The 57,671-nt window shown below is 61.8% G+C and carries 42 protein-coding genes and 1 pseudogene (1 of these 43 running past the window's edge); 18 read left to right on the plus strand and 25 right to left on the minus strand.

The features are described from left to right. Nucleotides 1-1,626, plus strand: partial view of a hypothetical protein gene (locus BMZ57_RS08070; RefSeq protein WP_069672367.1) — the 3' end only. 2,466 nt of this gene lie to the left of the window's left edge; the window shows 1,626 of its 4,092 coding nt (coding positions 2,467-4,092); the start codon falls outside the window, past its left edge; its stop codon occupies nucleotides 1,624-1,626. Nucleotides 1,627-1,668: 42 nt separating this feature from the next. Here BMZ57_RS08070 and BMZ57_RS08075 read toward each other — a convergent pair whose 3' ends face one another. The 3 genes from BMZ57_RS08075 to BMZ57_RS08085 form a co-directional block, all read right to left on the minus strand. After that, nucleotides 1,669-6,765, minus strand: a complete 5,097-nt coding sequence (locus BMZ57_RS08075; protein ID WP_069672366.1) for a dermonecrotic toxin domain-containing protein — start codon at nucleotides 6,763-6,765, stop codon at nucleotides 1,669-1,671. A gap of 83 nt (nucleotides 6,766-6,848) precedes the next feature. Further along, complete coding sequence (locus BMZ57_RS08080; RefSeq protein ID WP_069672365.1) at nucleotides 6,849-9,950, minus strand: transglycosylase domain-containing protein; 3,102 nt, start codon at nucleotides 9,948-9,950, stop codon at nucleotides 6,849-6,851. Nucleotides 9,951-10,023: 73 nt separating this feature from the next. Next, nucleotides 10,024-10,692: a hypothetical protein gene (locus BMZ57_RS08085; protein ID WP_254668472.1), complete on the minus strand. Its 669-nt coding sequence runs from the start codon at nucleotides 10,690-10,692 to the stop codon at nucleotides 10,024-10,026. Nucleotides 10,693-11,172: 480 nt separating this feature from the next. Here BMZ57_RS08085 and BMZ57_RS08090 point away from each other — a divergent pair, with 480 nt between their 5' ends. Then, on the plus strand, nucleotides 11,173-12,591 hold the full coding sequence (locus tag BMZ57_RS08090) for an amino acid permease (RefSeq protein ID WP_069672363.1): 1,419 nt from the start codon (nucleotides 11,173-11,175) through the stop codon (nucleotides 12,589-12,591). 96 nt (nucleotides 12,592-12,687) lie between these two features. On the opposite strand, the gene BMZ57_RS08095 is transcribed toward BMZ57_RS08090, so the two are convergent. The 7 genes and pseudogenes from BMZ57_RS08095 to BMZ57_RS08120 form a co-directional block, all read right to left on the minus strand. Then, the gene (locus BMZ57_RS08095; RefSeq protein ID WP_010212810.1) at nucleotides 12,688-13,836 is read right to left on the minus strand and encodes an OpgC family protein; all 1,149 of its coding nucleotides are present in this window, start codon (nucleotides 13,834-13,836) and stop codon (nucleotides 12,688-12,690) included. A gap of 132 nt (nucleotides 13,837-13,968) precedes the next feature. Then, nucleotides 13,969-14,067 (minus strand): annotated as a pseudogene (locus BMZ57_RS29740) (cupin domain-containing protein); the annotation flags it as partial. A gap of 93 nt (nucleotides 14,068-14,160) precedes the next feature. Then, nucleotides 14,161-15,780, minus strand: coding sequence for an FMN-binding glutamate synthase family protein (locus BMZ57_RS08100; protein WP_010212809.1), 1,620 nt, complete (start codon nucleotides 15,778-15,780; stop codon nucleotides 14,161-14,163). A gap of 104 nt (nucleotides 15,781-15,884) precedes the next feature. Next, complete coding sequence (locus BMZ57_RS08105; RefSeq protein WP_010212808.1) at nucleotides 15,885-17,285, minus strand: ATP-binding protein; 1,401 nt, start codon at nucleotides 17,283-17,285, stop codon at nucleotides 15,885-15,887. Further along, a complete protein-coding gene (locus BMZ57_RS08110; RefSeq protein WP_069672362.1) occupies nucleotides 17,282-19,099 on the minus strand; it encodes a DAHL domain-containing sensor histidine kinase in 1,818 nt (605 codons plus the stop codon). Before BMZ57_RS08110 ends, BMZ57_RS08105 begins: the two co-directional genes overlap by 4 nt. Next, nucleotides 19,096-20,031, minus strand: a complete 936-nt coding sequence (locus tag BMZ57_RS08115; RefSeq protein ID WP_231501110.1) for a cytochrome-c peroxidase — start codon at nucleotides 20,029-20,031, stop codon at nucleotides 19,096-19,098. Before BMZ57_RS08115 ends, BMZ57_RS08110 begins: the two co-directional genes overlap by 4 nt. A 58-nt stretch (nucleotides 20,032-20,089) precedes the next feature. Beyond that, nucleotides 20,090-21,964: a putative bifunctional diguanylate cyclase/phosphodiesterase gene (locus BMZ57_RS08120; protein WP_042571717.1), complete on the minus strand. Its 1,875-nt coding sequence runs from the start codon at nucleotides 21,962-21,964 to the stop codon at nucleotides 20,090-20,092. Between the two features lie 216 nt (nucleotides 21,965-22,180). Between BMZ57_RS08120 and nosR the strand changes: the two genes are divergently transcribed. The 3 genes from nosR to BMZ57_RS08135 are packed head-to-tail and all read left to right on the plus strand — an operon-like array spanning nucleotide 22,181 to nucleotide 24,444. After that, nucleotides 22,181-23,482, plus strand: coding sequence for a response regulator c-di-GMP phosphodiesterase, NosR family (nosR, locus tag BMZ57_RS08125; protein ID WP_010212802.1), 1,302 nt, complete (start codon nucleotides 22,181-22,183; stop codon nucleotides 23,480-23,482). 45 nt (nucleotides 23,483-23,527) lie between these two features. Beyond that, entirely contained in the window at nucleotides 23,528-23,935 is a 408-nt protein-coding gene (locus tag BMZ57_RS08130; RefSeq protein WP_010212801.1) for an NUDIX hydrolase, read from the plus strand. Further along, nucleotides 23,932-24,444: a GNAT family N-acetyltransferase gene (locus BMZ57_RS08135; protein WP_010212799.1), complete on the plus strand. Its 513-nt coding sequence runs from the start codon at nucleotides 23,932-23,934 to the stop codon at nucleotides 24,442-24,444. Before BMZ57_RS08130 ends, BMZ57_RS08135 begins: the two co-directional genes overlap by 4 nt. Here BMZ57_RS08135 and metR read toward each other — a convergent pair. After that, nucleotides 24,441-25,358: a transcriptional regulator MetR gene (gene metR, locus BMZ57_RS08140; protein WP_021492540.1), complete on the minus strand. Its 918-nt coding sequence runs from the start codon at nucleotides 25,356-25,358 to the stop codon at nucleotides 24,441-24,443. The two genes, BMZ57_RS08135 and metR, sit on opposite strands and share 4 nt — an antisense overlap. Nucleotides 25,359-25,449: 91 nt before the next feature. On the opposite strand from metR, the gene BMZ57_RS29975 reads away from it, so the two are divergent. After that, complete coding sequence (locus tag BMZ57_RS29975) at nucleotides 25,450-25,572, plus strand: hypothetical protein (protein ID WP_021492539.1); 123 nt, start codon at nucleotides 25,450-25,452, stop codon at nucleotides 25,570-25,572. Here BMZ57_RS29975 and BMZ57_RS08145 read toward each other — a convergent pair. Further along, entirely contained in the window at nucleotides 25,569-31,220 is a 5,652-nt protein-coding gene (locus BMZ57_RS08145) for a dermonecrotic toxin domain-containing protein (protein WP_069672361.1), read from the minus strand. The two genes, BMZ57_RS29975 and BMZ57_RS08145, sit on opposite strands and share 4 nt — an antisense overlap. 206 nt (nucleotides 31,221-31,426) lie before the next feature. On the opposite strand from BMZ57_RS08145, the gene BMZ57_RS08150 reads away from it, so the two are divergent. The 5 genes from BMZ57_RS08150 to BMZ57_RS08170 all read left to right on the plus strand — a co-directional run bounded on the left by BMZ57_RS08150 (nucleotide 31,427) and on the right by BMZ57_RS08170 (nucleotide 34,936). Next, nucleotides 31,427-32,446 carry an alpha/beta fold hydrolase gene (locus tag BMZ57_RS08150; RefSeq protein WP_010212792.1) on the plus strand — a complete coding sequence of 340 codons (1,020 nt, stop codon included), beginning with the start codon at nucleotides 31,427-31,429 and terminating at the stop codon, nucleotides 32,444-32,446. 55 nt (nucleotides 32,447-32,501) lie between these two features. Next, entirely contained in the window at nucleotides 32,502-33,155 is a 654-nt protein-coding gene (locus tag BMZ57_RS08155; protein WP_010212791.1) for a DsbA family oxidoreductase, read from the plus strand. An 82-nt stretch (nucleotides 33,156-33,237) separates the two neighbouring features. Further along, nucleotides 33,238-34,158, plus strand: coding sequence for an arginase family protein (locus tag BMZ57_RS08160; protein WP_010212790.1), 921 nt, complete (start codon nucleotides 33,238-33,240; stop codon nucleotides 34,156-34,158). After that, nucleotides 34,155-34,535, plus strand: coding sequence for a DMT family transporter (locus BMZ57_RS08165; RefSeq protein WP_010212789.1), 381 nt, complete (start codon nucleotides 34,155-34,157; stop codon nucleotides 34,533-34,535). The genes BMZ57_RS08160 and BMZ57_RS08165 overlap by 4 nt, the downstream gene beginning before the upstream one ends. After that, entirely contained in the window at nucleotides 34,532-34,936 is a 405-nt protein-coding gene (locus tag BMZ57_RS08170) for a DMT family transporter (protein WP_010212788.1), read from the plus strand. Before BMZ57_RS08165 ends, BMZ57_RS08170 begins: the two co-directional genes overlap by 4 nt. 80 nt (nucleotides 34,937-35,016) lie before the next feature. On the opposite strand, the gene BMZ57_RS08175 is transcribed toward BMZ57_RS08170, so the two are convergent. Both BMZ57_RS08175 and BMZ57_RS08180 read right to left on the minus strand, forming a co-directional pair. After that, entirely contained in the window at nucleotides 35,017-35,889 is an 873-nt protein-coding gene (locus BMZ57_RS08175; RefSeq protein ID WP_069672360.1) for a fatty acid desaturase, read from the minus strand. A gap of 55 nt (nucleotides 35,890-35,944) precedes the next feature. Next, nucleotides 35,945-36,715, minus strand: a complete 771-nt coding sequence (locus BMZ57_RS08180) for a MipA/OmpV family protein (RefSeq protein ID WP_010212785.1) — start codon at nucleotides 36,713-36,715, stop codon at nucleotides 35,945-35,947. Between the two features lie 228 nt (nucleotides 36,716-36,943). Here BMZ57_RS08180 and BMZ57_RS08185 point away from each other — a divergent pair, with 228 nt between their 5' ends. From BMZ57_RS08185 to BMZ57_RS08210, 6 genes are read left to right on the plus strand one after another with little or no spacing between them, the layout of a single operon-like run. Next, nucleotides 36,944-37,645 (plus strand): MtnX-like HAD-IB family phosphatase, encoded by a 702-nt coding sequence (locus tag BMZ57_RS08185; RefSeq protein ID WP_021492535.1) that lies wholly within the window; start codon nucleotides 36,944-36,946, stop codon nucleotides 37,643-37,645. Then, a complete protein-coding gene (locus BMZ57_RS08190) occupies nucleotides 37,638-39,032 on the plus strand; it encodes an aspartate aminotransferase family protein (protein ID WP_010212781.1) in 1,395 nt (464 codons plus the stop codon). Before BMZ57_RS08185 ends, BMZ57_RS08190 begins: the two co-directional genes overlap by 8 nt. Further along, nucleotides 39,029-39,979, plus strand: coding sequence for an alpha/beta hydrolase (locus tag BMZ57_RS08195; protein WP_010212779.1), 951 nt, complete (start codon nucleotides 39,029-39,031; stop codon nucleotides 39,977-39,979). Before BMZ57_RS08190 ends, BMZ57_RS08195 begins: the two co-directional genes overlap by 4 nt. A gap of 31 nt (nucleotides 39,980-40,010) precedes the next feature. Continuing rightward, complete coding sequence (locus BMZ57_RS08200; protein WP_010212776.1) at nucleotides 40,011-41,135, plus strand: GNAT family N-acetyltransferase; 1,125 nt, start codon at nucleotides 40,011-40,013, stop codon at nucleotides 41,133-41,135. Next, on the plus strand, nucleotides 41,135-42,904 hold the full coding sequence (locus BMZ57_RS08205; RefSeq protein WP_010212774.1) for a sensor histidine kinase: 1,770 nt from the start codon (nucleotides 41,135-41,137) through the stop codon (nucleotides 42,902-42,904). The genes BMZ57_RS08200 and BMZ57_RS08205 overlap by 1 nt, the downstream gene beginning before the upstream one ends. Beyond that, on the plus strand, nucleotides 42,894-44,291 hold the full coding sequence (locus BMZ57_RS08210) for a sigma-54-dependent transcriptional regulator (RefSeq protein ID WP_010212772.1): 1,398 nt from the start codon (nucleotides 42,894-42,896) through the stop codon (nucleotides 44,289-44,291). Before BMZ57_RS08205 ends, BMZ57_RS08210 begins: the two co-directional genes overlap by 11 nt. Nucleotides 44,292-44,325: 34 nt before the next feature. On the opposite strand, the gene BMZ57_RS08215 is transcribed toward BMZ57_RS08210, so the two are convergent. The 11 genes from BMZ57_RS08215 to BMZ57_RS08265 all read right to left on the minus strand — a co-directional run bounded on the left by BMZ57_RS08215 (nucleotide 44,326) and on the right by BMZ57_RS08265 (nucleotide 56,766). Next, a complete protein-coding gene (locus BMZ57_RS08215; RefSeq protein ID WP_175439631.1) occupies nucleotides 44,326-44,655 on the minus strand; it encodes a GlpM family protein in 330 nt (109 codons plus the stop codon). 8 nt (nucleotides 44,656-44,663) lie between these two features. Next, nucleotides 44,664-46,013, minus strand: coding sequence for a two-component response regulator AauR (aauR, locus tag BMZ57_RS08220; RefSeq protein WP_069672358.1), 1,350 nt, complete (start codon nucleotides 46,011-46,013; stop codon nucleotides 44,664-44,666). Further along, nucleotides 46,010-47,911 carry a two-component sensor histidine kinase AauS gene (gene aauS, locus BMZ57_RS08225; protein ID WP_010212767.1) on the minus strand — a complete coding sequence of 634 codons (1,902 nt, stop codon included), beginning with the start codon at nucleotides 47,909-47,911 and terminating at the stop codon, nucleotides 46,010-46,012. Before aauS ends, aauR begins: the two co-directional genes overlap by 4 nt. Before the next feature lie 158 nt (nucleotides 47,912-48,069). Beyond that, nucleotides 48,070-48,804, minus strand: coding sequence for an amino acid ABC transporter ATP-binding protein (locus BMZ57_RS08230; RefSeq protein ID WP_010212765.1), 735 nt, complete (start codon nucleotides 48,802-48,804; stop codon nucleotides 48,070-48,072). After that, nucleotides 48,801-49,472: an amino acid ABC transporter permease gene (locus tag BMZ57_RS08235; protein WP_010212763.1), complete on the minus strand. Its 672-nt coding sequence runs from the start codon at nucleotides 49,470-49,472 to the stop codon at nucleotides 48,801-48,803. Before BMZ57_RS08235 ends, BMZ57_RS08230 begins: the two co-directional genes overlap by 4 nt. Continuing rightward, nucleotides 49,472-50,218 (minus strand): amino acid ABC transporter permease, encoded by a 747-nt coding sequence (locus tag BMZ57_RS08240; protein WP_010212762.1) that lies wholly within the window; start codon nucleotides 50,216-50,218, stop codon nucleotides 49,472-49,474. Before BMZ57_RS08240 ends, BMZ57_RS08235 begins: the two co-directional genes overlap by 1 nt. A gap of 193 nt (nucleotides 50,219-50,411) precedes the next feature. Next, complete coding sequence (locus BMZ57_RS08245) at nucleotides 50,412-51,338, minus strand: glutamate/aspartate ABC transporter substrate-binding protein (RefSeq protein ID WP_010212760.1); 927 nt, start codon at nucleotides 51,336-51,338, stop codon at nucleotides 50,412-50,414. Between the two features lie 305 nt (nucleotides 51,339-51,643). Then, the gene (gene glpD / locus BMZ57_RS08250; protein ID WP_010212758.1) at nucleotides 51,644-53,182 is read right to left on the minus strand and encodes a glycerol-3-phosphate dehydrogenase; all 1,539 of its coding nucleotides are present in this window, start codon (nucleotides 53,180-53,182) and stop codon (nucleotides 51,644-51,646) included. A 303-nt stretch (nucleotides 53,183-53,485) separates the two neighbouring features. Continuing rightward, nucleotides 53,486-54,241, minus strand: coding sequence for a DeoR/GlpR family transcriptional regulator (locus tag BMZ57_RS08255; protein WP_010212755.1), 756 nt, complete (start codon nucleotides 54,239-54,241; stop codon nucleotides 53,486-53,488). Nucleotides 54,242-54,324: 83 nt separating this feature from the next. Continuing rightward, nucleotides 54,325-55,830, minus strand: coding sequence for a glycerol kinase GlpK (gene glpK, locus BMZ57_RS08260; protein WP_010212752.1), 1,506 nt, complete (start codon nucleotides 55,828-55,830; stop codon nucleotides 54,325-54,327). A 78-nt stretch (nucleotides 55,831-55,908) separates the two neighbouring features. Further along, a complete protein-coding gene (locus tag BMZ57_RS08265; protein WP_010212751.1) occupies nucleotides 55,909-56,766 on the minus strand; it encodes an MIP/aquaporin family protein in 858 nt (285 codons plus the stop codon). 327 nt (nucleotides 56,767-57,093) lie between these two features. On the opposite strand from BMZ57_RS08265, the gene ybaK reads away from it, so the two are divergent. Beyond that, nucleotides 57,094-57,564 carry a Cys-tRNA(Pro) deacylase gene (gene ybaK, locus BMZ57_RS08270; RefSeq protein ID WP_010212749.1) on the plus strand — a complete coding sequence of 157 codons (471 nt, stop codon included), beginning with the start codon at nucleotides 57,094-57,096 and terminating at the stop codon, nucleotides 57,562-57,564. The last annotated feature ends 107 nt before the right edge of the window (nucleotides 57,565-57,671 follow it).

Below are 57,671 nucleotides of genomic sequence, written 5' to 3' on the forward strand. Positions count from 1 at the left end.
GAGCAATACCACCAGATCTTGCAGGTCAAGTTGAAGGCGCTGTCCCAGCAATTACACGCGCTCCGGCAGCTGCGCGCCCTGGCACCGCGCCTGGGCTATGAGGTGCAAGTCTGTGCGCTGCTTGAGTCTCTGGTGGGCACGGCACGCACCCTCGGTAGTCTGGAAGCACGCTACATCGCGTCACTCGATACCTCGCTGGCGTCGATGTCGCAAGAGCAAGTGAGCGAGAACCGGCGCAACCGCTTGGCCGCCTACAATGGGGCGATTCACTGGCGTGAACTGGAAACCCGTCACCTCGATGAGTTGACGGCAGTCATCGGCTGTGGCGCCGATAAGGGCCAGGCCCTCACGCTGGCCGTTGCGCCAGCCTCGGTGCTGGCACTGCAGGCGCAGCAGGTCCGGCGTTTGTGGCAGGCGGCCTGGCGCGCCGAGGATTCGGGAAACGACGCGATGTTTGCCGGGATGCTGGCACAGACCCTTCAGCGCGTCGCGTGCGCGAGTCAGTCCCATGCAGGATTCATGGCGCTGACGCAAGCCGAGCGGATCGAGTTGTTCGACAGCGTGCTGCAGTTGTATGGCGATACCGCCGACCGGTTGGCGTTTTGCAGGGCCATTACGCCGCAAGCGTTTGATCTGGACTCCCTGCATGAGCTTCAAACCTTGATCGACGAGTTGCACGCCACCGCCGAAAAAAATCTGCTGGAGGCGCTGACGGACAACGCCCCGGCTGCAGCTGTCGGCGCGCCGCGCAACAGCCTGATTCGTACCCGCGGCGGCGACGTTTATCGGGGGCGTATCCTTGAGCCGACTCACGCACAGCCCGCGCGCATCGCTCAAGTGCATGACCGCGCGGATGAGTTGATTGCCTCCTTCAAACAGGCGGCCGATGGTTTGTGGGACCCGCTGGAGCGAGCACCCGCCACGCTCGGCTGTGCAAGGGCCGGCACCTTGGTTGAGATGATCGAGCACGGCAAGCAAACGGTGGCCGGTGTCGAGCGCATGATCGCCCAGGTGTTGAGGATGGTCCCCACGGCCAAAAGGGCTCATTCGCTGCAAGACGTGCTCGCGGTGCCGGCGTTTTTCTTGCTTGAGTGCGCCGAAGCGATGCGTCGCAAGTTGGCGCAAGCGAGCGCTGCCCGCTGGCCGGTGAAGCACCGCAGCACGGCGCAACGCATTGAAGCGGATTGGCGCGCGGCGGCGGCCCGTTTGTATGAACAGGGGGTGCATGCCAGGATCGCGGTGATCAAGGCACGCGCACCGGTCCAGGCCGGGGTCCACGCGCTCCTGGCGGGCCATGAGGTGCAGTTGGTCAACCGGCCGGGGCGGTATCGGGTGGACGACGCTGCGGATGATTATGTGCAGTTCTGCCAGGTCGTGGACGTTCATACCCGACAGCCAGAGGGGTATATCCACCTGTACTATCAGCAGGCTGTCGGTCGGGACGACTTGTTTACCGCTGCGTATCTGAAGACCCCCGAGCAGCACCACGCGACCCGGCAAACCGAGCTGCCGCTGTCATTTTCGCGCTGGATGACCCCGACGGCGGCGACAATACTGGCCGACCATCGGCGTCAGGTCAGCCGGTCCCAGACCTGTCGCTGGATGGCCGATGCCGATACCCGCTGAGCAACGAGGGCAGGCGCGAACATGCTCGCGCCTGCACTGGCCTCACTGTGTGGGCAGAGGCTCGCGGTTACGGCGCAGGTGCGCCTTTTTCAGCGCCTCGCGTGTCAGGCCGCGCATCCATTCCTTCTCGTTGTAGCCCAGGTCATTGAGCAGGCGGTTGTACAGCGCGTCGCTGATCGGCGTGTCGGCGAACACCACGCTTTCCTGCGTGTGCAGTTCGTCGGCCAGGGCCTTGAGCTGTTCCCTGAGCCGGGCTTTCTGCTGCGGCTCCTGTTCGGCATGCCATTGCGACTGCAGGGTTTGAAGGTCGTCCAGGCGGTAGAACTTCTCGGTGTATTCGGTGAGATTCTGTTGATAAAGGCTGTCGTAGGTTTCCTGCAGGAAGGTCTCCCAGTACGGCTCCAGTAACATCTGGTTGACCAGGCCATCGCCCCGGCCCAACTCCATGACGCTGATGCGCGCCTGTTGGATACGGCTCGCGCTGACGTCGGCGGTGTCGCGGTAGAGCATATGGTCCGACAGCCAGGGCAGGTCCAGCTCGTTGGCCAACGAGGTCTGGTAGGCCAAATGGATGTCCACTTCGTCCACCTCGCCCGCTTCGCCGTTCAGCACTTCTGAGCGCAGGCGCTGGCCTTCGCCGCCGGCCGCTTTGGGTCGCAGACGCCGGGCGACTTCTTCCTGGGCCACCTGATTGAGCTGCTTGAGCCGCGCCGCGCCCTTGGCCAGGGTCACCAGGCGGCCTTCGAGTTCAGGCAAGGTCGTTGAAAAACGCCGCGCTTCGCTGGCCATGACCTCGATCCCCATTTCATTGAAAATTTGCGCGCCGCCATCGCCACACAAGCCGGGGAAGCTCGACAGCTTGAACAGGCGCTCGCGCAGGGCGCTGTCGGCGTGGGCGGCGTTGATCAAGCGCCAGACCCGCTGGGTCAACCCGGCCTGGTTGGCGGCGTGGCGCTGCCGGTCTTGGGGGTTTTCAAAGAACTCGGGGGGCTCCAGGTACTTGATAACCTCAAAAAAGCCTTGGGAGCCGTGCTCGTCTTCGACGGCGTCCCACAGGTGCTCGCGCACCACGCGGGTGCCCGCATCGGCGTCTACCAGCCACGGGTCGCTGTTGCCCTGCGGTTCATAGGTGCGATACGGGTCCAGCCCGGCCTCGGTGCGGTAGCGTTCGTACAGGGCGCGCTGATCGTCGTTCAGCGTGTGGCGGTCCAGCCGCGTGCGCGCCACGGTGCGCGCGGCCGTCGGCTCGGCGGTCAGTGCGGGCAGGGTGGTGATCGGGTTGCCGCTCAGGTTCAGGTCGAACAGCTCGTTCCTGGCGTGCGCGAACAGGCCGATGGGCCATTGGTGGATTTGCGTGTGGTTCAAGTCGAGGCGGCGCAGGTTGGGCATGCGCGTGATATCCGGTGCGGCGGTGAGGGGGTTGTGGTCCAGAGTCGCAATGTGCAGGCGCCGCAGATTGCGCAGGCGCGTCACGTCTTCTGGGAACAGCACCATGCGGTTGTTCGACAGGTTCAGGTTGCGCAACTGCCGCAGCGCCGTCAGTTCGACCGGCAAGCTCGTCAGGTGGTTGTGGCTCAGGTCCAGGGAGCGCAGCGCCGGGAAGTGTTTGAGCAAACCGCAATGGGATTGCCCGACGCTGCTCTGGCTCAGATTCAGGAACGTCACATGTTCAAAATTGACGGTCAGCGCGGGCAGCGACTCGGGTAACGGCATGCCGTCCAGATCGACCCGCGCGCCGGATTGGGTCCTGCCCCAATCGTCGGTGTATTCGGCGTAGCGTTCGCCCCAGCACTGTTCCAGCTGGAGGGCCAGGCGTCTGCGGGCGGCCAGTTGTTGCCGTTCCTGGGCGCTGCCTTTGGGGTGATGGGTGGGCGATTGCTTCCAGGTGTGCAGCTGGGTGTTCAGGGTGTGTTTCTGCAAGGTCAGTTCGTTCAGGGTGCTGCTCAATTGGTCGGCGGGGATGTCCTCGATAAAGCGGTTCAGGCGTTGCTCGCTGAGGCTCGGAAACAGGCGTTGCAGGACGTCCCTGGCAAACGCCGTGTGGTTCTCGGCCGGGGCGGGGCGGCAGCGGCTGAGCAGCGGGCCGCCGAGCAATTGCGCGGTTTCCCGCTCCATGACGCGGTGGGTGTCGGGCCCGGCGAGGACCTTGCGTCGCTCGGCCAGGGGTTCAAGGTGGGTCATCAGCCAGTGCTTGAAGTCTTCGCCCTCGCCGGGTTGGTAGCCCAGGGCGGTGCGTGGCTCGCTGGGCAGTGCGAGCAACACGGCTTCATACAGGCTGGCCGGGCGGTGTAACGGTTGGCCGGCATTGTCGTAGACCGAATAGCCCAGGCGGGTGTGAACCAGCACCCGGCGTGTGGCAGCCGTGTCCGAACCGGCCTGGCTGCGCAGGGAGCCCGTGACCGTGGCTTCGCGGATTTCAAGGTGCAGATCGGTGAGCGCATCGGTATTGAACAGCAGGCTCTTGAGCAGCAGGTGTTCAGTCGCCGGGTTGGGCATGGCCGGTGGATAAAAGCCTTCGTAGGCATGCACCGAGTCAGCCGCCAGCTGCAATTCGCTGGCTTGATTGCGCAGGCGCAGGGGCGCATGCCGGTCGTTCGCCAAGGCCTCGCGTTCGTGGGGACGGGCGCGCTCCAGCAGGCGGCGGGCCAGGCTCAGGTCGAGGTCGGGATGGTCCCGGCGCAGGCCGATGATGCCGGGGGCGTCGCTCTGTTCGCGGGCGCGGTAGACCGCCGGGGCGATATCGCGGTTCTGGCTCAGTACGTAGTTGGCCAGCAGATCGCGCAATGCTTGTACCCGCTGCGATTCCGGCACTTCGGCGCCGAGCAGGAGGGTGATCGCCGCTTCATCGAGAAAGCCCAGCACCCGCTCCGGCAAGTGCCCGGACAGCACGTCGCCGAGGCTGATGCGCAAGGTGTCGGCGGGGCCGGCTTGCGCGGCGCCGTAGCGGTGCGAGCTGCCGCTCAGGTCGGGCTTGAGGAACACTTGCAGCGCTTTGTCCTGGGGCCAGCCATCGAGTTCGGTGACCATTTGCTCGAACCAATCCGAGCTGGGGTCGGCGCTCAAGGCTTGCCCCGCACGGATTCTGTCACTGGCGACCTGGATCGATTCGGCCGCTTCGAGGCGTTTGAGGCCGGCATCGAGGAGCGGCGGCAGCGCTTCGTTGTGCTCGTACACACGACGCAACGCGCCGTCTTCGGTGGCGCTGGCGACCCTGAGCTGTTCCAGTTGGGTGTCACTGAACGGTTGCACCCGATGCCCGAGACGCCGCAGCAGCCGCGGGCGCTCCCAGGTGCGCGGGCGTTCGCCCTCGTGGGTCACGGCGCCGTCGCCATTCAATTGCAGGCGCGGCCGGTAGGCGTCCGCGCGTTCGGGGTGGACCACGCGGTGCACGTCGCTGAGCGGGTCGTAATGCACCTCCAGGTGATGGCCGTCCAGCGCCAGCAGGGTTTTGCCTTGGTGTGTGTGCAAGCCCGAGGGCGCGGGAGTCGAGCCTTCGGGGATCAGGTCTTGCTGGGCGAACGCGCTGATATCCGGGTTCCACAAGCGCCGTGAGCCGTCGGCCCGTTGCACCGGCACCAGGCCCTCGACAAACGGCGAGAGCTTGAGCCGCGCCAACTGACCGATGCTGGCGCCCGCCGCGAACAGGGCGAACTGGATCACGCTGTCGGCCACCCCCTCCACATGTTCCCAGGCTTCGGTGCGCAGGCCTTCGCTCCAATCGACGATGCCTTCGAACACCTCGTCCATGACCTGGTACGCGCTGTAGACCAGCATCAATTCGCCGAGTACCGGCACGAAGGGCGTGACCACCAGCAACGCCGCGTTGAGGATGTCGGCGAGCATCTGCTCCAGGTTGTCCCACCAGGCCCAGCGGGCACGGCGGTCGACGTCGACGGTGGACAGCGCGATGTTGCGTGCGTCGTTGACGATTTTGTTCAGTTGGGTGCGAAACAGGTAGTCCCACAGCGTATCGGCGGCCGGCGAAGGCGGGCGCTGGCGATAGTCGTCCTGCCAGGCGTGCAGGCTGAAGTGCAGGTTGGGATCGCTGATCGGCGTGTCTTGCCAGCTCGGCCCGCTGTCGGTGGGCTGTTTCTGATGCCATTGGATGTGGCTCAGGCGTGCATTGATCCCGGCGAAAAAGGCCGCGCGTTTGGCATGGGGCACGAACTGGCTGAAGAACACTTGGTAGCGCGCCTTGTCGCGCAATTGGCGGGTCAGTTCCTGCATGAACGCCTGGGGCGACGGGTATTCCTTGAGCGGGTGCGCGGGGTCTTCGGCGACGTAGGCGATCACCCGCGGGCTGGGCGCGGCGATAAACAGCACGATGCCCACCAGGGCGATGTTCATCACGCTGAGGGTGTAGGCCTGGAGCGCGGCGCCGTCGAGCCGCGGGGTCGGCTGGTCGTCCACCAGATTGAGCATCGCGGCATGGGCATCGGGCTTCAGGTCGGCCTTGGCCAGGGCCAGGTGCGCGGCGCTTTTCAGCGCGGCCTTGTGGCGTGCCGTGACTTCGCCGTGCAGGGTGCGGGCGAGTGCCGGGTTCTTGAAACCGAGGGCCTGGCTGAGCTTGAGTTGATACTGCGCGCCGATATCCAGCTGGCGGCAAATGTCTTTGAACTGTTGCGCGGTGAGCCGCGTGCCGCTGCGGCGGTGGGTGATCGAGAGCACGTCGCGTTGCCCGCGCGCATCGGTCGGACCGAGGAAGGCGAAGTCGAGAAAGGTCTGGTCGGCGGCGAAGTTGTACAGCGCCGCATCGAGCAACGAAAAGGTCTTGCTCACCTGGGCGCCGGTCACATTGAGCTTCCACCCACTTGTCTTGGCGTCGACGTAGAGGCGCAGGTAGGTGTTGCGTACATCCAGGTTGCCGTAGTCGCGCAGGGCGTGTTTGAGCAAGGGTTCGGCGAAGGCGTACACGTCGTTCAAGCCGGCGAGGCGTTGGTCCAGGCGGTTTTGTTGTTGCCAATGCTCGGCAATGGCGGCTTTGAGCGGGGCTGGCGCGGTCAGGTGTTTGACGCCTGCGGCTTTCAGTGCGCCGAGGCGTCCCGGCGTGGCCTGGGTGAGCCAGTCTGGCAGGGCGTCGCGGATGTGTGTGTAGTGGGCGCCGTGGAAGGCGCTGTTGGGTTGCGGTAATTCGGGCACGGATCAGGTCCTGTCAAAGGGTGATCCAGGAGTGTGTTCAACGCTGCCGCGCTGGGGTGGCAGATAGGTAGTGCAGCCGCGCGTCAGTGTTTGCTCGCCAGGCACAACGCCGGGTCGCCCGGTTGCAGCAGCGGGTTGAGCAGCGGCGCCATGCCCTTGAGCACCTGCACCGGCAAGGCCGAGGTGAAGGTGAAGTGCTGCGCCGACACCCCCGGCACAAACGCGGTGAGGGTGCCGAAGTGATGGGCGCCGATGTAGAACACGAAAGTCGCGGTGCGGTTGATCGATTTGGAACTGAGCATGCGCCCGCCGGCCCCCATGGCTTCGATGCGGTTATCGCCGGTACCGGTTTTGCCGCCCATCGCCAGCGCAGTGCCGTCGGCCAGTTTGAAGCTGCCGGCCACGCGCTTGGCGGTGCCGGCGTCGACCACTTGCGACAGCGCGCCGCGCAACGCCGTGGCAACTTCACTGGGCAGCACCCGTTTGCCACGGTTCGGGTCATTGGCGACGTGGGTTTCGTAGGGCGTGCCGCGGGCGAATTGCAGGCTGTCGATACGCAACACGGGCAGGCGCACGCCGTCGTTGAGGATGATCCCCATCAGTTCCGCGAGAGCGGCGGGGCGGTCGCCGGAGCTACCGATGGCGGTGGCCAGCGACGGCACCAGGTGGTCGAACGGGTAGCCCACGGCCTGCCAGCGCTGGTGGATATCGAGGAACGCTTCGATCTCCAGCATGGTGCGGATCCGGCTGTCGCGCGCACTCTGGTGACGGCTCTTGAACAACCAGCTGTAGACCTCTTGGCGCTCGAATTCACTGGCTTTGACGATCTCGTCGAAGGTCGCTTCGGGGTGGTTGAGCAGGTAGCCCAGCAACCACAGGTCCAGCGGATGCACCTTGGCGATATAGCCCTGGTCCGGCAGGTCGTAGGCGCCGGGGCCGTAGCTCTGGTAGAGCCGTTCGAGGCGCTCGTCGGTGAGCTTATCGGTGGTTTTCAGGTTTTTCAGGTGCGAGCGCACGAAGCCGTTGAAACTTTCCTGGCTGGCCTGGGGCAGCAGGTAGCGGTGGACGGCGGCCAGGCGGATCGCGGTGGGGTGCAGGCTGTCCATGAAAGTGTCGAGCCGGGCCTGGGTGTCTTTGTGGCGGTATTTTTTCCAGAACTTGAGCAGGAACGCGGTGCCTTCATGGTCGGCGAATTTGGCCAGGTATTCCTGGCGGCGCGGGTCGTTGTCGTCCTTGAGCAGGCGCGCACTGTTGTTTTCGCCAGAGTAAGTGGTGTAGCGCACCAGGTCGCGCATCAGGCGAATGAACGGCAGGTTGATCGACTCGCGCAGGGCATCGCGCAAGGTCGGGTTGCGGCCGTTGTCTTCGTTTCGAAAGTTATGGAAGCGATGCAGGCCGCCGCCGGTGAAAAACGCCTCGCCGGGGTTGGCCGAGTAGGTGCGGTCGAGGGCGGCGTCGAGCATCTTCGCCAGGTCGCGGTCGCTGTGCTGGGTCAGGTAATTCAGCGCCCAGCGCGAGAGCACATCCTGCTCGGGCAGTTCGACGTTTTTCAGCTCGGCGGGCGTGCGTGCCTGATAGCGTTCATGCAGCTCGGTGATGATTTGCAGGTAGGTGGTCAGCACCCGCAGTTTGGCGGTGGAGCCCAGTTCCAGCTTGCTGCCTTCGTTGATGTCGAACGGCTGGTCGGTGTTGTCGGTCTGCACCCGCACGCGTGCGCCATCGGGTGTCAGTTCGTAGAGGGTGAAGCTGTAGCGCACCTGCGGCGTGCTTTGTGGCGTCAGCAGGCGCGGGCCGAGCAGGCCCATTTGCGCGGCGAACGTCGGGTCGGCCAGGTGCTTGAGGTAGTCGGTGGCCTGGGTTTGCAGCGCGTAGTGCAAGGTGCTGGTGGCCGACAGGTCGAGGCGGTCGAGGTCATACAGCGAGCGGTCGAGCAGGCTGGCGAGACGGCTGCGGGCGACGTTGATGGCCTTGTTGGTTTCCACTGGCTGGACGGTCGGCTGCTGCTGCCAGTCGCGGTAGGTCACCGAGCTGGCGAGGGCGGCGGCGGACAACGTGGCGGGGATCACCTGGTTCTGCGCGAGCAGGCGCAGATGGCTGTCGGTCAATTGCGCCAGTTCTTCGCGGCCTTTGGTCAGGTAGTGGGAGGGCCGGCGTTGGGCAATCATCAGCGACAGCACCTGGCGCAGGGCCAGGCCACGTCTGGCCAGGCTCGCCGGGTCTTGCGCGCTGTCGCTCAAGGCCTGATTGACCTGGTTGAAGTCGGCGCCGTACCAGACCCGCAGGCCTTCGGCCAAGCCATGCACTTCGCCGTGGCCCGGCACGGCGGACAACGGCACGCTGTTGAGATAGTCGCGCACGATATTCTGCCGACTGCCCAGGGTGTCCGGCCCGGCCTGGTAGGCCCGGACGCTGGCGGACAGCATCTGGCGAATTTTCTCGCCGCCGGACACGGTCAAGCCGTCGGGCGAATGGCGATATTTTTCCAGCTGCGTGGCCAGGGTGCTGCCGCCGGCGGTCTGCCCCGGCAATTGCACGAGCTTGGCCACTTGCGACCAGGCGGCCTTGGCAAAGCGCGGCCAGTCCACCGACGGGTTGGCCAGCGGTTGCGTGGGGTCGAGCAGGTCGCGGTCTTCAATGAACAACAGGCTTTGCACCACCAGCGGCGGGATTGCGGCAAAGCGGGTGTAGAGCTGTTGCGGGTAGGTGAAGGTGTACAGCGGCGCGGCGCGGCAATCGGTGATGCTCAGGCCCGCCTGGACTTTTTCTGCGTAGGGCACGAACAGCCCGCGCTCGGCATAGTCCATCAAGGCCGGTGAGAAGCGCGTTTGTGCCTGGATCAAGTAATTGCGCTTGAGCAGGCGCGGCAGGAATTCATTCAGCGCGCTGTAGCCCAGGCGCCGGTCGAACGGGCCGTCGCCGGGATACACGATGGCATCGCTGGCGCCGGGTTCCAGGCGATAACTGAGCGATGCGGCCAACGGGCTCAGGTAGCGGGCCTGCAGGCGCGAGGTGCGCATTTCCACGCTGGCGGCCCAGCCCAGCGCGCATAGGGCGAGCAACAGCACCAGCCACACCAGGCGCCACCACGCTGTTCGCGTGCGGGCGCTGTGTGGCAATGGCGGTTGATCCGGGCTGTCAGGTGGCAGCGCAGCCTGCTTCGAATCGGTTTGCCATAAAGCGCCCATAGTCGATTGATCCATTGACGTAGATTGATCGGACTTGGGTGAAGCTTAGTCGTTAGTTGCGAAATGTGTCGGTTCACGGCGGTGGGCGTTTCACTGCGCTGCGTAGCAGGGTCAGCCAGTTGCGGTCGTTGGCCCGGCCCCAACGGAAGGTGCCTTGGTCGTTGAATAACACCGAAATGTCCGCCAGGTGCCAGGCGAGCATTTTGATGTTGAGCTCGCGAAGGTATTCGCTTGCCGGGCAGACGATGGCCGCCCAGGGGTCACATATCCACAGGCCCCTCCAGCCCGCTTCGCTGAAGTCCAACGTCGAACCCAATGTCGGGGGCGTTATACCCACCACCACAAACGCGTGAGCCGGTGGGCTGGTGCCCCAAACACGCGAGGCACCGCCGTTGAAACGGATCAATTCGTTCGCCACATGGGCCATCTGGTCGCAATTGCCCGCGCCGGTCTTGAGGATCACTTCGGTGTAGCTGGGCTGCCCGGCCCGGCTGCACTGCCACATCACCTGCGATTCGGCGATGGACAGCCGTTCCAACTCGTCGACCCCCACCCCCGCGACGTTGGACGGGCCGATGCCGGTGGCCTTGACCATTGATCGAGCGCCCGAGTGGCACGCCCAAGCCCGCCAGCTCCACCAGCTGGCGCATGGTCCAGGCCTGCAAGTGTCGCTGATCAATTGGCCATCGGCGGCCAGGCGTTGCGTTCGACCTTGCTGGAGTACGTCGAAGGGGGTTGGCATGGGGAGATCCTTTCGCTGGGATTGCCGTCCTGGCAGTCGGAGCGTCCCATGGTGAATGGACGTCCCGGCCGCTGATAGGGCGATGCTTCTCGTCCGACCGTGGCCGGCTTCCGCATTGTCTGCCTGTTGGTCTGAAAGCATTGAAGCAGAGCCTTCCGCTGGGTATATACGGCCTAGGTAGGGGCATGACGCTGCACCAAAGCTGTGCAATACTCGGCGCGCGTCAAACGGAGAAAAACCCTCCGCTATCCAGGTAATGCCCCTCCATAAAAGCGGCTTTTACCGCGACTTCTCGCTGAATCTTGGCGTTTATTAAGTGAAAAACCCTGGGTTGGGCTTTTTATACTGCACCCCCGCTGATCTGGCCCTGCCAGACGTGTTGGCCCATGAGGCCGGCACGGTGTAAGGGCGTCGTGGCAGACCCGCCGTGGCGCCGAGCACTCGGTGATCAATCCAATAACAAGACGAGGTTGTACCCCTATGCCAGTTGGCAACCACCTGCCCCATGGCGAGACCGCTCAGGGCGGCCCGCTGAAACGTGAACTGGGTGAGCGGCATATTCGCCTGATGGCCCTCGGCGCCTGCATCGGTGTCGGCCTGTTCCTGGGCTCGGCCAAGGCCATTGAAATGGCCGGCCCGGCGATCATGCTGTCCTACATCATTGGCGGCCTGGCGATCCTGGTGATCATGCGCGCCCTCGGCGAGATGGCGGTGCACAACCCCGTCGCCGGCTCCTTCAGCCGTTACGCCCAAGACTATCTCGGCCCGTTGGCGGGCTTTCTCACCGGCTGGAACTACTGGTTCCTGTGGCTGGTGACCTGCGTGGCAGAAATCACCGCCGTGGCCGTGTACATGGGCGTCTGGTTTCCCGACACGCCGCGCTGGATCTGGGCCCTGGCGGCCTTGATCAGCATGGGCAGCATCAACCTGATCGCGGTCAATGCCTTTGGTGAGTTCGAGTTCTGGTTTGCCTTGATCAAGATCGTCACCATCATTGCGATGGTGATCGGCGGCGTCGGCATCATCGCGTTCGGCTTCGGCAATGACGGCGTGGCGCTGGGTATCTCCAACCTGTGGGCCCACGGCGGCTTTATGCCCAACGGCGTGCAAGGCGTGTTGATGTCCCTGCAAATGGTGATGTTCGCCTACCTGGGTGTGGAGATGATCGGCCTTACCGCCGGTGAAGCGAAGAACCCGCAGAAGACTATTCCGAGTGCCATCGGCTCGGTGTTCTGGCGCATCCTGCTGTTCTACGTGGGGGCGTTGTTCGTGATCCTGTCGATCTACCCGTGGAATGAAATCGGCACCCAGGGCAGCCCGTTTGTGATGACGTTCGAACGGCTCGGCATCAAGACCGCCGCCGGCATCATCAACTTTGTCGTGATCACCGCCGCGCTGTCGTCTTGCAACGGCGGCATTTTCAGCACCGGACGCATGCTTTACAGCCTGGCGCAGAACGGCCAGGCACCGGCGACGTTCGCCAAGACCTCCAGTAATGGCGTGCCGCGCAAAGCGCTGCTGTTGTCGATCTTCGCGTTGTTGCTGGGGGTGTTGCTCAACTACCTGGTGCCGGAGAAAGTCTTCGTCTGGGTGACGTCCATCGCCACCTTCGGCGCGATCTGGACCTGGCTGATGATCCTGCTGGCGCAGCTCAAGTTCCGTAAGAGCCTGAGCCCGGCGGAACAGGCGGGACTCAAGTACCGCATGTGGCTGTACCCGGTCAGTTCCTACCTGGCGCTGGCGTTCCTGTTGCTGGTCGTGGGCCTGATGGCGTACTTCCCGGACACCCGCATCGCGCTGTATGTCGGCCCGGTATTCCTGGTGCTGCTGACGGTGCTGTTCTACGTGTTCAAGTTGCAACCGACCCAGGTTGCTCAGGGCGAAGCCCGCCCGGTCTAATGGCAAACACTGTGTGGCGAGGGGGCAAGCTCCCTCGCCTCCTTTTGCAAGTGCCCGATTCGGGAAAGCGCCGCACCACCAACGCGGCTGCCTGGGTTAACCAGTGGATGACGGCATGGCTAAGACGCGGCGGTCTTGCAGTGACTTATCCAGCCGCTTGTTGAACTCCAGCCAGGCTGCCAGCAGCCCCATCAGCACCACGCCCACTGTTGCACTGAACAACTGCATGGCCAGCGCATCGCCCGCGAGGGCATTGAGCATGTCCGCCAACGGCGCCAGCAGCACACCGAGGCAGAACACCTCCAGGGAATAGCGGCCCATGCGGCAACTTTGTTGCGCCAGCCAGTGGCGGGTCCAGCCCATGCCGGGCAAAAGCTTGGCGGTGACATAGGCCAGGGCCAGGAAGTGCAACAGGCGCACGGGTGACAGGTCAGTCTTGCTGATGGGATACAACAGGTCGCTGAGCGGCGATGGCATCCATGCGTCATGCGCCTCGGGCCAGCGCCAGGAAATCGTGATGATCCCGGCCATGACCGAGTAGGCCGCCGCTGCGACGAACAACGGCTGGCGCAGCAGCCCACGCGTCTCGACAGGACGTGGTTGGCGCGCATGAATCGCCGCCGCGCCGCCGAGCACGAACAGCAATTGCCAGGTGACGGGATTGAAATACCACACGCCATCGGCAATCGCCCGCAGGTTCCAGCCCATCCACGGTGCCAGCAGGTACACAGTCAACGAAACGCCCACCACCGCCCAGGTCTTGCGCAGCAGCAGCGGCAGCACCAACGGCAAACCGCTCAACAGCACGATGTACAGCGGTAGCGGGTCCATTAGGTTGGGCTTGAAGCGCAGCAGCAACTCATCGGTGAGCGCCTGTTGCGGGTGGGTGACGAAGTGCGTCAGTCCCATCTCCTCGACAAGGTCGCGGGTTTCCACATGACTGTTGGCGAAGAACACGATGCCCATCAGCATCGCCAGCAGGAAGATATGCACCACGTACAGCACCCAGGCGCGCCGCAGGATCTTCAACGAGGCAATCCAGTAGCCGTCGCGCTGCAGGATCTTGCCGTAGGCCAGTACGGCGGCGTAGCCGGCGAGAAAAACAAACACCTCCGCGGCATCGCTGAAACCGATGTTGCGCAAGGTGATCTGGCCGAGGGGGTTGTGGGGGACGTGATCCCAGAAAATGAAGATCAACGCCAGGCCCCGAAAAAAATCGATGCGTGGGTCGCGTCCGTTCAGCATGGCAGCGGGCTCTTGTACGAAAGGTTTAGTAATGACAGGCGAACGCGGGTGAAGTCGTACGCCGCACGTCGGGCGGGGGCAGGTTGGCGTTATTCGTAAGTAATTGCAAAGGTTGGGTATTACTGGATGTCTCTAGACATCCAGGGTAACCAGAGTGCCTTGGCTGCCTGCATGCACGGCATGGGCGGTGCCGGCTTCCACCAGATACATCTGACCCGCGCCGACCCTGATCCACGCCGGACCAATCTGGCCCTGGCGCGTGAATCACCTCGTTTCAACGATGCCGTCGGTGGTCCGGTTCAGCAAACAGGGAGGGTTTATTGATCAGGCGGCAGCCGCTTCATGGGGTTCAAAGCTGTCGGCCCGTGCCATCTGCCACATGCGCGAATAGAACTCGCCATTCACCTCACCGGTGAGCAACTCGCCAGGTTTGAGGAACACATGCAATTGCGAAAACAGCTTGATCTCGGTCGCCGACATGCGCCGCACCAGATGCTTGGCCGACAGTTGCGATGGATGATCCAGGCCGGCGGCGGCGAGCATTTCGGCCAAGGCCTTGAGGGTATTGCGGTGGAAGTTGAACACGCGCTGGGCTTTGTCCGGCACCACCAGGGCGCGTTGGCGCAGCGGATCTTGGGTCGCGACGCCGGTCGGGCATTTGTTGGTGTGGCAGCTCTGGGACTGAATGCAGCCAATGGCAAACATGAAGCCACGCGCCGAGTTGGCCCAGTCCGCGCCGATGGCCAGGACGCTGGCGATATCGAATGCGCTGACGATCTTGCCGCTGGCACCGAGCTTGATCTTGTCGCGCAGGTTCAAGCCCACCAGGGTGTTGTGCACAAACAGCAGGCCTTCACGCAGCGGCACACCGATATGGTCGGTGAACTCCACTGGCGCGGCGCCGGTGCCGCCTTCCTTGCCGTCCACCACGATAAAGTCGGGGAGGATGCCGGTCTCCAGCATGGCCTTGGCGATGCCCATGAATTCCCAGGGGTGGCCGAGGCAGAACTTGAAACCCACCGGTTTGCCACCAGACAGCTCACGCAGTTGGGCGATGAAGTGCATCAGTTCGATCGGGGTGGAAAACGCGCTGTGGCGCGACGGCGAGATACAGTCTTCACCCATCAGGATGCCGCGGGTGTCGGCGATTTCCTGGGTGACCTTGTGCTTGGGCAGGATCCCACCATGGCCGGGTTTGGCGCCCTGGCTCATCTTGATTTCGATCATGCGCACTTGCGGGTTCTGCGCCTGCACGGCGAAGCGTTCCGGATCGAAGCGGCCGTCGCTGGTGCGACAGCCGAAGTAGCCGCTGCCCAACTCCCAGGTCAGGTCGCCGCCGTTCTCCCGGTGGTAGGGGCTGATGCTGCCTTCGCCGGTGTCATGGGCAAAATTGCCCAGTTTGGCGCCTTGGTTCAACGCACGAATGGCGTTGGCGCTCAACGAGCCAAAGCTCATCGCCGAGATATTGAATACCGATGCCGAATACGGCTGCGTGCATTGCGGGCCGCCGACCATCACACGAAACGCGCTGGGGTCGCTGAGCGGCGCCGGGCGCATGGAGTGGCCGATAAATTCGAAGCCCGACTGGTACACGTCGATCAGGGTACCGAAGGGTTTGTCGGCAGTTTCATTTTTGGCGCGGGAATAGACCAGTGAACGCTGGGCCCGGGAGAAGGGCAGGGCGTCGCTGTCGGACTCCAGCAGGTACTGGCGGATTTCCGGGCGGATGGCTTCGACCAGGTAACGGATATTGCCCAGGATTGGATAGTTGCGGCGTACGGCGTGGGGGCTTTGCAGCAGGTCGAACATACCGATCAGGCTCAACACGCCCGTGACCAGGGTGATCGGCCACAGCCATTCGTGTTCGATAAAGGGGAGGCTGGCGAGGGTGAAGATGACGCACACGGCAAAGAAGGCGTAACGGCTTAGCAAAGACAGGCTCATACGGTTTCCTTGAAATCGGACTCTTACAGGTCGGTGCCGCATTCTGCGCCTGTCGGCAAACCCCAGACAACCTTTGCCGGGCGGATACGGTCCGCTCCTGCGCCCTAGGCGGCCGTCTGCCGAATCGGCAACACCACGCGAAAGGTCGTGCCTTTTCCCGGTTCGCTGCTCACGCAAATATCGCCGTGGTGCTTCTTGATAATGCCGTAGGACAACGACAACCCGAGCCCCGTGCCTTCGCCCACCGGCTTGGTGGTGAAGAACGGGTCGAAGATTTTCTGCACGGTCTCCGGGGGAATGCCACAGCCGTTGTCCGCGACTTCCAGCCAGATGTTATCGCCTTGCACGCCATTGCTGATGGTGATGGTGCCGCGCTCCGGGCCCATGGCCTGGGCGGCGTTGATAACCAGGTTCATCACCACCTGGTTGAGCTGTGAGGCCAGGCATTCGATTTCAGGCAGCGGTGTGTAATTTTTCACGACGTCGGCCTTGTACTTGAGTTCGCTGGCGACGATGTTCAGCGTTGAGTCGATGCCCTGTTGCAGGTTGGCGAATTGCCAGGTCTGGTCGTTGTCGACCCGCGAGAAGTTCTTCAGGTCCTTGACTATCTGCACCACCCGGCCGATGCCTTCCTTGGATTCCCTGATCAGGATGGGGATGTCTTCCCTGAGGAAATCCAGCTCCAGTTCAGCACGCAAGGCCTTGAGCGCGGCGCACTGCTCGGCCGCGGCGGGGCTTTCTTCGAGCTGCCGGTAGGCGTCCAGCATCCGCTGCAGTTGGTTGAAGTAGCTGTCGAGGGTGCTCAGGTTGGAGGAGATGAAGCCTACGGGGTTGTTGATCTCATGAGCGACGCCAGCTGCCAGTTGCCCCAGCGACGCGAGTTTTTCCGATTGCACCAGTTGGCTTTCCAGCTGCTTGCGCTCGTCGATTTCCAGTTGCAACGCCTCGCTGGCCTGGGTCAGTGCCTGGGTGCGCTGCGCCACCAGTTGCTCCAGGTGTATGGTTTGCAGCGAGGCGCGGCGGGCCATGTCCCATTTGTTGGCAAGCATGTTGGCCATCTGTTGCACCTCGATGTTATCGAAGGGCTTTTTCAGGATCAGCAACCGGTCATGGCCGTTGAGGCGATACAGCAATTCATCCCAGGAGTAATCCGTATACGCGGTGCACACCACCACTTGCAGGCCGGGGTCGACGGTCCATAGCTCTTCGATGGTCTTTGCGCCGTCCCAACCTTGCGGCATGCGCATGTCGACGAATGCCAGGGCGTAGGGGCGTTTTTCCGCCATGGCGGTGGTGAGCAATTGCAGGCCTTCTTCGCCGCCATACGCCGAATGCAGCTCGAAGGTACGCACCTCGGGCTTGCTGGTGTCGCCGAACAGCGCTGACTCCATATCGTCGAGGGCCTGGTTGGTCTCGACGGTCGGCATCAGGATTTTGCGAAAATCGTCGTGAATCGACGGCGTGTCGTCGATCAACAGGATGCGCCGATTGGGAGGCTGATTCATGCGGGACTTCCGGCAAGGGTCATAGGGATCGTCAAGGTAAACACCGCGCCCAGGCCAGGCCCGTCGCTGTGGGCACTGAGCTGACCATTCATTTCTACGGCGGCCAGCGCGCAGCTGTGCAGGCCGAAGCCGTGGCCTTCCTTGCGAGTGGTAAAACCGTGGGTGAAGATCCGCGTCATGTTTTCCGCGGGAATGCCCTCGCCATCGTCCTTGACGCTGATCTGCAAGGTATTGTCCTCCAGGGGCTGGACCTTCAGGGTCATCTGCCGGGGTCGGTCACTGAGGTTGGACATGGCGTACTTGGCGTTGCTGATCAGGTTGACCATGATCAATAGCAAGCGGTGTTTGTCGGCGAGGATTTCCGGCACCTGCGCATATTCCTTGACCACCGTGACGTGGTGACGACTCAGGGCTCCGGCGTTCATGCGCAATGCATCTTCCATCAGGCCGCTGATGTGCACCGGCTCCAGCAGTGTGGCGGCGCCGGCATAGGATTGCTGGGTGGAGACGATGTCCTTGATGTGGTCCACGCTTTTACTCAACTGCGCCAACTCGTCGGTCATGCCCTGCTGCTCAACGGCGATGGCGTCCACCAGTTGGTTGAGATAGCCGGGCAGCAGCTTGCCTTTCTCATCTTCGGTTAGGAAGGTGCCCAGGTCGGCCTTGTGCTCATTGATCAACTGCATGGCTTTGCCCAACCCCAGGGCCTTGCTGCTGCGCAGCTTGCGCGTGACCAGTTCGGCGGAGATGTTCACGCTGTTGAGTACGTTGCCCACGTTGTGCAGCACATTGGTCGCGATTTCGGCCATGCCGGCCTGGCGTGCGCTGTCGAGTAATTCGCTCTGCGCATCCTTGAGCTGGCGGGTGCGTCGCTCCACGCGCTGCTCCAGGGTTTCGTTGGCGGCGTGCAACGCGCGATTGACCCGGTTGATTTCGGCAAAGCTGCGCAACAGGCGCACCGCCAGATAGAGCAGCAATCCCACCAGCAAGGTCGAGAAGATCAGCAGGTAGCGATGGTATTGATGGTCGATCAGGTCTGCCGCTTGCTGGTCCTGGTCGAGGTGGGTGGTCAGTGCGTCCAGGTGTTCGGCGACGGGCACCGTGGCAATGCGCTCGAGCAGGTCGTTGACCACGGGCTGTTCGCGCAGGATCAGCGAAATGTGATTGCTGAGTATGTCCACCGGCCCTTGGAACTCGCTGGGCAGTTGCTCCTTATTGATCGCCAGTTTGCCCAGCCCCACCAGGATATCGGCGGCGCGATCGTCGCTGGTGACTTGGGCGAACTCCAGGCTGCTGAGCAACAGGTCATAGGTGTCGGTGGCCACGTCTTGCAATTGCAGGCGGCCTTCAGCGTCAAGGCGGTTGAACTGCGCCTGGATGTCGTCTTCGGCGGTCGGCAGGAACGCCAGTGAATTACGCAGCAGCGCGTTGTGGGATTTGAATTGGTCGACCAGGCGGGCTTTTTCCTGGATCGCCGTCTGGTAAGCCGTTTGCGTGGCCTGCCAGCCGCTCAGGTTGGACGGGTTGTGGTAGGTGTCGCGGCTGTTCAGTTCGGCCCATATTCGGGTCATCTGCGTGAGTGGCGTGACCAGCGGGTCGTAGTTGTGGGTGATCGCGATGCGGGCCTTGAGGACCTCGCTGTCCCACTGCGCATTGAGCTGCTGCAGTTGGCGGATCAGATCCCGCGACTGGGTGTAGCTGGCGGTCTGATCGCGGGAAGCCTTGAGGTACAAAAACACCAGGGTCGAGGCCAGCAGCAGGGTCACCAGGCCAAGTACAACCTGGGTAAAGCGGCGACGGGAGTGAGAGGTCATAGCGGCTTGCCTGCCCATTCGCCGGTCAGGGTTTTGAGAAACTGCACGATCAAGTCCCTGTCTTCCTTATTCGGATTGCGCCCCAACTGGTACTTGAACATCACATCGACGGCTTCTTCGAGGGTCTTGGCCGACGCATCGTGAAAGTACGGCGCGGTCACCGCCACGTTGCGCAGGCTGGGCACCTTGAACACATGGCGGTCCTCTTCGTCCTGGGTCACCAGATAGCGGCCCAGGTCGGCTTCGACCGGGTTGCCTCGGGCCTTGAAGTAGTCGCCCATCACACCGAATTTCTGGAACATATTACCGCCGATATTGATGCCCTGATGGCAGGCGATACAGCCGTAGTCCTTGAAGCGCTGGTAGCCATATTTTTCCTGGATTGTCAGGATCTCGGTGTTACCTAGCAGGTACTGGTCGAACCGCGAGTTGGGGCTCAGCAGTGTTTGCTCATAGGTGGCCAAGGCGTCCTGCACGTTGGCGGCGGTGATGCCATCGGGGTAGGCCTGTTTGAAAGCGGTCTGGTAGGTGGGCAGGGCGGACAGGTTCTGCACTACGGTATTCCAATCGCTGCCCATTTCCAGGGGGCTGATCACTACCTGTTCGATCTGTGCTTGCAGGGTGTCCGACCGGCCATTCCAGAACTGCTTGAAGTTCAGGCTGGCGTTGAACACGGAAGGGGTGTTGATTGGCACCGGCTTGCCGTTGAAACCCAGGGAAAACGGCTGGTTGTCTGCACCTCCGGACGCCAGTCGATGGCAGCTGGCACAGGACAGTGTGTTATTGACCGACAGGCGCGGCTCATTGAACAGCTGGCGACCCAACTCGACTCTGGCCGGGTCCAATACGGGCACCGGTGGCAGTGGTTTGAGCGCTTCGTTCAACGGCGCGGCCAGCAACGGCTGGGCCAGCCCCGACCACACCACCAGCAGAACGCCGAAACGGTAACGTGAGACTTTGCTCAAGCGAGCACTCCTTGCAGGCACGCGGCTATTGGGCAGGCATCAGTGTGGCGCTGCCCACTTGCAGCAACCGGGCGAAATCCTTCGGCGGCACCGCCTTGCTGAACAAAAAGCCCTGACCCTCTTCACACTGCTGGCTTTTCAGGAAATTCAGCTGTTCGACGGTCTCCACCCCCTCGGCGATGATGTTCAACTCCAGGCTCTTGCCCATGCCGATGATAGCGCTTATCAGCTGGGCATCCTGGTTATTCTCGTTCAGCCCACGCACGAACGACTGGTCGATTTTCAACACATCGATGGGAAAGCGTCGCAGGTAACTCAGGCTCGAGTAGCCCGTGCCGAAGTCATCCAGCGCCAGGCGCACGCCCATGGCCTTGATTGTTTGCAGGATCTGCACCGTGTCGTCGACATTCTGCATCAGTACGTTTTCGGTGATTTCCAGCTCCAGCCAGGCGGGCGGCAGGCCGGTCTGCTTGAGGATCGCGGCCAGGTTGTCGACGAAGTCATGCTGGCGAAAGTCGATGGCCGATACATTCACCGCCATGTACAGCGGTGGCAGGCCCATGCCGCGCCAGGCCTGCGCCTGTTCGCAGGCCTGGTGCAGCACCCACTGCGTCAAGGGCACGATCAGCCCGCTGTCTTCGGCCACCGGAATGAAATCGCTCGGGCTGACCCACCCCGAGCGCGGCTGAAACCAGCGTATCAGCGCCTCCGCGCCGACGATTCGCCCGGAGTTGAGGTCCAGCTTGGGTTGGTAGTGCAGTACGAATTCATCCAGCTCCAAGGCCAGGCGGATCGCGCTCTCCAGATTTTGCTGGCGCCGGGCGCGCAGGTTCATGTCTTCGGTGTAGAAACTGAAATCGTTGGGGCCGCGTTCCTTGCTGGTATGCATGGCGGTTTCGGCGTGCTTGATCAACTCCACCGTGTTGTAGCTGTCATTGGGGTAGATGCTGATGCCCAGGCTCGCCGTGATGCTCAAGTCATGCCCGGCCACATGGCGTGTGGCACTGATGGCCTTGAGCACTTTGTGCGCGATGTGCTGGGTCTGCTGCGGGTGCTGCACGTCGTGGAGCAGGATCACGAACTCATCGGAGCCGTAGCGAAACACCGAGTCGGAGCTGCGCACTGTTGCTACCAGGCTGTGGCTGACATGTTGGAGCACCTCGTCGCCCACCGGGTAACCCAGGGCATTGTTGATGCGTTTGAAACGATCGAGCCCGATAAATATCACCGCCAGTTGCGTGTCATGCCGCCGACCAAGGGCTATGGCCTGGCTAAGGCGGTCGCCGAGCAGCGTGCTGTTGGGCAGTTCTGTCAGCGCATCGTATTGCAACAGATGCGAGACCTTCAGCAGTTCCTGCACACGTTCTTCGATGGTGCGCTCCAGTGCCACCACTTTCAGGGCGACATCCTGGGCCAGCTGCCATTTCCACGTCAGGGCACTGGCCATCTGGCGGATCTCCAGATGGTCGAAGGGTTTCTTCAGAATCAGCAACTGATCGTTGTATTTCAATCGCGCCTCGATCGCTTCGAACGAATAGTCGGAATACGCGGTGCACAGGGCGATCTGCAGATTGGGGTCGACGTTCCACAGCTGTTCGATGGTTTGCAGGCCGTCCCAGCCGGGCGGCATGCGCATATCGATGAACACCATGGCATACGGAGCGTTGGCGGCCAGGGACCGGGCTACCAGTTCCAGCGCTTCCTGGCCCTGGTAGGCCGAATCCAGCACGAATGCGTGGCGCGGGGTGGCGGTGGTGCCGAACAGGGTTTCCTCAAGACTATCCAGGGATTTCTCGCCCTGGGCGTTGGCACACAGGATCTTGCGAAAGTCATCATGGATCGACGCGCTGTCATCGACGATCAGAATACGCCGGTTGGCCCGCGCTGAGTCCGGGGTCATGACGCACTCCGCGATTGCAAAAGGCTCGACGGCATAATGATTCCTTCCCTGATTCTGCGGCTGAGCGAAGTTGTCTACTGTGACAGCATAGTCGAGTGCCTTGAAATCGAAGGCCAGTTGGCGTCAAATCGACCCCCGCGCCGCGGTCGAGGGAAGATGGCTTGGCACGATGGTCAAATGTGGTTCCATTCAGTTCAATTTGAAGGCGCAGCAGGCATGGACGAACAACTTGCGACGAAACCCACGATATTACTGGTCGACGATGAAGAATCGATCCTCAACAGCCTGCGCCGCTTATTGCGCGGGCAGCCCTTCGATGTAGTCCTGGCCGGCAGCGGTGCCCAGGCCCTGGAGATCATGGCCGCCCAACCCATCGACCTGGTGATGAGCGACGCTCGTATGCCCGGTATGGACGGTGCGCAGCTGCTGGCCGAGGTGCATCGGCTGTATCCGGCCACCAGTCGCATTCTGCTCACCGGTTACGCCGACCTGCCGACGATCGTCAAGGCCATCAACGAAGGGCAGATCCACCGCTACATCAGCAAGCCCTGGAATGACGAGGAGCTGCAGCTGGTCTTGCGCCAGACCCTGGAGCACCAGCGCCTGGAGCGCCTGACCCAGGTGCAGAACGATCAGCTCAAGCAACTGAACGCCACCCTGGAAAAACGCGTAGCGGCGCGTACCAGTGAGCTGCAGCAGACCGCCGACATGCTCGACCTGGCCTACGACGAACTCAAGCACAGCTACGTGACCGGTACCGAAGTGTTTTCGCTGTTGGCCAACCTGCGCTTGCCCAAGAACAAGCAGACCAACCGCTCGCTGATCGAATTGGTGCGGGTCTATTGCGCCGCCCAGTCTATCGACGACGCCAGTTCGCGTGACCTGACGATGGCCGCTGCGTTGTACAACATTGGCAAACTGAGCTGGAGCGACAGCATGCTGATCGAACCGGCCGATAAGCTGCACAGCACGGATCGCGAGCGCTACCGCAGCTATCCGACCCAGAGCGAATCGTTGTTGATGACCTTGGAGCCGATGAAAGATGCGGCGCGCATCATTCGTCACCATCAGGAGCGCTGGGATGGCAGCGGTTTTCCCGACCACCTCAAGGGCGATGCGATTCCGTTCGGTTCGCGCCTTTTGAAACTGGCGGTGGACTTCATCGAGTTGCAGAAGGGGCTGATTCTTGAGCGGCAGATGAACAGTGACGAAGCGCTGCTCTATATCCGCAAATATGCCGGGCGCCTCTATGATCCCGAGCTGGTCGAGGATTTCGTTCTGGCCTGCGCCACATTCCTCAGTGATGTGACGCTGGGCGATCCCACCGTCAAGGTCCTGACCACGCGCGAACTGGCCGACGGCATGGTGCTGGCTCGCAACCTCAACGCCGACAACGGCATGTTACTGCTCAATGCCGGCAAGGTGCTGAACCTGCCGCTGGTGGACAAGCTGATTGCGTTTGAGGCGATGGAAGGGGCGAAGTACAACGTATTTATCAAGGCGCCGGACGAGGCGTAAGCCTTGCCGGTTATTTTCACTGACCCAATTCAAGGCTTTTACTGCATGTCCACGACTATCCGCATCGCCGCCGCCCTCCTGATCGGTGGCGACGGCCACACCCTGCTGGTGCGCAAGCGCGGCACCCAGGCCTTCATGCAGCCCGGCGGCAAAATCGACGCAGGCGAGCAACCCGCCGAGGCATTGGCCCGAGAGTTGTTCGAGGAACTGAACCTGCGCATCAACCCCAGCGATGCCGCTTATCTGGGCCACTTCTCGGCCCCGGCGGCCAACGAGCCCGGCTTTACGGTGGAGGCCGAATTGTTTCAGGTCACTATCGACGTGGCGGTGACCCCCGCCGCCGAGATCGAGGAAGTGCGCTGGATCGACCCGGCCGGTGACGGTGGCCTGCAATTGGCCCCGCTGACGCGCGATCTGATCCTGCCGTTTTACCGCGCCTCGCTGACGGCATGATCATTCGCACGCTGGGGGCCAGCGACGCCGAGGCTTATCGGGCGTTGATGCTTGAGGCCTATGGCGCCTATCCCCAGGCATTCACCTCCAGCGTGGCGGAGCGTGCGGCGATGCCGCTGAGCTGGTGGGAAAAACGCTTGAGCAGCCCCTTGGATTGCTTGCTCGGCGTTTTTGTCGGTGACGAACTGGCCGGCATTGTCGGCCTGGCGTATGAGCCGCGAGAGAAAGCGCGGCACAAGGTGACGCTGTTCGGCATGTACGTGAACGAGGCCTATCAGCAACAGGGCCTGGGTCGTCAGTTGGTCGAGGCCGCACTGGACGAAGCACGCAAACAGCCGCGCCTCAAAGTGATCCAGCTTACGGTCACCGCCGGCAATGACGCGGCCTTTGCCCTGTATCAACGCTGCGGCTTCGTCCAATACGGCCTGGAGCCGCTGGCAGTGCGGGTCGGGGTCGATTATTTCGACAAGATCCACATGTGGCGCGAATTGCCGGGCTCCTGCAATTAGCGCACCGCGCTGACCCCATCCAGGGTGGAAAACGACGTGTCCTTGGCCGTCAGCAAGAAATCGCGCATGTACGGTGCATCCAGCATGTCTGCACGAATCCCCGCATACAGCGTCGCAAACAACCCTTTCTCGCCCAACCGCTTGGCCTTCACATAGCCGCGCGCGCTGTACTCATGCAGCGCCCAATGGGGCATGCCGCACACACCACGGCCGCTGGCCACCAGTTGCATCATCATCACCGACAGCTCCGATGTACGCACCTGGGCCGGTTCCACATCGGCAGGCTCGAGGAAGCGGGTGAAGATGTCCAGGCGGTCGCGTTCCACCGGGTAGGTGATCAGTGTTTCGGTCAACAAGTCTTCCGGCACGATGTACGCCTTATTCGCCAGCGCATGCTGGTTGGCGACCGCGAGCATGGCTTCGTAGGTGAACAGCGGCACATAGGTGATGCCCGGCAACTCCAGCGGGTCGGAGGTCACCACCAGGTCCAGGTCGCCTCGGGCCAGAGCTGGCAGCGGGGCAAAAGCGAAGCCGGAGGCCAGGTCCAGTTCGACCTCCGGCCAGGCGTCGCGGAACTGATCGATAGTCGGCATCAGCCACTGGAAGCAACTGTGGCATTCGATGGCCATGTGTAAACGCCCGGCGGTTCCGCCGACCAGGCGCGCAATATCACGCTCTGCGCCGCGCAGCAGCGGCAGCGTTGCGTCGGCCAGTTGCAGCAGGCGCAGGCCGGCGCTGGTGAAACGCAGCGGCTTGGTCTTGCGCACGAACAGCGGCACCCCCAGGCGTTCTTCCAGCTCTTTGAACTGGTGGGACAGGGCGGACTGCGTCAAATGCAGGCGTTCGGCGGCTTCGACCAGGCTGTCGGCCTCGCGCAGGGCGTGCAGGGTTTTCAGGTGGCGGATTTCCAGCACCGTGGCCTCCATGAGAAATATTGATGATTAATGCGAAGAGGGTGAGTTTGTCTCATGTTGTGCGGGTTGTCGACCTGCAGGCCTGGGCGTGATGTACCCGGCCAAAGGTTCGCCGCGCAATCTCTACACGGCGGCGAACCTGAAGATCCCGCCGCAGCGCACCAAGACCCCGAAAGTCCTGGTGACCGAGACAGCCGCGGGCCTGCGCGGCTAGAGGGCAACCCATAGCGGCCGGATATGCGACAACGCGGCGGACTGCTTGCCGATGTCCGAGAATGGCAGTGACGGGTCGTCGGCATGGGTCAAGTAGCGATGTTCCGGCAGTTTCAAGTGGGCCTTTTCGAACTCATCGAAGGTAGCCGTGCGGCGGTTGTAATGAAAGTGCGCGTACCACAAGGGACGCGGTGGGGTGGCGGTCAGGTCCCAGACTTCATATTCCTGCATGAAGTCGCGGTGCCCGTTCGCACGCCTCGCCAGCTCGGTCATCGACGCGGTTCGACGCACCTCGACCACGTGATGCCTGGCCAGATCATCAAGCATGCCGTCGGTGGGTTGGCGGCTGGCCAATGATTGGCGGGTGCGCAGGGTGCGGCCCGCGGCGGTCAGCTCGGTGGCGGTCGTGCGCAATGGCTGGATGCTCGGCTCCTCGGGGTCAAGGCGTGCGATGCGGTTCGAGCGCAGGGTGAGTTCGGCGGCTTCGCTGACCAGCATGTGTTCAAGGTCCACCGGCAACATGCCTTGGCGGGCGTAGGCTTCGACTTTAGCCTGATACACCGGCACGGCGCGCAGGCGGCTCTGGGCTTCGTTCACCATCACCGACTTCACGTTCGCCTCGGGTGGGAGCGCCACCGGTGGTGCCGATTGGCGTTGAGCCCGACCGTTTGGGCGTTGCTCCCAGGTCTCGGTGTGGCCGCTGAGGTTGTCGATGGTGTAGCGCGTGGTGTTGGTGCGTGGGTCGGTGCTTTTTATGCCGATCAGCATCCGGTTGTCATCGGTTTCAAACACTGTTCCTCGTGGTTCGTCGGGCCGCGGGCGATGCAGGCGAGCGGGCGTGCCGATGCGCTGACGGGCCAGTTGAGTCATGCGCTCGAGGTTGTTCAGCAAGGCGCTCAGGTTATCCAGGTCAAAATGTTGCGGGTAGCCTGCGCTCAAGGTTTTAACGCTGAGGCTGAAGCGCGCGTAGGCATCGATACATTCATTGAGTATTCGCGTGCGCTGGCTGACCGTGGTGGGCGTATTTGTCAGTGCAAAATGCGTGTTCAGGGCCAGGTGGGCGTCGAGATAGACGCGATTGACCTCACTTTGCAAGTACAACCAGGAAGGATCGGTGACGTGATCGTAGCGGTTGAACGTGTCGATGCTGTGGACGGTGCGCAGGTGCGTGCGAAAGCCTTCATCGTACAGTTCGTTCCAGCGCGCCGCGTCGTCGCGAGCCTCGCCCACCATCGTGCGCGTGTTGTGAAGATCCGCGTCGATCTGTTGCGCGGTCCTGCGCGTACTTCTGCCGTGCAGGCGTATATCGGCTTCCTGCGCCATTAGGTTGATATTGGCGCTCCATTCGTTCATGACCAGGAAGAGGCGGTCGATCCGGTCGAGTGCCTGCACGATGTTCTGGCTGAGACCTTTGCGGGTTTGCAGAAACTGCAAAATGGCGGCCGGGCGCGTCGGCGGCACTTGGAGGTCGCCGAATTGCCCGGTCAACCCCTGCAGCGCGGCCGCGGCGACTTTCAAGCGCTCCACGGCTCTGCTGGTGACAATCAGGGCGGCGCGGCTCTGCATGCCTTTGAGGGCCAGGTGCTCTCTGTTGGGGGTGAAGGCGATCACGTCCTGAACGGCGTTGGCCTGCTCAATCGCCAGCTCGATGTCTTTGGCGTAGGCCTGGTCCAGGGTCGGCTGCAAGGTTTTGCGGGTGGCGATGTCGCTTTGGTTGGACAGGTGTTGCAGGTTGCTGGTCGCGGCCAGTTGAGTGTCGAGCCGACTGCTCAGCGTATTGATCGCATCGTTGAGCGCCAGTTGGCGGCGCAGCACATGATCGGTCCACCAGATCGGCAGCCGTTGTCGAATCGCCATCGGCCAGAGCGGTTCGAGGGTGTCCGCCAGGTGCCCGAGCACGCCGCCGCCGCCCGCCAGGCCGACCGGTTGCGCGGTGCCGTAGACGCCGAAGTGGGTGTCCCATTGGCCGGCTTCATCCAGGGCAATCGGCTGTTTGTAGGTCTTCAACGTGTTGCCACTCAAGCGCCAATGCCCGTTCTGCAGTTCGACCTGATAGACGCTGCCCTGCCGCACAATGAAGTCGCCGTCGGTATGGCGGTAGACGTTGCGATAAACACCGTGGCTCGCCGGGGTCAGATGGGCCAGGGCGATCTCCTTGCCATATTCATACCCGCTGAAGCGCTCGGCGATGCGGCGCGCCTTGCGGCTCATGGGCGGTTGCAGGTAACGGCCACCCTTGAAGGCATTGCGCAACTGGCGCCCAAACGTGCGCGTGCGCGCTGCATTGGGTGTGATCAGCACCCCGCCGGCCACATCGATGCCGGCGTCGATCAATGATTGCAGGACTTGGGTGATGGCGTGCATGCCTTGCACATGATCACCGCGGCGAAACGCAGCCACCGCGTCATTGGCGCTGACCCAGCCATCGTAAAGGCCGATCACGCTGCCCACCACGGGGACCACGCCGAGTGCCATCTTGATATAGCTGAAGGCCTGCACGCCTTTGATGGCATAGCGTTCCAGGTACAGATCGCTGTTGGAACGGGCACTGGCGCGGTGGGCCTCCTTGACGCGGCCCATTTGCGCGTTGAGCAGATGGCTGGCCAGCGACGTGGTGACGGGCCAGGCGGTGCCGACGCCGATCAGCGCGTCGAAATGCCGGAGTACCGCTTGATTGATCCGGCTGACGTGGTTGGCCATGTTACCGAGCAAGGCGCGGCCAGCCAGGTAGTTGACCATCGCGGTGTTCAGGCACAGGCGGAACAGCGCCAGTCGCGCCGCCTCAAGGCTGTTGTAACTGCGCAGGGCCTGGCCGTCCGGGCTCTCGGGCAGATAGAGCAGGGTGCTCCCGGAATTTTTCTGACGGATGAAGGTGACCCCGGACAAGGTGCTTGAGCCGTCCTGGGTGTCTGGGCCGCCGACGCTGAGGTGAGCGGGAAGCAGCTCAATGTCATTGCCATCGGCGCGCCAGGCTTGAGCGGTGCTGGCATTCACGGCGATGTTGAAGGTGTTCAGTTCGGTGGCGGTGATGTGCTTTTGCAGGAACGCCAGGCGCCCCTGAAGGGTGAGCAGCAGGCGATGAGGTTCGAGCAGGCATTCGAGGCGATACTCACGGCTGAAGTCCGCTTCGCGATCCGAGCCTTGGTAAGCCTCGACGATCAGGTCTTCATACGCTTGGGCCAGGTCCAGTTCCGGCACCAGCCGGCGCAGGTAGTTGGCGCTGAGCCCGGCGGTGAGGGCCTGGCCTTCGGTGGCGTCCTGGGTGCTGACCTCGACCTTCATGAACGTCAAGCGTTCGGAGGTCGGCGTATCGATGTTGCTCAGCGCCAGCTCATCCAGGCTCATTTTGACCCGCGTGGCGCTGGGCACCGGTACGGTCTTGGTCGGGGTGCCGGGCGCGCCGGGGGCTTCGACGAAATGCTGTGAATGCGTGACCGATTCCGGGACGTCGAGCTGAACGTGGAACGGTTGTTTGAGCGAGAAGTCCCGGGACAGCCGTGCGTGCAGGCGTTTTTTGCAAAAGCTACTGATCAGCGGCAGCTTCAGGTTCAAGGCCTCGTCGGCGCGCTGGAACGCGAGGATGTAGCGTTCCAGCAGGGCCTTGAGTTCGACGCTATCGGCAGCCGACACCTGGCCGAGCCAGGCCGGCAGTTGTGCGGCCAGGGCGCCGCTCTGGTTCTGTTCCAGAAGCTGCGCATAGGCCAGTTCGCGCACGCTGTGGGTCGATACGCCCAGTTCCTCGATCGCTTGCACGCGCATGGGTTCCAGTTCCCGGGCTTGGCGCTCGGTGTCGTCCGGGGCACGCTGAAGCATCGCTTCGATCTGGGTAACCCACCCATCGAGTTGCACGGTGAGGCTGTATTCGAGCGGGGTCTGATTGAGCAGGGCCAGTTCCAGCGACGCAGCGTCCGACGGCGTTACGCCAAGCCACTGTTCAAGCGCCTGCAGCGAGGCGAAATGCTGCAGCCCGCCCTGGCTGCCCGGCCAGTACAGCAACAGGTCCTGAGGTGTTGAAGCATCGAGCAGCGCCGCTTCCAGGGTGATCAGCAGCACGCCGTCCAGCTCTTTGCGCTGGATGTTGACCGCGCCGTTGCTGCGCTCGCTGATCGACAGGGTCAAGGTTGCCACCGACACCTTGAGTTCGGGGTCTGGCGCGTTGAGCGGGTCAAGCGCGGCCAGAAGCATGTCGTGCCCGGCCTGGCTGATCTGGTTGAGTTGACGCTGCAGGCCGGCCTCGGCAAGCAGCCCGTTCAGGCGTGCCTGGAGCAAGGTGTGGTAATCGGGGTTCGCTTGCTGGGACAGCTCCAGCAGTTGGTGCTGGGATTGACCCCACAGCGCGGTGGCGGCTTCATGGGCCTGCTGTTGCGCCTCGTGCAAGCGGTTGAGTTGGCTGCGTAATGTGGCCAGTTGCTCATCGTTCGGCGGCGGCAGCAGGGCGGACGCGTGCTCGGCACCGAAGAGCGGCTGCTGTTGCCGTGACAGTGCGTGGCGGCGCTGGGCCAGGGGCAGGTCGGCGGTCAGTCCGGCGAAGAGCATGGGGGGAGTGTCGCGGGCGACATCGCTCTCAACGGCAGTCAGTTCGGCAGCGCGCGGCAAGGCGAAAAAACCCTGGCTGTGCTGGTGCCGGTCAACCTGATCGGCCGCATCCAGCGCTCTGTGACCATGCTCGGCGAGGTCTCTGCCGTGGGGGTAGGCCAAGCTCGCCTGTTTTTCTCTGAGGCGATGTTCCAGCAGATGCGTCACGCCGGCTTGCAAGGGGTCGTTGACCTCGCGGTAGTCGATCTGGTTGTCTCGGGTGATTGCCGTCACACCGGGGAACAGCGTGGGGTGATCGAGCAACCATTGCTCCATGCTGACGCGGCTGTTGAACAGGTTCAGCGCCGGTTCCTCAGAGGGCAGGTACAACAGCTGGAGGACGATCTCGGCATCCAGGGTGATGACCAGCGCACCGGGTATCTCGGCATCGGCCAAGCCCGTGCGCTTGAGCAGCAGTTGCTCGGTGTAGATCTTCTGACCGTCAAGCTGCAGCGCGCCGCTCGGCGGGTCGAGGACCGTCAGCAACGGTTTCAATTGATCGGCGGTGATCACCCCGCAGGCACAGGCCAACTGAGCGGCCGCCTGGAGGTGGCTGCTGTACTGCGCGACCGCGTGATCACGGCGTGAAACCGACGTGCCGGGCGCGCGCGTGAACCACCAGTAGCGCACCCAGGCGGTTCGCAGGGCCTGTTGCACATTGAGCTGGGTAAAGGGTTTTAGCAGCTCGAACGGTTGCGCCGCGTACTGGGTTTTGCCCACCGGCAGGCCGATGACCCGACAACGTTGCGCGAGCGAGCTGGGGACCGGGATTTGATGAACAAAGGCGCAGGCCTGGGTCAGCGTGACGTGACGCTGTGGCTGGTCGACAGTTGCCGCGAAATGCAGCTGCACGCTGTCGCCGTCCAGGCCCAGTTGCTCTTGGATGAACGCCGTGAGGGCGGCGCGAATGCTGGGGGCGGCGGCGGTGAGCGTGAGCATGTGTTCCCGGCTGGCGTGCCAGCGGGCCGTGGCTTCCAGCAGCAGGCTTTCATTCAACGGGCGAAACGGCGCGGGGGAGAGCGGCAGGAAATCGCGCACGGCAAGGGGGGAGAGCGGGTTGGGTGTATCGGTCATGTGACGGCACTCAAAAAAAGGGGCAGAACGGTGCTTTACCGGTCGGTGCCCTATTTAAAGGTGGGGAACGCGGCGCGCAGGGATAGATAGTTAGTGGGCCGACCGTTGAGCGACATTCATCAAACTGTCACGCAACTGTGGCAGCGCGCTTGAACAAACTTCATCAGACTCGCGCTCTACTGGGGTTCTGCGTTTCGGTGTTTTTCATGCGCGTGTTGTATTTACTGGCCGCTCTGTTGTTCGGCCTGCCGTCCTTTGCGGCTTCTCGATGTGACGTCAATGTCCCGACCCAAACGGTCGACCTGGCTCAGGTGAGCATCGCCTACCAGAGTATCGGCCGTGCGTCCGACCCTGCCTTGCTGCTGGTGATGGGCTTGGGCGGGCAGCTAATCCACTGGCCGGATGAAGTGGTGGTCGCGCTGTGCGAACAAGGGTTCCGGGTGATCCGCTACGACAACCGTGATGTAGGCCTGTCCACTTGGCGCCAGGCGCCGGCCAACGCCAACCTGACCTTTGAAGTGCTGCGCTACAAGCTCGGCCTGCCGGTGGCGGCGCCTTACACGTTGACTGACATGGCCGATGACGCCATCGGCTTGATGGATGCCTTGCAGATCCAGCAATTCCACGTACTGGGCGCAAGCATGGGCGGCATGATCGCCCAGCACCTGGCGGCCATGGCACCGCAACGGGTCGAGAGCCTCACGCTGATCATGACCAGCTCCGGCGCCGAAGGCTTGCCTGCGCCGAATGCGGCGTTGGTGCAACTGCTGTCGCGGCGCAGCGCACCGAATCGTGAAGTGGCTCTGGAGCAGCAGGCCGATCTGCTGGCGGCGCTGGGCAGCCCGAACGTGACGGATGATCGCCAGGCGCTGTTGCACCAGGCGGCGCTGTCCTACGACCGTGCCTTCAACCCGGACGGCGTGAAGCGCCAGATCATGGCAATCCTCGCCGAACCGAGCCGCGTGCCGTTGCTCAACCAACTGCGTGTGCCGACCCTGGTGGTGCACGGCACCGCCGACCCGCTGTTGCCGGTGATGCACGGCGTGCACCTGGCGGCGCATATCCAGGGCAGCCAGTTGAAATTGATTCCCGGCATGGCCCATCGTTTCCAGGAGGCGTTCAAGGCGCCGCTGCTGACGGCGGTGCTGCCTTACCTGCAAGCCCATCGCGAGGACGCGGCGCACTGGGCGCAGATTGACCGGGGCGAGCCTTCGAAGGTGTTGTGACATTGGTGTATCGTGCAACCTTTGTGGCCCATTCAAGCCAGCGAGGTTGCCTGTCATGAGTACCCCCCTGAAAATCGATTTCGTCAGCGACGTGTCCTGCCCCTGGTGCATCATCGGCCTGCGCGGCCTGACCGAAGCCCTCGACCAGCTTGGCGCCGAGGTGCAGGCCGAGATTCATTTCCAGCCGTTCGAACTGAACCCGAACATGCCCGCCGAGGGGCAGAACATCGTCGAGCACATCACCGAAAAATACGGCTCCACCGCCGAGCAATCCCAGGCCAACCGCGAACGTATCCGCGACATGGGCGCCGGGTTGGGTTTTGCCTTTCGTACCGATGGCCAAAGCCGTATCTACAACACCTTTGATGCACATCGCCTGTTGCATTGGGCCGGGTTGGAAGGCTTGCAGTACAACCTCAAGGAAGCGCTGTTCAAGGCGTACTTCACTGACGGCCAGAACCCGTCCGACCACGCCACCCTGGCGATCATCGCCGAAAGCGTCGGCTTGGATATCCAGCGTGCGGCCGAGATTCTCGCCTCCGATGAATACGCCGCTGAAGTCCGTGAACAAGAGCAGCTGTGGATCTCCCGTGGCGTGAGCTCGGTGCCGACCATCGTGTTCAACGACCAGTACGCCGTCAGCGGTGGGCAGCCGGCGGAAGCTTTTGTGGGAGCGATCCGCCAGATCATCCAAGAGGCCAAAGGCTAAGCGCTGGCCCGTCCCTTGCATTGACCCCCTAAAGCCCGTCCGGTATCCGGATGGGCGCTGCCATTAGGGGTGAAACATTACCTTGAATATTCTTGACCTTGACCACAGCCTCACCGGCCAGGCACCGATTGCCCGGCGTCTGGCCAGTGGCCGTGCCACCCGTATCGACCTGCTGGACCTGGGCCCGAAGCTGCGCCTATGGTCCACCGAGAAAACCTGGAGACGCTTCGCCGAACGCCTGGCCCAACGGCCTCGGCCCACCGATGCGCGACCGGAAATCCTGTTTGTCGGCTCTGGCGACTATCACCACCTCACGCCGGCGTTCCTCGCCGATTTGAAAGAGCCCATCAGCCTGATCCACTTCGACAATCACCCCGACTGGGTGCGCTTTGCGCCCAAGCGTCATTGCGGATCGTGGGTCAACCGCGCGCTGAAGATGCCGGCGATCAAGCGCATCGTCACCCTCGGCCCGTGCAGCGACGACCTGCATAACCCGCAACTGCGCGGTGGCAACCTTGCAGCCCTCAAGCGCGGGCACTTGCAGCTGTTTCCCTGGCAGCATCCGCCGTCGAAAGTCTGGGGCAGGGTAGGGGACGGTGCCGGTCACCAGCAGCAGGAAAATCACCTGTATTGGCGCAACCTGGCCGAGCTGGATTGGGCGGCCTTCCTCGATCAGATGATCACCAGTCTGCCCACCGAAGCCATCTGGATCACCATCGACAAAGACGTACTTGCCAGTGAAGACGCGGCCACCAACTGGGACCAGGGCGGCATGCGCCTGACCCATTTGCTGCAAGCTTTGCGGGCGTTGGCGGCGCGCAAACGCATCATCGGCATTGACGTGTGTGGTGAGTTCGCCACGCCCGCCTTCAGCAATGCGTTCAAGCGCTGGGAAGCCAAGTCCGACCAGCCGCCGCCCGAGCGTTGGAGCGCCGAAGATCTGCAGCGCAACGCCGCCACCAATGAAGCCCTGATCGACCTGTTTGAGGAGTTGTTCCCGTGACGTTGACCGTGGTGTTGCTGGTGGCGTTTTCCATCGTGCTCGATGTGATCGGCCAGCTGTGTTTCAAGATCGGCCTGGACCGTTTGCCCGAGTTGGACGGCGGTTTCCGCCTGAATGCCTTCTGGGGCCAGGTGTTCAATGCGCCGCTGCTGTGGGCCGGGATCGGCGCGTATGCCATCGAGTTCTTCGTGTGGCTTGAAGCCTTGTCCCGTGCGCCGTTGAGCTTGTTGTTCCCGGCGGCGGCGCTGGCCTATTGCGGGGTGGTGTTGGCGGGCAAGGTGGTGCTGGGGGAAACCGTCAGTCGCCGTCGTTGGTTGGGCACGCTGGTGATCACCCTGGGTGTGATGTTGGTAGCGATTGCAGGGAGTCAGGCATGAGTACGCAGACGATGAACAACGGGTGGCTACACGGGCGTTTCGGCACGGTGGTGCTGTGGGCCTTGCTGATTTGCACCGAGAGCGCCGGCCAGTTGTTTACCAAAGTGGCCGGGGACCAACTGGGGCAAATGGATCTAAGCTGGCAATGGCTGGCTGACGTGGCGCGCAACCCCGGGATCGTGGCGGCTATTGCTAGCTACATCGGCGCGTTTTTCGTGTGGATGCTGATCCTGCGGCGCAGCAGTCTGTCCCTGGCGTTTCCGCTGAGTTCGCTGGTGTTTGTGGTGGTGCTGCTGGGTTCGTGGCTGGGGCTGGGGGAACATATCAGCCCGCTGCACTGGGTGGGCGTCGCGGTGATTATCGGGGGTATTGCCCTGTTGGCCGAAGGCGAAGAAAACTGATCACGCTGGCCTGGGCTGATCGTTGTGGTGAGCGAGCTTATCTCGCGCAGGGCAAGCCCGCTCACCGCAAGAGCTGGGGTTCAGCCCTGGCGTTTGCGGTGCGCCACCAGGAAGCCCAGACCGTGTGATACCGAAATCTGCTTCACCCCCGCCTCACGCTGCTGCTCGGCAATCTCCCGATGAAACGCCTTCACCTTGGTCCAGTGCATCTTCGGCCGGTAGTGGTGCTCGGCGTGGTAGCCGTTGTTCATCCAGATCAGGTTGTACAGCACGCTATAGGAACTCACGCCCCAGGCGATCGGCAGGTCCGGGTTGCCGCCGAAGTGCTCGTAGTAGCCATTGAGTGATGACAGGCACTGGCCCAGGTACCAGAACGGCAACAGCCACAGCACCGCCTGCCAGTTGTAGAGCGCCAGGGCGATATAGAACGCCACAGTCACTGCGATCTCAACCTTGACCCAGCGCGCATCCGCCGGGCGCTTGCGCTTCATCTCGTCATAGAACGGCTTGGGATCGTCGCGAAAAAAACTCAGGAAGGTATAGGCCCACGGGTTTTCCGGCTGACCCTGCTTCCCGCGCTGGTAGATCGACAGCGGGTCGATGGTTTTGCCATCTGGGCCCGGCAGGTCGGCGTTGCCACGGTGATGGCGGTTGTGGATATCGCGGTAGAGCGTCTGGGAAAAACCGATGGTCACCGACAGCAGCAGGTCGAAGGCGCGGTTCATTGCGCGATGGCTGAAGTAGGCATTGTGGATCTGGTTGTGGGAGATGCTGTTGATGCTCCACGACATGCTGATCGCGTAGACCAGTGCCAGAGGCACCAGAGCCCACCAGCTCAGGCTTTGGAAGGCGGCAACCAGCCAGACGACAAAGGCAAAATGCCCCAGGCCCAGGGCGATGGGCACCAGGTCCCAGAGCGAGTGATGCAGCAAACGGTAAGCAGGGCGAGCCATGAAGAGTGTCCTGGAAAAATGGATTCCAGGACCTCATTGCAAACCCCAGACCAACCTAATCGAACTTATAGCTGATGGCCGTCTGCACCTGGCCCTGGTTAACGTCGCCAGTCTGCCGGACGATGCTGCTGTCCGCCGCCGAACCCACCAGATGCACCCAGCTCGCGCTGGTCAGCAACGACCATTTGGCAGCCAGGGGAAACTCGAAACTCTGGGTCAGCGTCACGTTCTGGAAGCCGCCGCTGGCGTTGTACGGCCGAAAGCCCGACGCGGCTGCCTCGTTGTCATCCACGCCGAAAAAGGTCTGGGTTTGGCGGGCGTCGGCGAAGTGCGCCACCAGCCCGCTGCTGCCGATGATCCCGTTGCCCAGCGGGTAGCCCAGTTCGCCGCCGACCTTGCCCAGCGTGCCGCTCTGCGCGTGGCCGCCGCCGACGGCCTGGCCCAGCTGTGCATACACCCGCCAGAAATCAGCCGGTGCGTATTGGACAAAACCGCCCACCTCGGCCATGTCCGACACATTACGCAACCCCTGCAGCGAGCCGTTCGAGGTGCGCCCCTGCAGATAATTGATATACGGGCCGGCGGTAAAGCCATTGCTGTTCAACGCGCTCCAGGTCAGGCCGTCGTCGGTACTCAGGCTGACATCGCCCCAGTCCAAGTCGAAATAGGGAACGGGCCGCGTTTCGTAGCGGCTGCCGGTAGGGTCATGGGGCTGGTAGCTGACGCCTGCGCCGACTTCGCCGGTGATACCCTCGGCCTGAGCCGCGTTCGAAACGCTCCAGAGGCCCAATAAACCGGCCAGTGCAGCGCAAGTGATCCTCAACATGGTCACTGTTCCTTGATTGATTACGTGCGCATGAACGCGCAAAGCGTCGACCTCGCGCAAGCACTCATCTTGTTTGTAGCAAGCTACAAAAATTGTAGCTTCCACGACACAAATCGCCCTCCATGCCGAGCAAAGCCCCAGCCCCGCTGGGCCTGCGCCAGTTGGCACGCTCCCTGCTCTACCCCTTGTTGCAAGCGCACACAGCGCGCTCTTCCAAGGTAAACAACGATGATCCAATGGCATATCGTGTGTGACTTCGACGGGACCATCACCCCCACCGATGTCATCGACAACGTCCTCCAACGCTTCGCCGGCCCCGAGTGGGAAACCATCGAACAGGAATGGCTGGATGGGCATATCGGTTCACGCGAATGCCTGAGCCGCCAACTGGCGCTGATCAAGGCGACCCCCTCCGAACTGCTGGCGTATTTCGACAGCGTCGAGATCGACCCGGACTTCCCGGACTTCGTCGACCACGTGATCGGCCTGGGCGCGTCCATCGAAGTGGTCAGTGATGGCATCGAGCAGGGCATCGCGCGAATCCTGTCGCGCAACTACGTGACCTTGCTGCCGATCCTCGCCAACCGCCTGCGCCAGGTCGATCAGAACAGCTGGCGCATCGACTTCCCGTATTCCAGCGATGCCTGCCGTGCCGCCTCCGGCAACTGCAAGTGCAAGTCCACCCCGCGCCACAAGCGCGTGCTGGTGATCGGCGACGGCAAGTCCGACATGTGCGTGGCCTCCACTGCCGACTTCGTGTTCGCCAAGGGCAGCCTCGCCGACTACTGCGTCGCCAACCACATTCCTCATGCGCGCTTCGACACCTTTGCCGAAGTGACGGCGCTGCTGGCTCAACTGCCACAAAGCCTCGCCGCCAACGCCACCACCTTTACTGCTGCTGACAATCAGGAACTCTTCCACCATGTCTGATATCCGTATCGCTACCGCCGAAGACCAGATCCTTCTGGATAAAGAAGCCAAATACTGCTCCTACGGCGACACCGTCCACTACATCGAACCGCCGCGTATTTTCAGCCGTTGCGAAGGCTCCTACGTGTGGGACACCGAAGACCAGGCCTACCTCGACCTGCAAATGTGGTACTCGGCGGTCAACTTCGGCTACGCCAACCCACGCCTGAACAATGCGCTGAAGCAGCAGATCGACACCCTGCCGCAGATCGCCAGCCAGTACTTGCACAAGGGCAAGATCGAGCTGTCGGAAATGATCGCGGTCGACGCCAAGAAGAAGTTCGGCCTCGACGGTCGCGTGCACTTCAACGTCGGCGGTTCGCAGTCCATCGAAGACTCCCTGAAGGTGGTGCGTAACGCCACCAACGGCAAGAGCCTGATGTTCGCCTTCGAGGGCGGCTACCACGGGCGTACCCTCGGCGCGTCGTCGATTACGTCCAGTTACCGCTACCGTCGTCGCTATGGCCACTTCGGCGAGCGCGCGCAGTTCATCCCATTCCCGTACCACTTCCGTGGCCCTAAAGGCATGACCAAGGAAGAATACGGCAGCCACTGCGTGCAGCAATTCGCCCGTCTGTTCGAGACCGAATACAACGGCGTGTGGGACCCGAAAGTCGGCCAGAGTGAGTACGCTGCGTTCTACGTCGAGCCGATCCAGGGCACCGGTGGTTATGTGATCCCGCCGATGAACTTCTACCGTGAGTTGAAGCACGTGCTGGATCAGCACGGCATCCTGATGGTCTCCGACGAAATCCAGATGGGCTTCTACCGCACCGGCAAACTGTGGTCGATCGAGCACTTCGACGTGCAACCGGACGTGATCGTGTTCGGTAAGGCGCTGACCAACGGCCTCAATCCACTGGGCGGCATCTGGGCCCGTGAAGAGTTGATCAACCCGAAGATCTTCCCGCCAGGTTCGACCCACTCCACCTTCGCCTCCAACCCGTTGGGCACGGCGGTAGGCTTGGAAATGTTCAAGATGACCAACGAAGTCGACTACGGCGCGATGGTCATGGCCAAGGGCAAGTTCTTCCTTGAAGGCCTGCAAGACTTGCAGAAACGCTTCCCGATCATCGGCGACGTCGACGGCCTGGGCCTGGCCCTGCGCTGCGAAATTTGCGGCCCGGATGGCTTCACACCGGACAAGGCGACCCTGGACTACATGGTCGAGGAAGGCATGAAGGGCGACATGGTGGTGGACGGTCAGAAGCTGGGTCTGATCCTCGACGTGGGCGGTTACTACAAAAACGTGATCACCCTGGCACCGTCCCTGGAAATCAGCTACCCGGAAATCGAACTGGGCCTGAAGCTGCTTGAGCAACTGCTGGTGCGGGCGACCGACCGGTGAACACAGTAGAGATCGACCTCGGTGAGGGTGATGCCGGTTTCGTTCTCGGTGATGGTCCGGTCGGGATCCTGTTGATCCACGGCCTGACCGGCACCCCGACGGAGTTGCGCCAGGTCGCCAAGGGCCTGGTCAAGGTGGGCAACTGCACGGTGTACGTGCCCACCCTGGCCGGGCATTGCGGTGACAACAGCGACCTGCAAGCCACCGGCTGGCGAGACTGGTACGAAGGCGTGCGCAAGACCTTCGCGGGCGTGAAGCAGCGCCATGAACAGGTGTTTGTCGGTGGCTTGTCCATGGGCGCGGTGATGTCGATGTATGTGGCCGCCGAGCACCCTGGGCAAGTCGCCGGGCTGCTGATGTATTCCACCACCTTGAAGTACGACGGTTGGAGCATCAACAAGCTGGCATTCCTTACGCCGTTGTTGATGAAAATCCCCTTCGGCGTGCATCTCTGCCGCTTCGAAGAGAAGCCGCCGTACGGCATCAAGAACGAACGCCTGCGCGGCATCGTCGAGCGGCAGATGAAGGAAGGCGAGAGTAGCGAGGCGGGGTTGTTGACCATGGAGGGCATCACCGTGCGCGAATTGCACCGGATGAACGCTGTGGTCAAGAAGCGCATGCCGCAGATCAACGTGCCGGCGCTGGTGTTGCACTCCATCGAGGACGACATCACCAGCCGTTGGAACGCGGACTATGTGGAGCGCCATCTGGGCGGGCCCGTGACCAAGATCCTGTTGGACAACTGCTACCACATGATCACCGTCGACCTGCAATACCGCCGCGTGATCGAGTTGAGTGCCGACTTCGTCGAGCAGCACGCGGGCCTCAAACCCATGCAGGTCGAGGTGGGACTCCAGCGAGGCAGCGATGCAGGCACCTCGGTCTTTCAAATGCACCGAGGTGATGCCATCGCAGCCTCGCCGGGGCTCGACAGCTCCCACGTTTGATCGGCGCTCACCCCAGATATAAGGGAAACCTGTGATCACCACCCAAGCCTTCCCGACCATTCGGGCCATCCAGCGCAGTGCCTGGAACGACTGTTTTGCGGGAGCCCTGGAGGATTGGGACTATTACGTCGCCGTGGAGAACGCCGCCATCGAAGATTTCCAGTGGCGTTACCTGGCGGTTTACGAAGATGGAACGCTGGCGGCTGTGGCGGCGGCGTTCATCACCCATTATCGCCTCGACACGACGGTGTCGGGCGCCGGCAAGCGCGTGACCGAGCGTGTCGAACGCTTGTGGCCGGGGCTATTGCAATTGGGGCTGTATGCCCTCGGTTCCCCGGTGGCTGAGCGTTGCGACGTCGGTTTTGCCAGTGGCGTGGCGGATGGGCGCCGACCGCTGTTGCTCAAACACCTGCTGGCAGCCGCGCGCCAGGATGCCGATGACTTTGGTATCGGCCTGGTGGCGGTCAAGGACGCGCCGAGCAAAGACCCGGATTGGGTCGAAAGTTGCCGGGCTGCTGGCTTCCAGAGCATGCCGAGCTTGCCCACGGGGGTATTGCCGCTGCCGTACGGCTCGGTGGACGCTTACTTGGGCTCCCTAGGAAAATCCACGCGCAAGGACCTGCGCCGCAAACTGCGCGCGCCGGGGCCACGGGTGGAATGGCGGCGCAATATCGACGACGTGCTGCCGCAGGTCATGCGCCTGTACGAGGCTACGCTGACGCGTGCCGAATTGCAGTTCGAGCGGCTGCCCGCCGGCTACTTCACCGGTGTGCTCGAACGCCTTGATGAGCGCGCGGTCTGTGTTCTTTACTGGGTGGACGAGCAACTGGTGGCGTTCAACCTGATCCTGGTGGACGAACATCGACTGGTGGACAAGTTTTTCGGGCATGACGTTGAGTTCACTCGCGACTACAACCTGTACTTCCGTAGCTGGCTGACCAACGTCGACTACTGTATTCAACACAATATTGCGGTGTATGAGTGCGGCCAGGCCGGGTATGCCAGTAAGCTACGCCTGGGCTGCGAGTTCCAAGGCAACAGCGTGTTTTTCCGCCACCGCAACCGGCTGGTCAACGGCCTGCTCAAGCTTGTAAAACTGTTTATTCGACCGGATCGTTCCGACCCTGCCATGGCTGCTGCGATAAGCGAAACCTGATGATCACCAAGACCCGCCAGAAAGCCCGCCCCTTTGCCATTTCGCGTTGGAGCGTCCAGCGCAAGCTGGTGCTGGCGTTCTGGTTGGTCAGTGTGATTCCCACCATGATCGCCGCCGAACTGGCGGCCACCACGCTGTCGCAGATCTTCGACAGCAACGTGCGCATCTGGCTGCAGGAGTCGACCAAGATCGTCAAGGACGAGATCGGCGATATCCTTCATGACAACGCACGCATGGCTAAATTGTTTTTGCGCTACACCAGCCCGCCTGCGAGCAAGCAAGCGGCCAAACACGACCGGCTGACCGCCGACATTGCCGATGCCACCGATATTGATGTGGTGGCGTTGATTCGCACCAGTGACCAAAAAATCGTGTTCAGCACCGCGGCATCCGACATCGTCAAGCAGATCAGCCTGGCCAAAAATACGGTGTTGCAGACTGTGCAGGTAGGGGGCGCGTCCACCGGCATCGTGGTCTCGACTTTCGAGACCTCCCAGGACGGCGTCGATTACGAGCTGCTGGTCGGGACTTACCTGGACAGCAGTTTCCTCACCAGCGTGGCCGACGTGCATTCCCTCGACCTGCGCCTGTACCTGGCGAACCCGGAAGGTTTCTCTGAGATTTTCTCGACCCAACGTTTTGAGGATCACCCTTCGCGCATCCCCAAGAGCGTCGAAACCGCGATGCGCGCCACCAGGCAGCCCAGTGAGCAGTTCACCAACAACTACAGCGGGTTGTACTGGCCGATCTTCAACGATGCCGGTGACCTGCAAGGTGTGATTTTCAGTGGCTTGCTGCGCCACACCAGCCTGGTGGGGCTGGTAAACCAGAGCAATCTGTTTGTGTTGATCTTCCTGCTCAGCTCGGCCTTGTCGCTGGCTGCCGGGGTATTGGTGTCGCGACGTTTGACCAAGCCGCTGCGGGACCTGTCCCAGGGCGTGAGTGCGGTGATTTCCGGCGACTATGCGCACCGCGTGGTGGTCAGCGGTGGTGATGAACTGGCGCAGTTGAGCAGTACCTTCAACCATATGACCGAGCGCCTGGGTGAGTTGCATCACCTTGAAGCGCAGCTGCGTCGACGTGATCGCCTGCATGCCCTGGGTGAAGTCGCCATGGGCCTGGCCCACGAGATCCGCAACCCGCTGGGCATCATCAAGACGGCAACGCAGTTGCTGCACCGCCGCGCCGATCTGGCGGACACCGACAAGCGCCACCTGGAATACGTGATCAGTGAAGTCAGCCGTATCAACGACCTGATCACCGAATTCCTCGACTTTGCCAAGCCCAACCCGCCGTTGCGCGTATTGCTGCCGGCGCGCCCGTTGGTCGAGGAAATCCTCGGCTTCTGCGCCCCGGAGCTGGCCACGCATACTATCGATGCGCAGATCGACGACCAGGCGCCGGGAGCGACGATCTACGCAGATGCCAAACAGCTCAAGCAGGCGTGCCTCAACCTGATTCTCAACGCCATCGACGCGATGCCCGAAGGTGGGCGCCTGACCCTGGGGATTCGCGCGGACGGCGAGAACACGGTGATCAGCATCGCCGACACCGGCCAGGGTATTCCGGCGGACATGATCGAACGCATCTTCACGCCTTTCGTTACCACCAAGGCCTCCGGCACCGGCCTGGGCCTGGCCAAAGTCTATTCGATCATGGAAAGTCACGACGGCAGCATCGAATGTGCCAGTGAAAAAGATGCCGGCGCCACCTTCAGCCTGTACATTCCGGCGAGTGGCGAAGACGACGAGGACAGTCATGACGCATAACATTCTGGTAGTCGACGACGAACCCAAGCTCTGCGACTTGCTGGCATCGGCCCTGGGGCAGAACGATGTGCAGGTGTTCATCGCCGGCAACGGCCTGCATGCGCTCAAGGTGCTGGAACAGGAAGACATCGACCTGGTGATCAGCGACTGGCGCATGCCGGGCATGGACGGTCCGGCGCTGCTGGCCGAGATCAAGGTGCGCTACCCCCATGTGCCGGTGATCGTGATGACCGCCTACAGCACGGTGAAGAACGCCGTGCAGTCGATGCGCAACGGCGCCTACGACTACATCGCCAAGCCGTTCGACATCGACGAGCTGGACATCACCGTGGCCAAGGCCCTGCAGTTTCGCGACATCATGCGCGACAACGCACGCCTGCGTGCCGAGCTGGACGAGCACGCGCAATTCGACAGCCTGGTAGGCGACAGCCCGGCGTTTCGCAAAGTGCTGCAAGCCGTGGACTCGGTGCGCGACAGCAGCGCCACCATCCTGCTGACCGGCGAAAGCGGCACCGGCAAGGAAATGGTCGCCCGCGCCATTCACAAACATGGCAGCCGTGCCGACAAACCCTTCGTGGCGGTCAATTGCGCGGCCATCCCGGAAGGGCTGCTGGAAAGCGAAATGTTCGGCCACCGCAAAGGCGCGTTCACCGGTGCCGTGGCTGACCGGGTAGGGCGCTTCCAACAGGCCGACAAAGGCACGCTGTTTCTCGATGAAGTGGGCGACATGCCCCTGGCGTTGCAGGCCAAGATCCTGCGCGCGTTGCAGGAGCGGGTGATCGAACCGGTGGGCGATCCCCGCGAGCGCAAGGTGGATGTGCGAGTGATCGCCGCGACCAACAAGAACCTGCTGGACGCGGTGGCCAACAAGGAATTTCGCGAAGACCTGTACTACCGCCTCAACGTGTTCCCGATTCCCTTGCCGTCATTGCGCGAACGGGTGGAAGACATCGCGCCCCTGGCCCGTCACTTCGCCCAGACCCTCAGCGCCACTGCCGGTAAACGCATCACCGGTTTCAGTGCTGAAGCGTTGCAGGCCATGGCGGCCTACCACTGGCCAGGCAATATCCGTGAACTGCAGAACTGCGTAGAGCGCGCGACCATTGTGGCGGCGTCGCCGGTGATCGAAGACATCGACTTGCCGGGCTACCTGTTTGCGTCCAAACCGAACCAGGGCGACGTGACGGCGATCCTCAGCGACGGGCCGGGCATTCCCCAGGACCTGGATGCGGCACTGGCGGAAGTGGAAAAGGCCTACATACTCGCGGCGTTGCAGGAGAGCAATGGCGTGCAAGCGGCGGCGGCGGCGAAGATCGGGATTTCGGAGCGCAGCTTCTGGTACCGCCTCAAGAAGCTGGGCATTCAGGTCGACAAAATAGTCCGCTGATCTTTCCGGCACACCTCAATTCAAATGTGGTGTGTCAGGTATGGACGCGTACCCAGATGCTCACTAACACGGTTGCCGCCATCAACCAGGCGACAGCCGCCACGGCCAGCGACGCCTCCAACCGCATCCGATCCACCACCACATACAACGTCGCCAAATACACAAAATACGGAATGATCGACCACATCCCGAACAGGATCGTGGTCTTCAAATCCTCCACCGAGCGGCCCTTGCCGACGATGTAATGGGCGATCAACGCAAAGGTCGGAAACAGCGGCACCAAACCAGCGATGTAGTAGTTTTTGGTCTTGGCCAGCACGGCCAGAATCAACACCACCGCCGCGCCAAGAGCGGCCTTCAACACCAGATCCATCAGTGGCTCAACCCGTATTTTTTGACTTTATCGAACAGCGTGGTCTTAGCCATCCCCAGTTCCTGACTGGCCTGGGTCAGGTTGCCGCCGCTGCGTTGCAAGGCGTCGTTGAGCAGGTTGCGTTCGAACGCTTCCACTGCCTCGGTGAAAGCCAGGCTTTGGCTGCCGCTGCTGGTGCCGCTTTTCTTGAAGGCCGGCAGGCCGAGGGCGAAGCGTTCGGCGACGTTGCGCAGTTCACGCACGTTGCCCGGCCAGTCGTGGCTCATCAGGCTCGACAGGGTCTGGTTGTCCAGCTCCGGCACACTGCGGTCAAAACGCAGCGACGACTGCTGAAGGAAATGTTCGAACAGCTGCAGGATGTCTTCGCGGCGCTCGCGCAACGGCGGCAGCTCCAGGGTCACCACGTTGAGGCGATAGTACAGGTCGCTGCGGAACTGATTGGCACGGCTCAGTTCATCGAGGTCAGACTTGGTGGCGGCGATCACCCGGCAATCCACCGCCACGCTCTGGTTCGACCCCAGGCGTTCCAGGGTACGCTCCTGCAAAACTCGCAGTAGCTTGATCTGCAGGTTGATCGGCATGCTTTCCACTTCATCGAGGAACAGCGTGCCTTCGTGGGCGTGTTCGATCTTACCGATACGACGTTTGCCGGCGCCGGTGAAGGCATTGGCTTCGTGACCGAAAATCTCGCTTTCGAATAGGTTCTCCGGTAGGCCGCCGCAGTTCAGCGCGACGAACTGGTGAGCATGACGCCGGCTGAAATCATGCAGGCAGCGCGCAACCAGTTCCTTGCCGGTGCCAGTCTCGCCTTCGATCAGCACGTTGGCCGAGGTGTCGGCCACGTTGGCGATCAGCTCGCGCAGGTTCTGCATGGCCGGTGAGCGGCCGATGATGCGGCCTTCCAGCGAATCGCGCTCGGCCAATTGGCGGCGCAGCGACCAGACTTCCCTCGCCAGTCCGCGCTGTTCAAGGGCGCGGCGGGCCACGTCCACCAAGCGTTCGGGGGAGAAGGGTTTTTCCATGAAGTCATAGGCGCCGTTGCGCATGGCGCCGACGGCCATGGAGATGTCGCCGTGCCCGGTGATCAGCACCACCGGCAAGCTTTTATCCAAAGCCTTGAGACGGGTGAGTAGCTCCAGGCCGTCAATGCCGGGCAAGCGGATGTCGCTGATCACAATGCCGGCGAAGTTCTCGCCGATGCGCTTCAACGCCTCTTCAGCGCTGCCTACGCCGACACTGGGAATGTCTTCCAGGGCCAGGGCCTGCTGGCAGCCGAGCAGTACATGGGGGTCGTCTTCGACGATCAGTACCGTGAGCTCGTCTTTAATGGCTTTAGCGTCTGTATTCATGTCGACTCAGCTTTTTGAGCGCCCGCCAACGGCAGGCACAAGACAAAGGCCGTTCCACCACTGGCCGGGTGTTCCACGGCAAGGTTGCCGCCGGTGGCCGCCGCCAGGCTGGCGGAGAGGGTCAGGCCCAGGCCCAGGCCTTGCTCGCCGGGCTTGGTGGTGAAGAACGGTTCAAACAAATGCTTGCGCGCCTCCGGGTCGATACCGTGGCCATTGTCGCGCACGTGCAGGCGGTATTTACCGTCGGCGCTGCTGCCTTCCAGCCACAGCTCGGGAGCCGGCTGAGCCTGCATAGCGTCGAGGGCATTGCCGATCAGGTTGACCAGGATCTGCTCCAGGCGCGTCTGGTCGATTTGCAATTGCGCGTGGGAAAAGTCGCGGTGCAGGGTCAGCGGTAGGCTGTCCAGGCGTGCGCCGAGTACTTGGAAAGCCGCGTCTACCGCTTTGGCCAGGCTGGCTTCGCCCTGGTCATCGCCGCGCCGGGCGAAGGAGCGCAGGCTGGCGGTGATGCGACCCATGCGGTCGATCAGTTCGTTGATGGTTTTGAGGTTGGCACTGGCGGTGTCCAGGGCGCCGCGCTCCAGGAAGCGTACGGTGTTGCCGGACAGGGTGCGCAGGGCTGCCAGGGGCTGGTTCAATTCGTGGGCGATGCTGGTCGACATCTGGCCGATGGCCGCCAGCTTGCCGGCCTGCACCAGTTCATCCTGGGCGCGGCGCAGCGTCTCCTCGGCCTGGCGCCGTTCGCGGATCTGGCCCTTGAGCCGTTCGTTGCTGGCACGCAGGTCGGCGGTGCGTTCGGCAATCCGTCGTTCCAGCTGGCTGTTGGCTTCCTGCAGGGCTTCCCGCGCGGCGAGGCGGGTGGCGATGACTTTGCGTCGCTCGTTCCAGGCAATCAGCAAAAACGCCACCAGGCCAAACGCGACGGCCACCAAAATGCCTTGGTTGATCGCCGCACGGCGCAGGTCGTTGAGCGGGGTGAGCAGGGTGAAATTCCAGGGTGTGTCATTCAGCGGGCGGGTTTGCGCCAGGTAGCTGACTTCGTGCTCGTCGTTCACCACTTCGCTGTTGGCCGGGAAGGTCAGTTTCTCGGTACCTTCGTTGAGGCGCTCGCGGGCCAGGGGTTCCAGCTCGTTCAACGTCGCCCAGTAGTATTGCAGGCTGTGGGCCAGGCGTTCCTTGACGTCATCGCTCAGCGGACGCACAGCCTTGAGGCGGCGGGCCGGGTCGCTGGAGAGGATGATGATGCCGTTCTCGTCGCTCACAAAGGCTTCGAGGCGCGCGCGTTGCCAGCGTTCCTCCAGGGCTTCGAGGCGCACCTTGACCACGGCGACGCCGATGATCTTGCCATGCTCTTCCAGGCCGTGGGCCAGGTAGTAGCCAGGTTCGCCGTTGGTGCTGCCGATGCCGTAGAAACGGCCAGGCTGGCCACGCACGGCGTTCTGGAAATAGGCGCGGAAGGACAGGTCTTCACCCTGGTAACTGTCGGCATCACGCCAGTTACTGGTGGCCAGCACGCGGCCGGTGGTGTCCATCACGTAGATGGCCCGGCTGCGACTGCGTCGGTTCAGGCCTTCGAGGTAATCGTTGACGGTCTTGCGGGTTTCCTGATTGGGGTCGGCCAGCAGCGCGGACACGCTGGACTCCAGTTCCAACAGGCTGGGCAAGTAGGTGTATTTGCTCAGTTCGCTTTCGACGGTGCGGGCATGCAGCTCCAGCTGGCGTTCGCCAGTGTCGCTGAGGGTGCGGATGCCGTAGTACTCGCTGACCCAGAAGCCGATATAACCCAGGCCGATCATCAGGGCGATGATCAACGGCGGCAGGAACAGTTGGCGGATCAGGCGTGGTTTCACGGCAAGTGATGGCGGTGCGGCGCGAAATTGGTTGGGGTCGCATTTCATCACAGATGCCTTGGGTCAGCTACCGCTCACCCCTTCCTGTAGGAGCGAGCTTGCTCGCGAAAAAACCAAGGGCATCGCGTTCATCCAGGATGTGCGCGTCATCGTTGCCTTTTTCGCGAGCAAGCTCGCTCCTACAGGAGGAGCAAGCTGTGGCTTTTTTAGTGCTGCAGGATTTTCTCAAGGAAGTGCTGCGCGCGTTCGGAGCGGGCGCTGATGTCGCCGAAAAACTCTTCTTTCGGGCAGTCTTCGATGATCTTGCCGGCGTCCATGAAGATCACGCGGTCGGCCACTTTGCGGGCGAAGCCCATTTCGTGGGTCACGCACATCATGGTCATGCCTTCTTGGGCCAGCTGCACCATTACGTCGAGTACTTCGTTGACCATTTCCGGATCGAGGGCCGAGGTCGGTTCGTCGAACAGCATGACGATCGGGTCCATGGCCAGGGCGCGGGCAATTGCCACGCGTTGTTGCTGGCCGCCGGAAAGCTGGCCCGGGTGCTTGTGGGCGTGTGCCGACAGGCCCACACGCTCAAGCAGTTGCAGGCCTTTCTTGGTCGCTTCTTCCTTGCTGCGACCGAGTACCTTGATCTGCGCGATGGTCAGGTTCTCGGTGATGGTCAGGTGCGGGAACAGCTCGAAGTGCTGGAACACCATGCCCACGCGCGAACGCAGCTGCGGCAGGTTGGTCTTCGGGTCGGCGATGGAGGTGCCGTCGACCACGATGTCGCCCTTCTGGAACGGTTCCAGCGCGTTGACGCACTTGATCAGGGTGGACTTACCCGAGCCCGACGGCCCGCACACCACGATCACTTCGCCTTTTTTGACATCGGTGCTGCAATCGGTCAGCACCTGGAAGTCGCCATACCACTTGTTGATATTCTTGATAGAGATCATACGGCAAACCTTTTTTGCAGACGCTTGACCAGCAGCGAGGCGGAAAAGCTGATGATGAAGTAGACGACACCGGCGAAGATCAAGAACTCATTGGAGCGGCCGATGATGTCGCCGTTGGAGCGGGCGGAGTTGAGGAAGTCCACCAGGCCCACGGTGTAGACCAGCGAGGTGTCCTGGAACAGGATGATCGACTGTTGCAGCAGCAACGGGGTCATCTTGCGGAACGCCTGGGGCAGGATGATCAGGCGCATGGTCTGGCCGTAGGTCATGCCCATGGCCTGTGCTGCTGCCATCTGGCCTTTGGGGATCGACTGCACGCCGGCCCGTACGATCTCGCAGAAGTACGCGGCTTCGAACATCATGAAGGCCACGACGCAGGAGGTGAACGCACCGATCGGGGTGTCTTCGCCGGTGATCCAGCGCAATACGAACGGCACCGCCAGGTAAAACCAGGTGATCACCAGCAGCAGCGGGATCGAGCGGAAGTAGTTCACATAAGCGCCGGCCACGCGGGACAGCAGTTTGCTGGACGACAGGCGCATCAGCGCCAGGACCGTACCCAGCGCAATGCCGCCGACTACCCCCATGACCATCAACTGCAAGGTCATGACCATGCCGTTCCACAGGCCTGGGATAGCGGGGATGATGCCGCTGAAATCGAAGTCCATTATTTACCCCCCACGGAGATCAGGCCGGGCACTGCGACTTTCTTCTCGACCAGGCGCATGAGCAGCATCAGGCTCATGTTCAGGGTGAAATAGATCAGCGTGGCCAGGGTGAAGGCTTCAAACAGGTTGGCCGAGAACTCGGCGGTCTGTTTGGTTTGCGCCAGCAGTTCCATCAGGCCGATCAAGGACGCCACGGAGGAGTTCTTGAAGACGTTGAGGAATTCCGAGGTGAGCGGTGGAATGATGATTCGGTAGGCCTGCGGCAGCAGCACGTTCCAATAGATCTGCGGCAGCTTGAAGCCCATGGCGCGCGCGGCGGATTCCTGGCCGCGTGGCAGCGCCTGGATACCGGTACGCACCTGCTCACACACACGGGCGGCGGTGAACAGGCCCAGGCACACGACAACGCTCAGGTAGGCCGAGGTGGTCGGGTTGAGGTCTTGTTTGTACCAGTCCTGCAGGTTCTGCGGCAGCATGTCGGGTACCAGGAAGTACCAGATGAACAGCTGCACCAGCAACGGCACGTTACGAAACAGTTCCACGTAGCAGGTCGCGATGCCCGATACGATGCGGTTTGGCACGGTGCGCATGACGCCCAGAATGGACCCCAGCAGCAAGGCGATAATCCATGCCACGACAGCGATGGCGATGGTCCAGCCCAGGCCGGCGATGTACCAGTCGAGATAAGTCTCGCTGCCCACGCCAGTGGACTTGAAGAACACGCCCCAGTCCCAGTTGTAATTCATTAGGGTCTCCCCTCGAAATCGATCGATGTACAAGCACCCGCTTGGGGAAGATCCTTTCCCGCCTGACGGTGAACGCCAGGCACACACGATCGGCTCGAAAACCGCCAGGTCGAGTGTTCCAATTAAAGCCAGCAGGTAGTAACAGACGCCTGAGGGAGGGTTGGCTCCCTCAGGAGATAAGCTTAGTCAGGTATCAGATTTTTACGTCAGGCGCTGGCTTGTCACTTGGGTTGGCGATCAGCTCCTTCACCTTGTCGCTCATCGGGAAGTTCAGGTTCAGGCCTTTTGGTGGGATTGGGCTCTCGAACCACTTGCTGTAGATCTTGTTGATTTCGCCGGATTTGTACAGGGCAACGATGGCGTCATCGACCGCTTTCTTGAAGGCCGGGTCGTCTTTACGCACCATGCATGCGTAGGCTTCGAAGGACTGCGGAGTACCGGTGATGACCCAGTCGTCCGGCTTCTTGGCCTTGGCTTCTTCACCGGCCAGCAGGGCGTCGTCCATCATGAAGGCAACGGCGCGGCCGCTTTCCAGCATCTGGAAGGATTCGCCATGGTCTTTGGCGGAGATGACGTTCATGCCCATTTGCTTGTCGGCGTTCATCGCTTTGATGATGCGCTCGGACGTGGTGCCGGCGGTGGTTACGACGTTCTTGCCTTTCAGGTCGGCAAAGTCAGCGTAGGACGGCTTGCCATCCTTGTCTTTCTTGACCAGCAGACGGGTGCCAATTTCGAAGATGTTGACGGTGAAATCAACTTGCTGGGCGCGTTCGGCGTTGTTGGTGGTGGAGCCGCACTCGAGGTCCGCGGTGCCGTTCTGGATCAGCGGAATACGGGTTTGTGAAGTGACCAGGTTGTACTTGGCTTTCAAGTCGGGTTTGTTCAGGTCTTTTTTCAGTTGCTCGACGACGGCCAACTGAATGTCGTGGGAGTAGCCCACGGGTTTGCCCGAACCATCCGCGATGTAGGAAAACGGAATGGAGCTGTCGCGGTGAGCGAGAGTGATGGTGCCGGAGTCGTTGATCTTTTTCAGCGTGCCGGTGAGTTCGGCGGCGAAAACTGGAGTGCTGATCAGAGCAGCAGCGATAGCTGCGCCCAGAATATGGGGAACGATGCGCATCAATACTTCCTCGACATTTGTTTTTTTTATGAAGCCGGCTAAACGGCTCTCTTGTACAGCGAATGCCCGTGACGGCTCCTGAAGCGTTCCAGGCAATCGTCCAAGAGTGTAGAGCATGAGTCGTGCCAGGCCCGAGATAAAAGGTTAACTCTATGATTTATAGGGTGATTAAGTTTGTGTGACGATGTTTTTTCAGGACTGAGGTCCGGCAAACCGAATAGATGGCACTGTGACGTTCGGAAAACCGAATGCGAAAAAAAGCCCCTGAGCCTTTCAGCGCAGGGGCTTTTTATAGTAGCGATCCGTCAGGCGGCTTCGATCTTGCTGCGATTCTGCTCAACGGTCGACAAGTAGCGCTGCACGTTGGCCTGTTCTGCCGGCGTGGTGAACAGACCCAGCTTGGTGCGGCGCCACAGCACGTCCTGAGGCTGGGTCGCCCATTCCTCAGCGCACAGGTAATCAACCTCACGGGTATAGAGGCCACCGCCCAGGTGTTCGCCCAGGTCCGCCAACGACTGCACGCCTTCCAGCAAGCGCCAGGTGCGGCTGCCGTAGGTGGTGGACCAGCGGCGCGCGATCTCACTTGGCACCCAGTCGAATTTGCTGCGAATGGCCTCGGCCAGGGCCTCTGGCGTGGTCATGTCTTCGCCGCCAGGCAGGCTGGCCTTGGCGGTCCAGCTTGGGCGCATCTGAGTGAAATACGGTGCCAACTGCGCCATCGCCGATTCGGCAAGCTTGCGATACGTGGTCAACTTGCCGCCAAACACCGACAGGATCGGCGCTTCGCCTGTGCCGCCGGACAGTGCCAGGGTGTAGTCGCGGGTAATGGCCGACGGGTTGTCCGATTCGTCGTTGCACAGGGGGCGCACGCCGGAGTAAGTGTGGACAATGTCGTCGCGGCTCAGTTGTTTCTTGAAGTGCGCGTTGACCACCTTGAGCATATAGTCCGTTTCACCTTCGGTGATCGCCACTTTTGCTGGGTCACCGGTGTATTCGCGGTCGGTGGTGCCGATGATGGTCAAGTGGTTCAGGTACGGAATGGTGAAGACGATGCGTTGGTCTTCGTTCTGCAGGATGTGCGCGTGGGCGCCTTCGTACAGTTTCGGTACGATCAGGTGGCTGCCCTGGATCAGGCGGATGCCGTAAGGCGAATCCAGCTTCAGATCGTCCTTGATGAACTTGGCGACCCATGGGCCGGCGGCGTTCACCAGTGCGCGGGCACGGATTGAGAACAGGCTGCCATCGGCGCGTTCCATGTTCATTTCCCACATGCCGTTGCTGCGGTGTGCGCTGATGCAGCGGGTCTGGGTGTGGATGTGCGCCCCTTTTTCACGGGCGGCCATGGCGTTCAGCACGACGAGGCGGGCGTCATCGACCCAGCAGTCGGAGTATTCGAAGCCCTTGGTGATTTCGCTTTTCAGCGGGCTGTCGGGGCCGAACTTCAGGCTTTTGGAACCCTCAAGTTTTTCGCGCTTGCCGAGGTTGTCGTAGAGGAACAGGCCGGCGCGGATCATCCATGCCGGACGCAGGTGTGGGCGATGCGGCAACACGAAGCGCATCTGCTTGACGATGTGCGGGGCCTTGGCCAGCAGCACTTCACGTTCGGCCAGCGCTTCGCGCACCAGGCGGAATTCATAATGTTCGAGGTAGCGCAGGCCGCCGTGGATCAGCTTGCTGCTGGCGGATGAGGTGTGGCTGGCCAGGTCGTCCTTTTCGCAAAGGAATACCGACAAACCGCGACCGGCTGCGTCCGCTGCAATGCCGACGCCATTGATCCCGCCGCCGATAACGGCAACGTCATAGACTTCGGCAAGCGGTGGAGCAGGCAAGGTGGAAGGGTTCATCGGCTGGCCTCGCGATTTTTTTTGTCTTGGAATTCGAACATTAATGTTCATTTGCGAAAATGGTAGCTGATAAACGCGCGCGCAGCCAGCCGACTTCGATTGAAAAAACTCATCGAAGGGCGGGAAAAGGAAAATTTGTGAACATGAGCCGGGGACAGGCTTGAGGAAATGGGGGGTGGATAGATAGCCTTCGCGAGCAAGCCCGCTCCCACATTGACCGAGTTCCAGCATGAGAATCCGGTCAAATGTGGGAGCGGGCTTGCTCGCGAAGGCGGCGGTACAGGCGCCAGAGATATCCAGTGTTTAAACCACTTCCAACCGAACCTTGTGCTGATTCAATAACTGCACCAACGCCGGCACGGGCTGTTGATCGGTCACCAGGCAATCCACCAGGCTGATCGGGCCCAGTCGAATCATGGCATTGCGCCCGAATTTGCTGGAGTCTGCCGCCAGGATCACCTGACGCGCATTGGCGATGATCGCCTGGGAAACCCGCACTTCCTGGTAGTCGAAATCCAGCAGGCTGCCGTCTTCATCGATACCACTGATGCCCACCAGAGCAAAGTCGACCTTGAACTGGTTGATGAAGTCGACACTCGCCTGGCCCACCACGCCGCCGTCACGGCGCACGTTACCGCCGGTCAGCAGCACGTCGAAGTCGTCCTTGGCGCTGAGCATGGTGGCGACGTTGAGGTTGTTGGTGATGATTTTCAGGTGATTGTGGTTGAGCAACGCACGGGCGATGGATTCGGTGGTGGTACCGATATTGATGAACAGCGAGGCGTGATCGGGGATCTGCGCGGCAATCGCTTCGCCAATACGCTGTTTCTCGTCGCGCATCTGGTCAGCACGCATGGCGTACGCAGTGTTCTCGACACTGGAGTCATAGGCCGCGCCACCGTGGTAGCGGCGCAGCAGATTGGCATCCGCCAGCTGGTTGATATCGCGGCGGATGGTTTGCGGGGTGACAACGAACAGCTGCGCCATTTCCTCGATGCTGACGTAACCGCGTTCGCGGACCAACTCGAGGATTTGTTGTTGGCGGGGAGGCAGATTCATGGGGCGTCCTTTGGGCTGCCATACAAAAGTGGCCCATGATGACGCAGGAATCCGCTCCCTGCCAGTTACAACCGGATGTTGGCTTATTCAGCCCCTTCGTGGGGCTCCCAGTCACGGGTGCGGCTGACTGCTTTTTGCCAGCCGGCATAGAGCTTCTCTTTGGCCGCTTCGTCCAACTGCGGTTCGAATTCGCGCTCGATAACGGCCTTGCCGCGCAACTCTTCCAGGCTGCCCCAGAAGCCGCACGCCAGGCCTGCCAGGTAGGCCGCGCCCAGTGCGGTGGTCTCGCGCATTTGCGGGCGCTCGACCTGGGTGCCGAGGATGTCGGCCTGGAATTGCATCAGGAAGTTGTTGGCCACTGCGCCGCCGTCCACGCGCAGGGCTTTGAGGCGTTCGCCCGAATCCTGTTGCATGGCGTCGAGTACATCGCGGGTCTGGTAGGCAATCGACTCCAGGGCTGCACGAATAATGTGGTCCACGCGTACGCCACGGGTCAGACCGAACAGTGCGCCACGGGCGTAGGGGTCCCAGTACGGGGCGCCCAGGCCGGTGAAGGCGGGCACCAGGTACACGCCGTTGCTGTCCTTGACCTTGCCCGCGAAGTATTCGGTGTCGTGGGCGTCGTTGATGATTTTCAACTCATCACGCAGCCACTGCACGGTGGAACCACCATTGAACACGGCGCCTTCCAGGGCGTAGGCCACTTCGCCACGCGGGCCGCAAGCAATGGTAGTGAGCATGCCGTGCTTGGATTTAACCGCTTTGTCGCCGGTGTTCATCAACAGGAAGCAGCCGGTGCCGTAGGTGTTCTTGGCTTGGCCGGCTTCGACGCACATCTGGCCGAACAGCGCGGCCTGCTGGTCACCGGCGATACCGCCGATGGCAATGCCGCTTTTGGTGCGGCCGTAGATTTCGGAGGAAGACTTCACTTCCGGCAACATCTCGCGCGGGATGTCGAGGATTTCCAGCATCTTCGCATCCCACTCCAGGGTGTGGATGTTGAAGAGCATGGTGCGCGAGGCGTTGGTGTAGTCGGTGACGTGGGTCTTGCCGCCGGTAAATTTCCAGATCAGCCAGCTGTCGACGGTGCCGAACAGCAGTTCGCCGTTGCGCGCACGCTCGCGGCTGCCTTCGACGTTGTCGAGGATCCACTTGAGCTTGGTGCCGGAGAAGTAAGGGTCGGTAACCAGACCGGTGGTGTCGCTGATGTACTGCTCGTGGCCATCGCGCTTGAGCTGCTGGCAGATCTCGGTGCTGCGGCGGCACTGCCAGACGATCGCGTTGTAGATCGGGCGACCGGTGACCTTATCCCACACCACGGTGGTTTCACGCTGGTTGGTGATGCCGATGGCCGCGACCTGATCATGGTGCAGGCCGGCCTGGGCCAGGGCTTCGACCATCACGGCGCTCTGGGTGGCGAAGATTTCCATCGGGTCATGTTCGACCCAGCCTGCTTGTGGGTAATGCTGGGCGAATTCACGCTGGGCAGTGCAGACCACGTTGGCGTCACGATCAAAGATGATCGCCCGGGAACTGGTGGTGCCTTGGTCAAGGGCGATGATGTAGTTCTTATTCTGAATATCGGTCATGTCGAATGCCTTGGAAAATAAGAAAATCGGTAATCAGCCTGGGCCGCAAAAAGGGCAGGTGCGTCCAGGCTGGCGCTATCAGGAAATACGGGTCTTGCCGTTGACAGCCGTGTCAGGTGTTTCTTCATCTATAGCAGGTGCGGCGCTCGGCAGATGACGGGCAATCAGCCCGCGATAGGCTGCAGCACCGAGGCATGCGCCAACGATCGGCGCGAAAATCGGCACCAGGAAGTAAGGAATATCGCGGCCACCGGTAAAGGCCATTTCACCCCAGCCCGCGAAAAAGGTCATCAGCTTGGGCCCGAAATCCCGCGCGGGGTTCATCGCAAAGCCTGTCAACGGGCCCATGGCGCTGCCGATCACCGCGATCAGCAGGCCGATCAGCAGCGGGGCCAGCGGGCCGCGGGGCAGGCCGTTGTTGTCGTCGGTCAGGGCCATGATCACGCCCATCAGGATGGCAGTGATGACCATTTCCACCAGGAACGCCTGGGCGGTGCTCAGCAGTGCATGGGGGTAAGTAGAGAACACCGACGCCAACTCCAGGCTGGCCTGGGAGCCGCGGACCATGTGGTGGGTTTGTTCGTAATCGAAAAACAGGTTGCTGTAGAGCGTGTACACCAAGGCCGCCGAGCAGAAGGCGCCGGCAATCTGGGCAAGGATATAGAAGGGCAGTTTGCGCTTGTCGAAGTCAGCGAAAATACACAGGGCAATACTGACGGCGGGGTTAAGGTGGGCCCCGGAAATCCCGGCGCTCAGGTAGATCGCCATGCTGACGCCGACCCCCCAGATGATACTGATCTCCCACAAGCCAAAGCTGGCACCCGCGACCTTGAGCGCAGCGACACATCCTGTACCGAAGAAGATCAGAAGCGCAGTCCCCAGAAATTCGGCCATGCATTGGCTCGAAAGTGAAGGTTGTTGAAGAGCAGTTGTCATGGAAAACCTCAGTTGTTGTTCTTGTCTGGCGCACAACCTCAACGGATTGTTGCGCGATTTTCACCGTGGCAAGGATCCCCATCCCGGTCACGGCTTACTGCTTCGGTGCTGCAGGTGTATTCCTACAGTATTCGGAAACGAAAAAATATAGACAAGAATGACGGCTGTCAAAGGTCGAAAGTGAACTGCCAGTCACTTTCAAACTATTGGTCTGGTGAATGATCACGCTTGCCACAAGGTGCCTGTACCTTAAGAGTGGGCGGACTAGAGCGTTTTGCGTGGGCTTGGCCTAGAATTGGCCATCTGTTTGCCACGCCCGGAGACGTCATGACCCCCGCATTGGACCTGTTGAAAAAAGTTCGCGCCGAACATCGTATCCACAGTTATGAACACGACCCGAAGGCGGCTTCCTATGGGCTGGAGGCCGCGGAAAAGTTGGGGCTCGACCCGGCGCAGGTGTTCAAGACCTTGTTGGCGAGCAGCGAGAAGGGCGAATTGTTGGTGGCGGTGGTGCCGGTCGTCGGAAGTCTGGATCTGAAGGCCCTGGCTCACGCTGCGGGCGTCAAGAAAGTCGAAATGGCCGACCCGGCGGCAGCGCAGCGTTCAACCGGTTACCTGTTGGGCGGCATCAGTCCGTTGGGGCAGAAGAAGCGATTGCGCACGTTTATCGATGTGACGGCTGAGCCGTTTGCGACGATTTTTGTCAGTGCGGGGAGGCGAGGGTTGGAAGTGGAGTTGCCGGCGGCGGTGTTGGCTGAGCATACCCAGGCCAAATTCGCGCCGATTGGCCGGGCCTGAATCTCGTTTGAAACGCATGAAATCAAAATGTGGGAGCGGGCTTGCTCGCGAATGCGGTGTATCAGTCAAAGATGTGCTGACTGAATCTCCGCATTCGCGAGCAAGCC

This window comes from Pseudomonas simiae, assembly GCF_900111895.1.
GTDB classification, from domain to species: domain Bacteria; phylum Pseudomonadota; class Gammaproteobacteria; order Pseudomonadales; family Pseudomonadaceae; genus Aquipseudomonas; species Aquipseudomonas simiae.

Coding starts and splice junctions, on each gene's coding strand:
- BMZ57_RS08095 (WP_010212810.1), bottom strand. CDS start 13,836: ATGCTGAACGGACGCGACCCACGCATCGATTTTTTTCGGGGCCTGGCG.
- BMZ57_RS08240 (WP_010212762.1), bottom strand. CDS start 50,218: ATGAATTACAACTGGGACTGGGGCGTGTTCTTCAAGTCCACTGGCGTG.
- BMZ57_RS08170 (WP_010212788.1), top strand. CDS start 34,532: ATGAGTACGCAGACGATGAACAACGGGTGGCTACACGGGCGTTTCGGC.
- aauS (WP_010212767.1), bottom strand. CDS start 47,911: ATGAAATGCGACCCCAACCAATTTCGCGCCGCACCGCCATCACTTGCC.
- nosR (WP_010212802.1), top strand. CDS start 22,181: ATGGACGAACAACTTGCGACGAAACCCACGATATTACTGGTCGACGAT.
- BMZ57_RS08130 (WP_010212801.1), top strand. CDS start 23,528: ATGTCCACGACTATCCGCATCGCCGCCGCCCTCCTGATCGGTGGCGAC.
- BMZ57_RS08230 (WP_010212765.1), bottom strand. CDS start 48,804: ATGATCTCTATCAAGAATATCAACAAGTGGTATGGCGACTTCCAGGTG.
- BMZ57_RS08175 (WP_069672360.1), bottom strand. CDS start 35,889: ATGGCTCGCCCTGCTTACCGTTTGCTGCATCACTCGCTCTGGGACCTG.
- BMZ57_RS08100 (WP_010212809.1), bottom strand. CDS start 15,780: ATGAGCCTGTCTTTGCTAAGCCGTTACGCCTTCTTTGCCGTGTGCGTC.
- BMZ57_RS08180 (WP_010212785.1), bottom strand. CDS start 36,715: ATGTTGAGGATCACTTGCGCTGCACTGGCCGGTTTATTGGGCCTCTGG.
- BMZ57_RS08110 (WP_069672362.1), bottom strand. CDS start 19,099: ATGACCTCTCACTCCCGTCGCCGCTTTACCCAGGTTGTACTTGGCCTG.
- BMZ57_RS08235 (WP_010212763.1), bottom strand. CDS start 49,472: ATGGACTTCGATTTCAGCGGCATCATCCCCGCTATCCCAGGCCTGTGG.
- ybaK (WP_010212749.1), top strand. CDS start 57,094: ATGACCCCCGCATTGGACCTGTTGAAAAAAGTTCGCGCCGAACATCGT.
- BMZ57_RS08120 (WP_042571717.1), bottom strand. CDS start 21,964: ATGACCCCGGACTCAGCGCGGGCCAACCGGCGTATTCTGATCGTCGAT.
- BMZ57_RS08135 (WP_010212799.1), top strand. CDS start 23,932: ATGATCATTCGCACGCTGGGGGCCAGCGACGCCGAGGCTTATCGGGCG.
- BMZ57_RS08085 (WP_254668472.1), bottom strand. CDS start 10,692: ATGCCAACCCCCTTCGACGTACTCCAGCAAGGTCGAACGCAACGCCTG.
- BMZ57_RS08145 (WP_069672361.1), bottom strand. CDS start 31,220: ATGACCGATACACCCAACCCGCTCTCCCCCCTTGCCGTGCGCGATTTC.
- BMZ57_RS08190 (WP_010212781.1), top strand. CDS start 37,638: ATGTCTGATATCCGTATCGCTACCGCCGAAGACCAGATCCTTCTGGAT.
- BMZ57_RS08265 (WP_010212751.1), bottom strand. CDS start 56,766: ATGACAACTGCTCTTCAACAACCTTCACTTTCGAGCCAATGCATGGCC.
- BMZ57_RS08185 (WP_021492535.1), top strand. CDS start 36,944: ATGATCCAATGGCATATCGTGTGTGACTTCGACGGGACCATCACCCCC.
- BMZ57_RS08090 (WP_069672363.1), top strand. CDS start 11,173: ATGCCAGTTGGCAACCACCTGCCCCATGGCGAGACCGCTCAGGGCGGC.
- aauR (WP_069672358.1), bottom strand. CDS start 46,013: ATGAATACAGACGCTAAAGCCATTAAAGACGAGCTCACGGTACTGATC.
- BMZ57_RS08245 (WP_010212760.1), bottom strand. CDS start 51,338: ATGCGCATCGTTCCCCATATTCTGGGCGCAGCTATCGCTGCTGCTCTG.
- BMZ57_RS08210 (WP_010212772.1), top strand. CDS start 42,894: ATGACGCATAACATTCTGGTAGTCGACGACGAACCCAAGCTCTGCGAC.
- BMZ57_RS29975 (WP_021492539.1), top strand. CDS start 25,450: ATGTACCCGGCCAAAGGTTCGCCGCGCAATCTCTACACGGCGGCGAAC.
- BMZ57_RS08255 (WP_010212755.1), bottom strand. CDS start 54,241: ATGAATCTGCCTCCCCGCCAACAACAAATCCTCGAGTTGGTCCGCGAA.
- BMZ57_RS08150 (WP_010212792.1), top strand. CDS start 31,427: ATGCGCGTGTTGTATTTACTGGCCGCTCTGTTGTTCGGCCTGCCGTCC.
- BMZ57_RS08205 (WP_010212774.1), top strand. CDS start 41,135: ATGATCACCAAGACCCGCCAGAAAGCCCGCCCCTTTGCCATTTCGCGT.
- glpK (WP_010212752.1), bottom strand. CDS start 55,830: ATGACCGATATTCAGAATAAGAACTACATCATCGCCCTTGACCAAGGC.
- glpD (WP_010212758.1), bottom strand. CDS start 53,182: ATGAACCCTTCCACCTTGCCTGCTCCACCGCTTGCCGAAGTCTATGAC.
- BMZ57_RS08105 (WP_010212808.1), bottom strand. CDS start 17,285: ATGAATCAGCCTCCCAATCGGCGCATCCTGTTGATCGACGACACGCCG.
- BMZ57_RS08080 (WP_069672365.1), bottom strand. CDS start 9,950: ATGGGCGCTTTATGGCAAACCGATTCGAAGCAGGCTGCGCTGCCACCT.
- BMZ57_RS08155 (WP_010212791.1), top strand. CDS start 32,502: ATGAGTACCCCCCTGAAAATCGATTTCGTCAGCGACGTGTCCTGCCCC.